Origin of the sequence: Psychrobacillus sp., from assembly GCF_032154225.1 — a bacterium.
Taxonomy (GTDB): Bacteria; Bacillota; Bacilli; order Bacillales_A; family Planococcaceae; genus Psychrobacillus.
Genome location: NZ_JALDYF010000018.1, coordinates 1 through 57,671 on the forward strand (window position 1 = coordinate 1; position 57,671 = coordinate 57,671).

The 57,671-nt window shown below is 36.8% G+C and carries 52 protein-coding genes, 2 pseudogenes and 1 riboswitch (1 of these 55 running past the window's edge); of the genes and pseudogenes, 21 read left to right on the forward strand and 33 right to left on the reverse strand.

All coding sequences use genetic code 11. The annotated features are described in order from the left end of the window. Window positions 1-205: 205 nt before the first annotated feature. Both RUH95_RS17530 and RUH95_RS17535 read right to left on the reverse strand, forming a co-directional pair. The gene (locus RUH95_RS17530) at window positions 206-772 is read right to left on the reverse strand and encodes an NADPH-dependent FMN reductase (protein WP_313894192.1); all 567 of its coding nucleotides are present in this window, start codon (window positions 770-772) and stop codon (window positions 206-208) included. Between the two features lie 117 nt (window positions 773-889). Next, window positions 890-1,648 carry an NAD(P)H-binding protein gene (locus RUH95_RS17535; RefSeq protein WP_313894193.1) on the reverse strand — a complete coding sequence of 253 codons (759 nt, stop codon included), beginning with the start codon at window positions 1,646-1,648 and terminating at the stop codon, window positions 890-892. 124 nt (window positions 1,649-1,772) lie between these two features. On the opposite strand from RUH95_RS17535, the gene RUH95_RS17540 reads away from it, so the two are divergent. From RUH95_RS17540 to RUH95_RS17550, 3 genes are read left to right on the forward strand one after another with little or no spacing between them, the layout of a single operon-like run. After that, window positions 1,773-2,777 carry a hypothetical protein gene (locus RUH95_RS17540; RefSeq protein ID WP_313894194.1) on the forward strand — a complete coding sequence of 335 codons (1,005 nt, stop codon included), beginning with the start codon at window positions 1,773-1,775 and terminating at the stop codon, window positions 2,775-2,777. A gap of 48 nt (window positions 2,778-2,825) precedes the next feature. After that, entirely contained in the window at window positions 2,826-3,008 is a 183-nt protein-coding gene (locus RUH95_RS17545) for an SE1832 family protein (protein WP_313894195.1), read from the forward strand. Between the two features lie 33 nt (window positions 3,009-3,041). Continuing rightward, the gene (locus tag RUH95_RS17550) at window positions 3,042-4,610 is read left to right on the forward strand and encodes an ABC-F family ATP-binding cassette domain-containing protein (RefSeq protein WP_313894196.1); all 1,569 of its coding nucleotides are present in this window, start codon (window positions 3,042-3,044) and stop codon (window positions 4,608-4,610) included. Window positions 4,611-4,743: 133 nt separating this feature from the next. Here RUH95_RS17550 and RUH95_RS17555 read toward each other — a convergent pair whose 3' ends face one another. Both RUH95_RS17555 and RUH95_RS17560 read right to left on the reverse strand, forming a co-directional pair. Beyond that, the gene (locus RUH95_RS17555) at window positions 4,744-5,292 is read right to left on the reverse strand and encodes an RNA polymerase sigma factor (protein WP_313894197.1); all 549 of its coding nucleotides are present in this window, start codon (window positions 5,290-5,292) and stop codon (window positions 4,744-4,746) included. A gap of 134 nt (window positions 5,293-5,426) precedes the next feature. Beyond that, window positions 5,427-6,677 carry a hemolysin family protein gene (locus RUH95_RS17560; RefSeq protein WP_313894198.1) on the reverse strand — a complete coding sequence of 417 codons (1,251 nt, stop codon included), beginning with the start codon at window positions 6,675-6,677 and terminating at the stop codon, window positions 5,427-5,429. Between the two features lie 142 nt (window positions 6,678-6,819). On the opposite strand from RUH95_RS17560, the gene RUH95_RS17565 reads away from it, so the two are divergent. After that, a complete protein-coding gene (locus RUH95_RS17565; protein ID WP_313894199.1) occupies window positions 6,820-8,217 on the forward strand; it encodes a dipeptidase in 1,398 nt (465 codons plus the stop codon). 60 nt (window positions 8,218-8,277) lie between these two features. Continuing rightward, a complete protein-coding gene (locus tag RUH95_RS17570) occupies window positions 8,278-9,039 on the forward strand; it encodes a hypothetical protein (RefSeq protein ID WP_313894200.1) in 762 nt (253 codons plus the stop codon). Between the two features lie 650 nt (window positions 9,040-9,689). Here the strand turns inward: RUH95_RS17570 and RUH95_RS17575 are convergent. Continuing rightward, entirely contained in the window at window positions 9,690-10,271 is a 582-nt protein-coding gene (locus tag RUH95_RS17575; protein ID WP_313894201.1) for a nitroreductase family protein, read from the reverse strand. Window positions 10,272-10,353: 82 nt separating this feature from the next. Continuing rightward, the gene (locus RUH95_RS17580) at window positions 10,354-12,168 is read right to left on the reverse strand and encodes a sensor domain-containing diguanylate cyclase (protein WP_313894202.1); all 1,815 of its coding nucleotides are present in this window, start codon (window positions 12,166-12,168) and stop codon (window positions 10,354-10,356) included. Between the two features lie 51 nt (window positions 12,169-12,219). On the opposite strand from RUH95_RS17580, the gene RUH95_RS17585 reads away from it, so the two are divergent. Both RUH95_RS17585 and RUH95_RS17590 read left to right on the forward strand, forming a co-directional pair. Next, window positions 12,220-12,792 carry a glycerol-3-phosphate acyltransferase gene (locus tag RUH95_RS17585; RefSeq protein ID WP_313894203.1) on the forward strand — a complete coding sequence of 191 codons (573 nt, stop codon included), beginning with the start codon at window positions 12,220-12,222 and terminating at the stop codon, window positions 12,790-12,792. Window positions 12,793-12,897: 105 nt separating this feature from the next. Beyond that, window positions 12,898-13,749, forward strand: coding sequence for a DegV family protein (locus RUH95_RS17590; RefSeq protein WP_313894204.1), 852 nt, complete (start codon window positions 12,898-12,900; stop codon window positions 13,747-13,749). Window positions 13,750-13,931: 182 nt separating this feature from the next. On the opposite strand, the gene RUH95_RS17595 is transcribed toward RUH95_RS17590, so the two are convergent. The 7 genes and pseudogenes from RUH95_RS17595 to RUH95_RS17630 form a co-directional block, all read right to left on the reverse strand. Further along, window positions 13,932-14,843: a methyl-accepting chemotaxis protein gene (locus RUH95_RS17595; RefSeq protein ID WP_313894205.1), complete on the reverse strand. Its 912-nt coding sequence runs from the start codon at window positions 14,841-14,843 to the stop codon at window positions 13,932-13,934. 80 nt (window positions 14,844-14,923) lie between these two features. After that, complete coding sequence (locus RUH95_RS17600) at window positions 14,924-16,357, reverse strand: cryptochrome/photolyase family protein (RefSeq protein ID WP_313894206.1); 1,434 nt, start codon at window positions 16,355-16,357, stop codon at window positions 14,924-14,926. Window positions 16,358-16,400: 43 nt separating this feature from the next. After that, window positions 16,401-17,168, reverse strand: a pseudogene (locus RUH95_RS21550) (DUF1295 domain-containing protein). Between the two features lie 36 nt (window positions 17,169-17,204). Then, the gene (locus RUH95_RS17615; RefSeq protein ID WP_313894208.1) at window positions 17,205-17,903 is read right to left on the reverse strand and encodes a DegV family protein; all 699 of its coding nucleotides are present in this window, start codon (window positions 17,901-17,903) and stop codon (window positions 17,205-17,207) included. 38 nt (window positions 17,904-17,941) lie between these two features. Next, entirely contained in the window at window positions 17,942-18,793 is an 852-nt protein-coding gene (locus RUH95_RS17620; protein ID WP_313894209.1) for a DAK2 domain-containing protein, read from the reverse strand. 277 nt (window positions 18,794-19,070) lie between these two features. Then, on the reverse strand, window positions 19,071-19,742 hold the full coding sequence (locus RUH95_RS17625) for an ABC transporter ATP-binding protein (protein WP_313894210.1): 672 nt from the start codon (window positions 19,740-19,742) through the stop codon (window positions 19,071-19,073). A gap of 3 nt (window positions 19,743-19,745) precedes the next feature. After that, window positions 19,746-20,813 carry an ABC transporter permease gene (locus RUH95_RS17630; RefSeq protein ID WP_313894211.1) on the reverse strand — a complete coding sequence of 356 codons (1,068 nt, stop codon included), beginning with the start codon at window positions 20,811-20,813 and terminating at the stop codon, window positions 19,746-19,748. 363 nt (window positions 20,814-21,176) lie between these two features. Between RUH95_RS17630 and RUH95_RS17635 the strand changes: the two genes are divergently transcribed. The 4 genes from RUH95_RS17635 to RUH95_RS17650 all read left to right on the forward strand — a co-directional run bounded on the left by RUH95_RS17635 (window position 21,177) and on the right by RUH95_RS17650 (window position 23,470). Next, a complete protein-coding gene (locus RUH95_RS17635) occupies window positions 21,177-21,689 on the forward strand; it encodes an EAL domain-containing protein (RefSeq protein WP_313894212.1) in 513 nt (170 codons plus the stop codon). Beyond that, the gene (locus RUH95_RS17640) at window positions 21,653-21,973 is read left to right on the forward strand and encodes an EAL domain-containing protein (RefSeq protein WP_313894213.1); all 321 of its coding nucleotides are present in this window, start codon (window positions 21,653-21,655) and stop codon (window positions 21,971-21,973) included. Before RUH95_RS17635 ends, RUH95_RS17640 begins: the two co-directional genes overlap by 37 nt. A gap of 106 nt (window positions 21,974-22,079) precedes the next feature. After that, complete coding sequence (locus RUH95_RS17645; RefSeq protein ID WP_313894214.1) at window positions 22,080-22,994, forward strand: MerR family transcriptional regulator; 915 nt, start codon at window positions 22,080-22,082, stop codon at window positions 22,992-22,994. Window positions 22,995-23,020: 26 nt separating this feature from the next. Continuing rightward, window positions 23,021-23,470, forward strand: coding sequence for a hypothetical protein (locus RUH95_RS17650; RefSeq protein WP_313894215.1), 450 nt, complete (start codon window positions 23,021-23,023; stop codon window positions 23,468-23,470). A gap of 62 nt (window positions 23,471-23,532) precedes the next feature. Here RUH95_RS17650 and RUH95_RS17655 read toward each other — a convergent pair whose 3' ends face one another. Then, window positions 23,533-24,039 carry an amidase domain-containing protein gene (locus RUH95_RS17655; RefSeq protein ID WP_313894216.1) on the reverse strand — a complete coding sequence of 169 codons (507 nt, stop codon included), beginning with the start codon at window positions 24,037-24,039 and terminating at the stop codon, window positions 23,533-23,535. 88 nt (window positions 24,040-24,127) lie between these two features. On the opposite strand from RUH95_RS17655, the gene RUH95_RS17660 reads away from it, so the two are divergent. Then, entirely contained in the window at window positions 24,128-25,150 is a 1,023-nt protein-coding gene (locus RUH95_RS17660) for a DUF2804 domain-containing protein (protein WP_313894217.1), read from the forward strand. Window positions 25,151-25,778: 628 nt separating this feature from the next. On the opposite strand, the gene RUH95_RS17665 is transcribed toward RUH95_RS17660, so the two are convergent. After that, the gene (locus RUH95_RS17665) at window positions 25,779-26,819 is read right to left on the reverse strand and encodes an NAD(P)/FAD-dependent oxidoreductase (protein ID WP_313894218.1); all 1,041 of its coding nucleotides are present in this window, start codon (window positions 26,817-26,819) and stop codon (window positions 25,779-25,781) included. A gap of 125 nt (window positions 26,820-26,944) precedes the next feature. Between RUH95_RS17665 and RUH95_RS17670 the strand changes: the two are divergent. The 4 genes and pseudogenes from RUH95_RS17670 to RUH95_RS17685 form a co-directional block, all read left to right on the forward strand. Beyond that, a pseudogene (locus RUH95_RS17670) lies at window positions 26,945-27,733 on the forward strand (ABC transporter ATP-binding protein); the annotation flags it as partial. Window positions 27,734-27,740: 7 nt separating this feature from the next. Next, on the forward strand, window positions 27,741-28,664 hold the full coding sequence (locus RUH95_RS17675; protein WP_313894219.1) for an iron-hydroxamate ABC transporter substrate-binding protein: 924 nt from the start codon (window positions 27,741-27,743) through the stop codon (window positions 28,662-28,664). Between the two features lie 222 nt (window positions 28,665-28,886). Next, the gene (locus RUH95_RS17680; RefSeq protein ID WP_313894220.1) at window positions 28,887-29,885 is read left to right on the forward strand and encodes a FecCD family ABC transporter permease; all 999 of its coding nucleotides are present in this window, start codon (window positions 28,887-28,889) and stop codon (window positions 29,883-29,885) included. Continuing rightward, complete coding sequence (locus RUH95_RS17685) at window positions 29,882-30,892, forward strand: FecCD family ABC transporter permease (protein WP_313894221.1); 1,011 nt, start codon at window positions 29,882-29,884, stop codon at window positions 30,890-30,892. Before RUH95_RS17680 ends, RUH95_RS17685 begins: the two co-directional genes overlap by 4 nt. A gap of 44 nt (window positions 30,893-30,936) precedes the next feature. Here the strand turns inward: RUH95_RS17685 and RUH95_RS17690 are convergent, their stop codons facing one another. From RUH95_RS17690 to RUH95_RS17720, 7 genes are all read right to left on the reverse strand, one after another. Continuing rightward, window positions 30,937-32,460 carry a methyl-accepting chemotaxis protein gene (locus RUH95_RS17690; RefSeq protein WP_313894222.1) on the reverse strand — a complete coding sequence of 508 codons (1,524 nt, stop codon included), beginning with the start codon at window positions 32,458-32,460 and terminating at the stop codon, window positions 30,937-30,939. Next, window positions 32,461-33,189 (reverse strand): glycerophosphodiester phosphodiesterase, encoded by a 729-nt coding sequence (locus tag RUH95_RS17695; RefSeq protein WP_313894223.1) that lies wholly within the window; start codon window positions 33,187-33,189, stop codon window positions 32,461-32,463. A 137-nt stretch (window positions 33,190-33,326) separates the two neighbouring features. Continuing rightward, window positions 33,327-33,494: a hypothetical protein gene (locus RUH95_RS17700; RefSeq protein ID WP_313894224.1), complete on the reverse strand. Its 168-nt coding sequence runs from the start codon at window positions 33,492-33,494 to the stop codon at window positions 33,327-33,329. Window positions 33,495-33,890: 396 nt separating this feature from the next. Beyond that, the gene (locus RUH95_RS17705; protein WP_313894225.1) at window positions 33,891-34,760 is read right to left on the reverse strand and encodes a GNAT family N-acetyltransferase; all 870 of its coding nucleotides are present in this window, start codon (window positions 34,758-34,760) and stop codon (window positions 33,891-33,893) included. Between the two features lie 19 nt (window positions 34,761-34,779). Next, window positions 34,780-36,594, reverse strand: a complete 1,815-nt coding sequence (locus tag RUH95_RS17710; RefSeq protein ID WP_313894226.1) for an ABC transporter ATP-binding protein — start codon at window positions 36,592-36,594, stop codon at window positions 34,780-34,782. Beyond that, window positions 36,575-38,311: an ABC transporter ATP-binding protein gene (locus RUH95_RS17715; RefSeq protein WP_313894227.1), complete on the reverse strand. Its 1,737-nt coding sequence runs from the start codon at window positions 38,309-38,311 to the stop codon at window positions 36,575-36,577. Before RUH95_RS17715 ends, RUH95_RS17710 begins: the two co-directional genes overlap by 20 nt. A 104-nt stretch (window positions 38,312-38,415) precedes the next feature. Further along, window positions 38,416-39,339 carry a DMT family transporter gene (locus tag RUH95_RS17720; protein WP_313894228.1) on the reverse strand — a complete coding sequence of 308 codons (924 nt, stop codon included), beginning with the start codon at window positions 39,337-39,339 and terminating at the stop codon, window positions 38,416-38,418. Window positions 39,340-39,543: 204 nt separating this feature from the next. Here RUH95_RS17720 and RUH95_RS17725 point away from each other — a divergent pair, with 204 nt between their 5' ends. Next, on the forward strand, window positions 39,544-41,559 hold the full coding sequence (locus RUH95_RS17725) for an EAL domain-containing protein (protein WP_313894229.1): 2,016 nt from the start codon (window positions 39,544-39,546) through the stop codon (window positions 41,557-41,559). Between the two features lie 82 nt (window positions 41,560-41,641). Here RUH95_RS17725 and RUH95_RS17730 read toward each other — a convergent pair whose 3' ends face one another. Both RUH95_RS17730 and RUH95_RS17735 read right to left on the reverse strand, forming a co-directional pair. Beyond that, window positions 41,642-42,097 (reverse strand): threonine/serine exporter family protein, encoded by a 456-nt coding sequence (locus RUH95_RS17730; RefSeq protein ID WP_313894230.1) that lies wholly within the window; start codon window positions 42,095-42,097, stop codon window positions 41,642-41,644. 11 nt (window positions 42,098-42,108) lie between these two features. Then, window positions 42,109-42,855 carry a threonine/serine exporter family protein gene (locus tag RUH95_RS17735; RefSeq protein ID WP_313894231.1) on the reverse strand — a complete coding sequence of 249 codons (747 nt, stop codon included), beginning with the start codon at window positions 42,853-42,855 and terminating at the stop codon, window positions 42,109-42,111. 135 nt (window positions 42,856-42,990) lie between these two features. Between RUH95_RS17735 and RUH95_RS17740 the strand changes: the two genes are divergently transcribed. Then, a complete protein-coding gene (locus tag RUH95_RS17740) occupies window positions 42,991-44,436 on the forward strand; it encodes a polysaccharide deacetylase family protein (protein ID WP_313894232.1) in 1,446 nt (481 codons plus the stop codon). Window positions 44,437-45,013: 577 nt separating this feature from the next. Here RUH95_RS17740 and RUH95_RS17745 read toward each other — a convergent pair. The 7 genes from RUH95_RS17745 to RUH95_RS17775 all read right to left on the reverse strand — a co-directional run bounded on the left by RUH95_RS17745 (window position 45,014) and on the right by RUH95_RS17775 (window position 53,511). Then, window positions 45,014-45,967 (reverse strand): anti-sigma factor domain-containing protein, encoded by a 954-nt coding sequence (locus tag RUH95_RS17745; protein WP_313894233.1) that lies wholly within the window; start codon window positions 45,965-45,967, stop codon window positions 45,014-45,016. Then, window positions 45,964-46,704, reverse strand: coding sequence for an RNA polymerase sigma-I factor (sigI, locus tag RUH95_RS17750; protein WP_313894234.1), 741 nt, complete (start codon window positions 46,702-46,704; stop codon window positions 45,964-45,966). The genes RUH95_RS17745 and sigI overlap by 4 nt, the downstream gene beginning before the upstream one ends. A 111-nt stretch (window positions 46,705-46,815) precedes the next feature. Further along, a complete protein-coding gene (locus tag RUH95_RS17755; RefSeq protein WP_313894235.1) occupies window positions 46,816-47,436 on the reverse strand; it encodes a hypothetical protein in 621 nt (206 codons plus the stop codon). Between the two features lie 184 nt (window positions 47,437-47,620). Continuing rightward, complete coding sequence (locus tag RUH95_RS17760) at window positions 47,621-49,510, reverse strand: beta-propeller domain-containing protein (protein WP_313894236.1); 1,890 nt, start codon at window positions 49,508-49,510, stop codon at window positions 47,621-47,623. Window positions 49,511-49,654: 144 nt separating this feature from the next. Beyond that, the gene (locus RUH95_RS17765; protein ID WP_313894262.1) at window positions 49,655-50,848 is read right to left on the reverse strand and encodes an acyl-CoA dehydrogenase family protein; all 1,194 of its coding nucleotides are present in this window, start codon (window positions 50,846-50,848) and stop codon (window positions 49,655-49,657) included. Window positions 50,849-50,850: 2 nt separating this feature from the next. Beyond that, a complete protein-coding gene (locus tag RUH95_RS17770; protein WP_313894237.1) occupies window positions 50,851-52,008 on the reverse strand; it encodes a saccharopine dehydrogenase family protein in 1,158 nt (385 codons plus the stop codon). Window positions 52,009-52,032: 24 nt separating this feature from the next. Continuing rightward, on the reverse strand, window positions 52,033-53,511 hold the full coding sequence (locus RUH95_RS17775) for an aldehyde dehydrogenase family protein (protein WP_313894238.1): 1,479 nt from the start codon (window positions 53,509-53,511) through the stop codon (window positions 52,033-52,035). 180 nt (window positions 53,512-53,691) lie between these two features. Between RUH95_RS17775 and RUH95_RS17780 the strand changes: the two genes are divergently transcribed. Next, a complete protein-coding gene (locus RUH95_RS17780; RefSeq protein ID WP_313894239.1) occupies window positions 53,692-54,492 on the forward strand; it encodes a TIGR00266 family protein in 801 nt (266 codons plus the stop codon). A gap of 248 nt (window positions 54,493-54,740) precedes the next feature. On the opposite strand, the gene RUH95_RS17785 is transcribed toward RUH95_RS17780, so the two are convergent. Both RUH95_RS17785 and RUH95_RS17790 read right to left on the reverse strand, forming a co-directional pair. Then, window positions 54,741-54,845: an HD domain-containing phosphohydrolase gene (locus RUH95_RS17785; protein ID WP_313894240.1), complete on the reverse strand. Its 105-nt coding sequence runs from the start codon at window positions 54,843-54,845 to the stop codon at window positions 54,741-54,743. 48 nt (window positions 54,846-54,893) lie between these two features. Beyond that, entirely contained in the window at window positions 54,894-55,499 is a 606-nt protein-coding gene (locus tag RUH95_RS17790) for a GAF domain-containing protein (RefSeq protein WP_313894263.1), read from the reverse strand. A gap of 347 nt (window positions 55,500-55,846) precedes the next feature. Beyond that, a riboswitch (SAM riboswitch) is annotated at window positions 55,847-55,951 on the forward strand. Window positions 55,952-56,029: 78 nt separating this feature from the next. Here RUH95_RS17790 and RUH95_RS17795 point away from each other — a divergent pair. Together RUH95_RS17795 and metC are read left to right on the forward strand one after the other, a co-directional pair. Then, window positions 56,030-57,151: a methionine biosynthesis PLP-dependent protein gene (locus RUH95_RS17795; protein WP_313894241.1), complete on the forward strand. Its 1,122-nt coding sequence runs from the start codon at window positions 56,030-56,032 to the stop codon at window positions 57,149-57,151. Then, window positions 57,148-57,671, forward strand: the 5' end (the start) of a protein-coding gene (gene metC / locus RUH95_RS17800; protein ID WP_313894242.1) for a cystathionine beta-lyase. Its footprint extends 643 nt past the window's final position; the window shows 524 of its 1,167 coding nt (coding positions 1-524); the start codon lies at window positions 57,148-57,150; its stop codon lies beyond the right edge, outside the window. Before RUH95_RS17795 ends, metC begins: the two co-directional genes overlap by 4 nt.

Here is a 57,671-nt window from a genome sequence, read left to right on the forward strand (position 1 = left end):
GAGGCATAGTGACTATTTTTTAAGACACACTTTATGTAGAAAACGAACGAAAATAAAAAATTGAATAAAATGGTTAATCAACAAGCTTGTTGAAATATATGAGGTTCGGCAGCGTGGCTTTGGGGCTTTCGCGGTTACTCGTCGAAAAAAAGACTGCAACCAAACTTAGATTACTAAGTTTAGCTACAGTCTACTCGTTATCTATTTATGAATGCGTATCAATCGTTTCTTTCGAAAGAGTTTTGCTCATTTCTGCATACTGCACAAAAACACGAGCCAGTTCACGAAGGCGATTATGCACATCATCCTCAACAATACGATTACTTTCATCAAAATGATCAGTATGTGTATAAACATAGTTTGGCGTCACAAGACATCTGAAGTAATCTAGAATCGGCTTCAACTGATTTTCGATTGCTAAATGATGCTGATACGTTCCACCATTGGCTACAATCGACACCGGTTTATATCGCATCGCCTTTGGATGCAAGAAATCAAACATATTCTTTAACACGCCAGGAATAGATCCTTGGAAAATTGGCGTTGCAATAATATAGCCATCCGCCTGCTCAAATTTACCCACAAGCATCTTCATATCATCATTATACTGATCAAATGGTCGTCCATCTACGAATTGATGGTCGTAATTTGCAAGACTTATAATTTCTAATGAATAATCTGTATTTAACGCTTGTATATGTTCGTTCACTTGTTCTAAAATAGCGCCTGTTTTCGTTCCAATAATCGTTCCGTCTACGAGTAGAATTTTCATAAAACTGAACCTCCTTCTTCCGTTCCTTATTGTATCAAAGAAGAAGCTTGTTTTGAGACATAAATGTTCACATTATGGAAAGTTCATTCTTTTGGCGGAGAGAAGAAAACTCCCCCATCACTCGTCTACTTTATCGTCTTCTACAAATAAATCTTTCTTTTTCTCCCAATTAAACACATCTTCTCGTGCCACTGGTTCTTCTTCTATTTCTTCTATAGGTTTGGCAGTCAAAATTTGAATAGGCTTATAAATATTCACTTCATTTTTATCAGTATGAACTGCATAGTGATACATTGCGTATGCTAGTTGCTTCCCTTCAATAGATCGGAAACGCTTAAACGGCCCGATTAAAAGAGGGTTCAGTAATTGAAACACACCTTCTGCAAGACGTTCGCCTAATCGAAAACCATCCCGATCACCGGTCAATAAAGACGGTCGAAAAATAGAAAGACTAGAAAGTTTTAAATCTATCAATTGCTGCTCCATTTCTCCTTTTACTCGGCTGTAGAAAAAAGGAGATTTTTTATTGGAACCTACTGCTGAAATAATGAGAAAATGCGGGATTCCTCTTTTTTTAGCAAGTGATGCAATTTGCACAGGATAATGCAAATCGACCTTTTCAAAGTTTTCTTTTGTTTTTGCAACTTTCATCGTCGTTCCTAAACAGCAAAAAAGATCATCGGCAATTTCTAAATCTTTATCTTCCAGCTGCTCAAAATCTTTTATTTTCACATCTAACTTTCGATGCGTATATGCAATATCTCTTCTAGCAATAACGGAAACTGCTGCGTATTCTTCACTTTCGCATAATTGCTTTACTAGCAAACTTCCCGTAAACCCTGTTGCGCCAACTACTATAGCTGTTCGTTTTCCCACTGCAATTAACACTCCTCTTTCTAAAAAATCAGCGACTTCTGCCCATGCTTTTCAAATTGCAGTCATATGCAACCAAGCCTTTCCATACAATAACAAGAGAATATCTTGGAAAGGAAGATGAAACTTGAAACTAGCTTATCTTTTAAATACACTTCCGCACCGCGGATTATATCCTGCTGAGAGAGCAAAAATGCTGTTACCGGCCCTAAATACTTCCAACTATCAAATTTTCGTTCCCAGCTCGAATAAAAGCCTAATCCAATACGTAGAAAAGCAAAATTTAGTTCCATGTTTATATACAACTACCGCGTCTTTATTAGCAGCTTTGAAATCATTTAACCCTGACTGCATTATTCACGATAGCGGCAACTCTGAGAAAGATTTTATTCGCAGGTTAAAAGCTCTTGCATGCCCGCTTATACACTTCGATGATCATGGAGATGGCGGACTTTTGGCCGACATTATTTTTCAAACATTACATGAAAATACCAGGGACCACACGAAGGATCATTATCTATATGGTCCTACTGGATATATTCCAGCCCATAAACCTTTATATAAAAATAATAACATGTTACAAGATCCTCCGCATATTGTCGTATGTTTTCCACATGAAGACCCGGAAAATTTAACATATCGAACGCTGAGACATCTCGTTCAGCTGCATATCCCTTTGCAAATTAGTGTATTAGTAGACGAGCATTATAAACATGATATAAACGACCTTAAACGATTCGCGCTCACTCGAAAATCGATTCGAATTATTTCAACGGATGAACCTGAATCGTATATCTATACTAGTGATATCGTCATTTCTTCTGGAGCTTACACCCCGTTCCTAGTCGCACAGTTTCAAATTCCTTGCATTATACTTTGTGCGCATGAAGAAGAGATTAACTTTGCCTTCGCTCAAGAAGTTAACGGCTTCGCCAATCTCGGTTTAGGCAGAAAAATAAAACAATCCTACTTGCAAAATGCAGTGATGGAAATCCTTTTACATGACAATCGCAGGCAAGCATATATGAAAAAACAAGGACATCATCAATTCGATTCCAACTTAAATAAAGTAGTCGAACTTATACACGAAACGATTGCCAATAAAAAAGCAGAGGAAGAAATTGCACGTTAGTAACTTATTTATGCTACAATAAATGCAAAAAGCTGAAGGTGATTATTCATGACTAAACAACAACTACAAGCGCAAATTGCTGAGTTAAAGCTGGACTATATAAACCTACAGGGCGATATGGAAAAACTCGAATCTAATGGACACCCTACTCAAGTAGAAAACGCCGAACGTAGACTTGCCAAAATGGAAGAAGACCTTGCAGAACTAAACAAACAGCTCGCGGATTTGTAATCCGCCGGGCTTTCTTTTTGGAGGAAATAATAGATGAGCTTATTAAACGTAGAAAATTTAGGACACACATTTGGAGATCGAACACTTTTTAAAGATGTTTCATTTCGACTAGTAGAAGGAGAACATGTTGGTTTAGTTGGTGCTAATGGGGTTGGTAAATCCACTATGATGAGCGTTTTAACTGGCGAACTTATTCATGACGAAGGTCGAGTAGAATGGTTACCTGGCACGCATTATGGCTATTTAGATCAGCATACTCGTCTACAATCAGGGCGCACGATGTTCGACACTTTACGCGATGCATTTTTACCTCTTTATCAAAAAGAAGAAGAGCTAAATGAGATTATAGCTAAAATGGCTGATGCAACACCAGAAGAGCTAGAAGAATTGCTTGAACAAATGGCAGAAATTCAAGATGCACTTGATGCTGGGGATTTTTATAGCTTAGATATGAAAGTAGAAGAAGTAGCTCGTGGACTTGGACTAGATGCAATCGGCTTAGATCGTAACGTAGAAGCACTATCTGGTGGACAGCGTACAAAAGTATTACTTGCGAAGCTTTTATTGGAAAAACCGAAAGTATTGTTATTAGATGAGCCTACCAACTATTTGGATGAAGAACATGTTTCTTGGTTATCTAATTATTTAAAGAATTACCCTTATGCATTTTTATTAATCTCGCATGACACGGAATTTATGAACGGCATTGTAGATGTTATTTTCCAATTGGAATTCTCCAAACTAACTCGCTATACGGCGACATATGAGAAATTCTTAGAGCTAGCAGAGTTGAATAAAAATCAACATATTAATGCGTATGAAAAACAGTTAGAGTTCATCAAAAAGCAAGAAGATTTCATCGCTAAAAATAAAGCACGTTACTCGACGACTGGGCGAGCTAAATCACGTCAAAAGCAATTGGACCGCATTGAGCGTATAGACCGTCCAGAAACTGCTGCTAAGCCTGAATTTAGCTTTAAAGAATCACGCAGCTCTGGTCGCTATGTCATCGAAGCCGAACATTTAGAAATTGGCTATGATAACGCACTACTTCCACCGCTAACTTTTACAATTGAGCGCGGAGAGAAAATTGCACTCGTTGGAATGAATGGTGTTGGTAAATCTACTTTACTAAAAACAATGCTTGGTAAAATCCCAGCATTAGGAGGCAAAGTAACACGCGGTGATTTCTTATTCCCTTCTTATTTTGAGCAAGAAGTAAAAGCAGGAAATATTACACCAATCGAAGAAATATGGTCTACATATCCCAGCATGGAGCAAAACCAAGTGCGCGCTGCGTTAGCTCGTACTGGTTTGAAAAGTGATCATATTTCCCGCCAATTATCTAGTTTAAGTGGTGGTGAGCAGGCGAAAGTTCGCTTATGTAAGCTAATGATGGAAGAAACGAACTGGCTTATTTTCGATGAACCTACAAACCATTTAGACATTCATGCAAAAGAAGAACTAAAACGTGCAATGATGGAATTCAAAGGTACGATTATACTCGTAAGCCATGAGCCTGAATTTTATGAAGGCTTGGCAACAAAAGTATGGAACGTGGAAGAATGGTTCTCCACTGGCAAAGAAGTTATCGAAGAATAATAAATACGCAAGCCCCGAGCAAAACTTCGCTCGGGGCTTTTTGTATGTGGGAGATCGTTCGATTGTTTCGGTTATTCGATCGATTCCACAAAAAAGTCGTCCAAATCGAAAGTTTGGAAGACTTTTTTCTCTATTAAACAACTACTAATGATTCTTTCGCTAACTCATCATTCATAATAAGCTCTTTCAAACGTTGTTTCGCTCTAAATAGACGAGACTTCACCGTTCCAATCGAAACTTTCATCACTTCTGCAATTTCAATTAATGAAAACTGATGCACATAGAAATACAGCACCGTTTTTTGATAAATACCGTCCAACTCAGAAACTTTTGAACGGATCATTTCACTAACATCTTCTTTTTCTAATTGTTCCTCTACAGACAACACATCAGCAGCAATTAAATCTAAAATCGACACGTCCAGTTGCTCAGGCTGATTTGCAATATACTTGCTACGTCTTACTTGTTTACGATAACGATCACGGAACGTATTCATACAAATTGTCGTAAGCCACGCTTTCACATGATCTACTTCCTTCATATACGATTCGTATCGAACAACTTTCATCCACACTTCTTGCATTAAATCTTCTGCATCTATTTGATTTTTCGTTAGTTTCAAACATAAGTAATATATGTAACGGTTATATTCTTCATAAATATCTTCTAATTTAACTTGCATCTTTTTCTCCCCCGCTCGGTTTTTCTTGTTAACTCTATAATGCCAAATATTTACCTTTCACTCTATCGTATTCTCTTTCAACTATATTACAAACGTGTAAGGAAAAAATAGGGAATACAAAAACGCAGGAGATGTTAACTCTCCTGCGCTACTTCTTTCTTTATAATTGTTAACGTAACAATACGATTTCGGTCCATTTCATTCACTTCAATGATTAAATTTTCATAAGAAAATTGCTCGTTCTCTTCAGGAACATGCCCAAGCTGCTCCAATACGAAGCCGCCAATTGTCTCACTTTCATTCATAATATTAACTGCGAACATTTGGTTTACTTCTTCGATCTCCAAGCGCGCAGCACATACTAGACGATTGTCCGTCAATTCATGCACTAAAATTTCTTCATCATGATCTGTTTCATCTTCAATTTCTTGGCCAATCATTTCTTCTATTAAATCTTCATGCGTAACAATTCCTAGCGTTCCACCGTATTCGTCTAACACAATCGCCATATGTTTTTTATGCGTCATCATGAGCTTAAACACCTTTTCAACACTTAGAGTTTGCACAACAAACAACGGCTCTCTATCTATAACTGCCTCAAATTTAATAGAAGGTTCAATAGACCAAGCAATTAGCTGCTTCGAATAAAACATCCCAACAATCGTGTCCATGTTTTCATCATATACAGGATATCTCGTATAATAATGCTCTAAAATGGTATCCCTTACTTCTTCATATGTTGCTTCAATTGGAATCCCTACAACTTCTGTCCGATGTGTCGATAATACATCCGATACATCCTTATGCGGAAAATCGAGAATCCCCTTAATACGTTCAGATTCTTCCTCTTCAAATGTACCATCAGTTGATGCAAGATCTACCATGGATAGAATCTCTTCCTTAGAAATCATCGTTTCCTTTACCGCACCATTAGACGCTACACGAATCATCATATTAGTAAGTTTCTCTATTAAATACGTTAAAGGTCTTAAAACCTGAGTCATAAAACGAATAAATGGAGCAACAATAAATACAATCTTTTCTGCAAAAGTAGCAGCAATTGTTTTTGGCAACACTTCACAAAATAAAATAATGAACGTCGTTAAAACAGTAACTGACCAGCCAATATGCCATCCATAATGGGAGGCAACTAATATTAATAATACAGCTAATGCTATATTCGCAATTGTATTTCCTACTAAAATCGCAATAATCATTCGGTCCGGCTTCGATAACTGGGCAAGCAATTTTTCAGCAGCTTTCTCCCCTTGCTCAGCACGTAACTGGACCTTTGTCCTATTAACGGTCATTAAAGCGGTTTCGCTACCTGATAGGAAAAATGAAACAATCAGCGCAATAGCAATTAGTACAAATTCTATGTACAATTTTGTATCCTCCTATAATAATAATAATATTCAAATCGTACCCTATTTCTTTTTATAACTATAGCATACTGGTATTTTAGTTGTCACAATTCTTATGCTATACTATTTCTATTCACGAAATTTTTAGAAAAGAGGGGTTTTAGTGAGCCATTTATCCACTATTGATAACTATTTTACAGAAAAACGAGAACAACATTTAGAGGAATTAAAGCAATTCCTTCGGATACCAAGTATTTCTTCATTATCTGAACATAAAGAAGATATGCAAAAAGGGGCTCAGTGGCTAGCTGACTCCCTAACGAATGCTGGTTTAGAAAACGTACTTGTTGATAAAACAAATGGTCATCCAGTAGTATATGCAGACTGGATGCACGCCGAAGGCAAACCAACAATGCTTATTTACGGTCATTACGACGTCCAACCGGTTGATCCATTAAATTTATGGGAATCAGAACCATTTGAACCACAAATTCGTGAAAATAAATTATATGCACGCGGTGCTAGTGACGATAAAGGACAAGTATTCATGCATGTGAAAGCGATCGAAGCACTTCTTCAAACAACAGGTACACTTCCAGTAAACGTGAAGTTCTTAATTGAAGGAGAAGAAGAAGTTGGTAGCCCTAACTTAGAAGAATATTTAAAAGAACAAAAAGAAAAACTTGCAGCGGACGTTATCGTTATTTCTGATACAGGCATGCAAGGTCCTGGAAAGCCAGCAGTTTGCTATGGTTTACGTGGGCTTTGTGGCGTTCAAATTGATGTAAAAGGTGCAAAAGGCGATCTACATTCTGGACTTTATGGTGGCGGAGTACAAAACTCTATTCACGCACTAGTTTCCATCCTAGATTCATTCCGTGATGCGGAAGGAACGATTGAAGTGGAAGGCTTCTACGATAATGTCCGCCCTCTTCTAGATGAGGAAAGAGAAGCATATAATGCTCTTGGATTCAGTGAAGACGAGCTAAAACAAGAAATTCAAGTAGATGAGCTTTTCGGAGAAAAAGGTTACTCTCATTTAGAGCGTGTTTGGGTACGTCCTACACTTGAAATTAATGGAGTATTCGGAGGCTTCTCAGGCGAAGGGATTAAAACCGTTTTGCCTAGCGAAGCAGGGGCAAAAATCACTTGCCGCCTAGTACCTGACCAAGATCCAGATGAAATCGTTGCTAAGCTTCGAGCACATATCGAAAAACACAAGCCTGCTGGAGTTTCTGTTACTTTAACGGAATTCGATAAAGGAAAACCATTTATCACACCAATCGATCACCCTGCTATTCAAGCGGCTGGTCGTAGTTACGAAAAAGTATATAATGTGCCAACAGCTTATACTCGTGGCGGTGGATCCATTCCAATCGTAGCTGCTTTTGATGAAATTCTTGAACTACCTGTTGTATTAATGGGCTTTGGATTATCTTCTGAAAACTTCCATGCGCCAAATGAACATTTCCACTTAGAAAACTTTGACCAAGGTCTTCGTGTTATCGGAGACTACTACTATGAACTAGCAAAACTTTCTAAAGAGGATTTAAAAAAATAATATATATTAAACGACATGGATTCTATTTCATCCATGTCGTTTTGTATAGGAGGTAAAGCGATGCCCAATTATCTTCTTAGAAAGCTAGTAACAACAGTTATTACTACAGTAATTACGTCTGTATCATTCGTCGCTTACTCATTAATAAGAAATAGTACTGGAATAGACCATAGCCTCGGTTCACAGTTTCTCGGTTGGTTTATGGTTTGGTTTATTTATAGTGGGGCTGTTATTTTTATCTATGGTAGTTTAGTATCCATCGGGATCGATTTCATACAAAGAAAAGGTTTTATTCGGCCAAAATGGCTGTATGTTTTAATCCATGGGCTTTTTGGTATTATGTTCGGGGTATTTGCCCAAGAGTGGTTACTATCAATATACGGTATGCTAATAGCTTCTATGTACGCCATTATTTATAAGTTGTTAAGTAAAATATTGCTAGAAAAGAAAAGTATAAAAATGTTTTTTCTCATACCAAGTGCATTCCTACTGCTATCTTGGGGGTATTTTTATGTAATCTCCGCTCCTATCCCTCTCTTCACAGAAGAAGATGCTGTAGAATTTGCCACTTCAGGAAATGGAACAGTCACAAGTGATTTTCCAAAGAAAGTAGGAAAATGGCAAGGATCTATTGATGGTTTTGAAGTAGAAAGAGCAACAGATGTTAAGCAAATAGCAAAAGAAAAGTATATTGTTACCTTTACGGAAAAATGGGAAAAAGGCTATATTACAGGCACTTGTTTCTATTCCTATATCGTAGAACGCAATTCATCAACTGCAAATGAATTATGTAAAAAGACACCACCCTACTACAAACAATAGATTGGATGCAGTTTCCGGCTCTCTTCAGGCTTATAATTAGGCTATACGATGAACAGGAAAACTTTTAAAGTGTGTTGGAAGCGACTACGCCTCTTCTAACACACTTTTTTTGTTCGGTCATCGTATGGCAAATGTTCGCCTTCCCCTCTCCGGAAACTTTAGTGCCAATTAGTTAAATACTTTTGGCAATAGAAGAAGCAAGTCGGTTCAATCTACTTTGCATGCCGCCAAAGATACAATTTTGTCGGCACTTTGTAGATTTTTACAAAGCGACACTTCTACATCTACACATAAAGTGAAGAAGTAGATGACAAATTTACTTCATTCGAAGATTGTCGATTTGATTCTAACTAAAAGTGAAAATGAACTTTTTTCTCCTCTTACATGAAGGTTATTAATTAGAAAGAACAAGAATACTTGAGGGTTTTTTGTGATACTCGGACATTCTTCTAAATTAGCTGGATGTAGTGAAAAGCGGCGACTCCGGCGGGAAAAACGCGAGCTGAAAGGCCCGCAGGAGCGTCTTTGCAGCGACGAGGAGATTGGAGCCGTGCCCGCAGAAAGCGTCCGCTTGTAACGAAATCCACTCCCTTACCATACTTTCAATCAAAAAAATCCCTGTGAAAATTCACAGGGATTACATCTATTAATTATTCATTTTGCTTTTCAAAAACAGTAACTAACTCATCAATACTTTTACGTACTTTCGGCTTCGGCATTTCATCAAAATAACCTACTTGGAACATACTAATAATACGCTCGCCTTGCTTAACACCCATTGCATCGCGGAACTTTGGATTATCTAAAAATCCAGGAGTTTTCCAGCAAGAACCAATCCCTCTATCCCAAGCAAGCAACTGAGCATTTTGGATAAGCATACTAGCAGATGCATAATCCTCTAAACGCTCTTTTTGACGTGCATCTTCTGGAACAACAACAAACACATAGCCACCTGGAGTAGTGAATTTTTTCATTTGTTTTTCTAAATCTTCCTCTGATAGCTCTTTCCACTTTGGAATTGCAAATTCTTTTAGCACATCATGTAATGCTTCCAACTCTTTCCCACACGCAATAACAAAACGCCATGGCTCTCTTAATTGATGATTCGGTGCCCAAACAGCATCTCCTAAAATAGATAAAAGTGTCTCTCTTTCAACTGGTTGTCCGTTAAATGCTTTTATCGACCTTCGCTGAATAATTGCTTCACGAATAGTTAAAGACTGATCCATCATTTTATAAAAACTCCCTTTTTTATACTTGAATAATTACTAACATCATACCAATTAAACGCTCATATTAAAAGGCTTGCATTTTTTACAACACAGAAACTCGATTTTTGCCATTTGCTTTTGATTCGTATAATGCCTTATCCGCTCTTTCCAAGAGCTGCTCTTTTTCTGTGAACGCATGCTGCTCAGTGGAAGAAACACCAATACTAGCCGTCACGTATTTCCCTTCCTGTCCTGTTGGAAATTTTTGTTCTTCCATTAATATACGTATATTTTCAGCAAACTGCCCTGCCTCTTGTATCGAAGTATTCGGTAAAACAACCGAAAATTCTTCTCCACCGTATCTTGCAACGAATGCATCTTCTTCACATAATCCTTTTACAAGCTGTGAAAATGTTATTAATAACTCATCTCCCGCAACATGACCATACTGATCGTTATATGCTTTAAAATTATCCAAATCCATCATTAGAAGTGTTAAAGGCTCACTTTCTTGAAAGTGAATACCCAAATACTCATCGAAGTATCTTCGATTGTAGATTCCAGTTAATCCATCTAATTGCGTTTGTCGTTTTAACTCTGTATTTTTCATTTTCAGTTCTTCCGTTCTATCTCTTACTTTCTCCTCCAACGATACATTCAATTTTTGCAAGTCTCCTGACAGTCTTTCCGTTTCATCAAACTTGCGGGCGTAATCTTTTCCAAGATTGATTGCTTGAATTACTACGTATAAAAAGAATCCAATAGAAGTAAGAGGAACGCTGTCAATCCAATGGGCGTAAAGTAATACATCATTTATTACAGAAGCAAAAAACAATGTATTTGCTACTAAATTTACTAAAGCGGTCGGTCTTTTTCGCTTATATGCCAAAATCAATACGTATAAAACATAGACCATAAATAATGCGACCAGAACGAAAAAATAAGTAAATATTTCTCGGTACACAACTGGTTGTGTAAATAAAGTAAACATCGTAATACCTAACGTCGCAATTACTCCTATTAACACCGGGAGCAGTTTCAGTTCTTTCGGATACATTATTCGAACTAAACATAAAAACAGGATGAAAAGTACAAATATACTAATTAAATAAAGCCTATCTTGCCATAACCAAGGTAAAATAGGAGCAATTTTTGTAATATAAAATGGTGGCCTCAAAACAGAATACATCGTAATAGCAATACTTATTAATCCAAAAAACAGAAATTCTTTGTTCTCTCTTCTAAAAAAGAAGATAAAAATTTCATAAATCCCCATGACTAATATGGAGCCAATGATAAACATCGTATACGCAAGATGTTTTTGATAATCTATAGACACTTGTTCAGCAGTTCCTATATAAATAGGATTTATCACACCACCGGATGGTTGTAAAAAGTTCGAAACATGTAAAACAATATTTAATTCTTTATTTCTTGGTGTAAAATATACTAAACGATTAGAATATTGCGGTTCACTTGTTTCTATACTAGAACCAACATATCCATTAGATGCAACCCTTACTCCATTAACTGAAAGCGTGTACGATGTATTTTGGTTAGTAGTTGCAATCGCTAAAGTATTCCCAACCTTTTCTTCAGGAATGGTCACTTTTAAATAATAGGTCCCATATCCAAATGGTGTTCCCAACGAACTTTCCCACCTAGACGGAGTCGGCAGCGTCAAATTTAAATGTGGATTCTTATTCAATCGCGATTGTATATCTTTTTCGGATAATAATTCTTCCCAAAAAAATTGCCATTCTCCCGATAACTCAATCGATTTTTCATTCATAAAATCTTGTTGCGTTAATATTAGTTCTCCAGCTTTAGCAATTTTAGGTGGCTGCTTGGATGCTTCTTCGCAGGATGTTAATAAAAATAATAATGGGATGAGTACAAATAAATATTTTATTTTCATAACGTAGCAACCCTTTCCAACTCTCACAATCAAATTCATTGAGGTGATGTAATGTATTTATATTGGTTATGTAGCTATCTTATTGGCAATATACTCACTGCTTGGTGGGTAGGTAAATGGAAAAAGACCGATTTACGTGTGATGCGCAGCGGAAATTTAGGAGCTCGAAATGCTGGTGTCGTCCTTGGTAAACAGGCATTTATTTTAACATTTTTAGGTGATGCATTAAAAGGTACACTTATCGTATATATCGGCTTTTATTATCATTTTTCGTTAGAGATTATTGCAATTGGCGGACTTTTTGTTATTTTAGGCCATCTTTACCCATTTTGGTTAAAATTCAAAGGTGGAAAAGGAATTGCTACTTTTATAGGTGTTGCAATTTTCTTAACACCGTTACAATTTGGCGTTATGGCAGCCTGCTTTTTCGTTATTATAGCTATTTTAAGAAGCGCAACATTAAGTATGATAATTGCCTTCGCATTTTACGCTATCCTCTGTTGGATTGTTCCAGATTTTTTCCATACATGGCCACTGTCCTTCGCTGTTCTCATTATTCTTATTCGCCATCGGTTTGACGTCGAAGAATCTTGGGGCGAAAGATGGTGGAAAAAGAAGGACTAGCTATTATTCTTAGTATAGTAAATATGTAGCGTATTAAACATAAAATGCTCTTTCCTATGATATAATTACTATTAAACAAATAATATATTAGATGGGATGTATAGCATGACAACAAATAAAATAGCTTGGGTAGTAGATAGTACCGCATTTATGAGTGACTTATTAAAAAGTCATCCTGATGTATATGAAGTTCCATTGACTATACATTTCGGACAAGAGCAATTTACGGACGGAGTTGATTTAACTACCGATCAATTGTATGAACGTATTCGAAACTCTAAAGAATCCGCAAAAACTTCCCAACCATCTGCCGGCGAGTTTGCAGAGCTTTATAAAAAACTTGGAGAACAATATGAGGCTATTATCGCAGTTCATGTTTCAGAAAAACTTAGTGGCACTATTTCTTCATCACTGAGTGGGGCAGAAATCGCAGAAGTTCGTATGGAATGCGTAGACTCCTTAGCTTTATCAGTTGGTATTACTGGGCTTGTCGAAAAGGGCATTAGCTTACAAAAACAAGATGTTCCATTTGATGAAATAGCTACTATTTTAAGAAATTCAACGAAAAACTTGCGCAACTATATTTTAATAGGCAACCTAACGCAATTATATAAAGGCGGAAGATTGAATAGTGCGCAGTTTTATCTCGGAAGTTTATTGAAAATAAAACCGATTATTCAAATTAGCGATCAAGGCATTTTACACGAGCTTGATAAAGTTCGTTCTCAGAAAAAAGCATTGCAATATTTAATCGATAAAGTAATCGATGCTAATAAAAATGATGGTGTTACTTCTATTTATTTGATGCATGGAAATGTAATAGAACAAGCGGAAGCATTAAAAAAGGATATTCAACTGCAAGTTCCAAATGTTCAAATTACTATTGGTGAAATTAGTTCCTCCCTCGCTGTTCATGCAGGTGAAGGTACTCTGGCGGTTCTCTGGTTCATACCTTAATATAAAAAAAGAGTCACATTAAGATACATTTAAAACTGTAGCTAAACCCAATTATTTGAGTTTAACTACAGTCTTTTTAGTGGCCTTTAATTTGAAAACGAAGAACCATGATGGCTATCCCTTTAACAATTGTAAAAAGCATGTGTTTTATAAAAAAAAAATCACATAGCTTTACATAGATATCATATTATTTCCGTAAAATCATGCGCTCTTTTTTCTAATTTTTCGGATGAACGTAGAATAGTTTTAAACTCTTCCATTGTCTCATTTACTTGCTCTTGTCCAATCAGGATACTATCATAAACTCTAACGATGCTTTGACTGACTATATTGATTTCTTTTGTAATTAAATCAGTACTATTTTTTACTTCCAAAATCGATTGTTGTACTTTATCTGAGAGTTTTCTTACTTCCTTCGCAACCACGTCAAATCCACGACCTGCTTCTCCTGCACGTGCTGCCTCAATTGCAGCATTTAATGCTAACAGATTAGTTTGTGCAGCAATATTTCTAATGGTATTGGTAATACCGTTTATTGAGTCTGCCTGTGTTTGAAGTGTCGATAGGTTTTCAAGGTTTTGTTTAGATTCTTTTGCTACGCTGTCTATTGTTTCTAAAAGAAAACTACTTTTCTTAATGCCTCCATTTGCCTTTTCATGAAGTTTCTCGGACATATCGGTAAGTTCTTCAGCAACAGTTATTACTGCATTTTGTCTTCCTGTAATATTTGTTGCAATTTTTGTAACTCCTATTACCTCTTTGTTGGAATCACCAAAAATAGGCATGTAGGTGGCTTCTAACCAAATCCTACTATTATTTTTATCTCTTCTCTCAATTTTATCTTGAAAACTTTTTCCTTCAAATAAATTCTTCCAAAACTCTTTGTATGAAGGACTATCCGTAAATTCCTTAAAACAGAATTCTGAGTGATGTTTTCCATACATCTCTTCTAGAGAGTATCCTAGAGAGTTAGAAAATAGTTCATTCACATAAGCGACTTTACAATTTGTATCAAACCGAACGATTGCTAAATGTTTTTCAATTGCCTTCACTACTAACTCATCTCTTACTATTATTTTTTCAAGGTGTTTCACTTAGGTTGCTCCTCATAAGGTATATTCCAATAAAAATCAATTTTTTTGCAGTAAAATGCTACCACTTTAGTATTACTGTACTAATTTTTAATTTGCGCGTATGCCTCTAATGCACGCATTCTGGCAAACGAATGATCAATAATAGGCAGAGGGTATGTCTTTCCAAGTACAACGTCACATTCCATTAGTACATTTTTAGGCGCTTTCCAAGGTTCATGAATATACTTCGAAGGAATTTTTGCGAGTTCAGGAACCCATTTGCGAATGTATATTCCGTCTGGATCAAACTTTTTACTTTGGATAATTGGATTGAATATTCGGAAATACGGTGCTGCATCTATTCCTGAGCCAGCAACCCATTGCCAGCCCATCGCATTGTTAGCAGCATCAAAATCAACAAGTGTTTTCTTGAACCATTCAGATCCCTCTTCCCATGAAATGAGTAAGTGTTTAGTTAAAAATGAAGCGACAACCATACGAATCCTGTTATGGATTGTACCCGTCTCCCATAATTCTCGCATTCCTGCATCTACAAGAGGATAACCAGTCAAACCTTTTTGCCATTTTAAAAATTCTTCATCAGACCCTCGCCAAGGAAACTTTTTAAACTTCTCACGTAAAGGGGTATGTAGTATTGTTGGAAAATAAATAAGCTGGTTATAAGCGAACTCTCTCCATATTAATTGCCTCAAAAAAGCTTGGATGGACTCATGCATGTACTCCGATGATTCTATCTCATTTAATCCCTTAACCGAATGCCATATGGCTCTAACACTAATATCTCCCCAAGCTAAATGAGCCGACAATAAGGAAGTAGAACTTGAGCTAGGGATATCTCGGTCCTTAACATAACGACTCAGTCCTTCAGAAGTGAAATTTCCCCATTTCTTAATAGCACCATTTTCACCAGGATCCCAATACATATGGAACTTTTCGTCCCAACCTATAGTTGATAACAAACCAAGATCACTAACTCGCAAAGTTGGTATTGATTTATTGTATGAAACCATATTAACTGGTACAGAAAGTGGTAGATTTACCGACTCAATCATCGTTTTTTTCCAAAAAGACGTAAACACTTTATATGGCTCATTCTTTTGGTTCAATAAATTGCTAGGAGTAAAAAGTAAATTTGCTGAAAATAAACGAACTTCTAACCCTCTTAAAAGCAAGCTTTTTGTAATCTCACTATCTCTGCTAATGATGAAGGGTTCAAATCTTTCAGCAAAAAAAACTGCATCTGCTTTCGTTTGTTTACATATCGAAGTAAGTTCTTCCAAACTATTACCTAATCTTAAAATGAGAGGTAAACCTTTCGCTTTAAGATTTCTCTCTAATGTAAGTAAAGTATGATGAAGCCACCATCGTGTTGCTTCGCTACCTGCATATTCCCTCTCTTCTTCCTCTGACCAGATAAAAACAGGAATGATTATGCCTTGCTTAGCTGCTTCCCACAGTACTGGATTATCATGCAACCGTAAATCTTTTCTGAACCAAACGATTATTTTTTTCAACTATATCTCATCCTTCATATCAATTACACATAATAGAATCGGCTTAGTTAATATTCTTTGGAGGCATTGGTATAAATATGCTTGTCCGCATTGCATAGTCTGCAAATTCAGGAGGATTCTTATATTTCTTTTCTAGTAAAGGTACTACTGATACGAATAATAAGAGCAATGTAATGACGATTGGACTTACTATTCCTATCCATCCATTAGGTGCAGATAAAGCGATTAGGAATATTCCCCACCACATTGTCGCTTCACCAAAATAATTAGGATGACGTGTATACTTCCACAAACCATACTTCATTAGCTTTCCTTTATTTTCAGGTTTACTAATGAAATTTCTCAACTGATTATCTCCTACCACTTCAAAGAAATAACCGATTATCCATATTACTAATCCTATATAATCCAGTATGCCTAGACCTTCAGTAGTTGAAACATTTGTCCGTAAAATAGGTTGTGCAATAATATAAAGCAATAATATAAAGCAATACTAACTGTAGTACGTAGACGTTTAAAAATATTTTAAGATAGACGAATTCGGTTCCCCACCGCTTCCTCATATTTACATAGCGATAATCCTCCGGTTTACTCCAATTCCTCTGAAATAAATAGTATGCTAAACGAACTCCCCAAAGAAGGGTCAAAACCGTTATAAGAGTTGCTCGGTCAGTTTGGAAACGGGCAGCAAAATAACTATAAATAGCAGCTATAACAAATTCTAATCCTATGCAATGTCGACTAAACCATCATTTCTCTTCTTTTGAGCAATCAGAAAGAAAATGATAAAAAAGAGCAATAAAACAAAAATGTACCAGCATAAACATTTATCATTAAAGAACCTCCTTTAATCTGTTACTAATGCGATTGCAACGCAGCCCATACCAGCATTCATAGCTACTATTGAAGAAATTTCCGTAATATATTCAGGTCTTCTCCCTATAAGAGAAGTAAAAATCTGTTCGTATTCATTCGCACGATTAATCGCATCTGCATGAACAATAGAATAGCTGACAATTTTCTTCCTATCGGAAATTTCTTTCATCAAAGCTTCAATTCTCTTTGTATTAGCTTTCAAACAAAGGGATTTACCAATAACAATACCTTCACCACTTCTATCAATCGATACAACTGGCTTTAAATTAAGTATTTTCGCGGCAAAACCTGTGTGCTTTTTTGTTCGCCCAGAACTTACCATGTATTTTAACGTGTCTACACTCACAAATATTTTTGTATTTTCAATCGTATCGTAGATAGTCTTTTTAATTTCTTTTAGCTCTTTACCTTTATCAATTTCTTGCGCAGCCTTTAAAACGACAGGTCCTTGTCCTCCAGAATTCAACTTTGAATCTATTACAGTAATTTTTTCACCAACACTATCAATATTTTTTGCCGCATTGGCTATCGTTTCGAATGTTCCACTCATTTTCTTAGAAACAGTAATAACTATTACTGATTCATAGTAAGGAACTATAGATTTCAAAAAATTTTCTGCGGCTTTTACAGTTGGTTGAGAATACGTTGGGTAGTTATTCGGATCATTCATTGTTTCATATAAAAAAGAAGGACTTATCGTAACTTTATCTAAATAACTACTGTCCCAATGAGAAGATTCAAAGGGATCATATGAACTTGATAGTTATCCATCGCTTCTTTTGGCAAGTCGGCAATCGAATCTGTCACAAGTGCAATCTTATACTTTCTTGCATGTACAGTTTCAAATTGTCTTTGCATATCATCTACCATCTGTTGTACAACATTTCCAAATCCCCTTAATCTCTCCAATACAACTGCTGGGGTGTTTGTATGAATATGAATTCTTACTCTCGTTGGTCCTCCAGCAACAATCAATGAATCTCCATAGTCTTGCAATGCACTTTTTATAGATTCTAATTCCATTTGAGTACCTTTAAGCAGTATCTTTGTACAATACCTATAGCTTAAATCGTCATTTTCACTTACATGAATATTATGGTCCTCATATTCATCACCGGCCGCAATATATTCTGATACATTATTTTCAGGAGACATAAAGTAACTAGTCATCCCTTCAAGGAAATAGACAAATCCTTTCCCACCAGCGTCTACAACTAAAGCATCTTTCAATGCTTTTAGTTTATCTGTCTTCGCGTTAAGTGATTGAACCGCAACTTCTAAAGAAATGCTAAATAGTTGAGCAACATCAGTCGCGCGATCTTTCAGCAGATTAATAGATTTACTCCAATCATACATAACCGTAATAATTGTTCCTTCAACAGGGTTAGATATAGATTCATAAGTTTGATTAATTCCATAATTTACAGCTTTTGAAAAATCAGCTAAAGATACTTTCTTCTCTTCAGTCAACCCATTGTGAATTCCATTCAAAAATTGTGCAAATATGATTCCAGAGTTTCCTCTTGCACCAGTCAATGCTGCATCTGCAATTGACTCCATAGTTTTTTTAGAGATTTTGCGATTACCATTTCATCCATAATAAATTGCATTTTAAATGACAAGTTTGTCCAAGTATCGTTATCCGCAACTGGAAATACATTTAATTTATTGAGCTCATTCTTTTTATTTATAGTGGCTTTTTTGCACCTGCGATAAAACCATAGTATAATTTTTCACTCGTTATGCATTCACTATTCACTTCATATCACCGCTTTTCACAGATAATTTTATAGCACTAATATGGTTTTATATATTAACTTTATTTCGTCAGCGGTCCTTATTTCACTTGCTCAAGTACACCATCAGTCATTTTGTACACTTTGTCGAAGTATTCTACCAAACGAACATCATGCGTGACTACAATCGTTGTAGTTTTTTTGTTCTTTGTTTCATTTTTCAGTAGCTCCATTACTTCATAGGCACGGTCTGAGTCTAGAGAAGCTGTTGGTTCATCAGCTAAAATAATGGATGGGTTACTATATAATGCTTTAGCAATTGCAACTCGTTGACGTTCACCACCTGACAAATCCGCTGGATACTTGGCCCGTAAGTCACTAATTCCCAAGTCCTCATATAACTCTTCAAGTTGGCTTTTGGTCATATTCTCTTTCTTCACTTTGTCTAATAACTTCAACTGATTAGCTACAGTTAAGAATGGTACAAGATTGGACGCCTGTAAAATGAAGCCAATTTCCTTTAGCCTAATTTTTGAACGTTCTTTCTCATTTAAATCCGCCAGATTTTTCTTATTAATAATTACATCACCTGATGTAGGTGTTAAAAGCCCTCCAACTATAGTCAGGAAAGTACTTTTCCCAGAACCAGACGGGCCAATAATAGCTATCAACTCTCCTTTATCTGCAGAAAAGTTAGTTACTTTCATTGCTTCCACTTGTTTATGTCCACTACCAAATGTCTTTTTCACTTGTTTTAATTCTAAAACTACCATTCTTTACCCCCCTATCGCTTTCAACGGATCAATCCGAACAATTGTAAGAACTGAAAACACCGCACCCATTATTGCAACTACAATCAAAACTAACCCATAGATCAACATTCTCATCAAATCAAATGCTACTGGCACCGCACTTGGCAAAAAAGCACCGGTTACTAAAGTTAATGCGAAACCGACAGATACTCCAATTACAGCTAATATGAATGTTTGCGCAATGACTGAGCGCGACAAATAGTTATTTGATATACCTTGTGCTTTCATGACACCGAACATGCTGATCTTTTGCACGGTCAAAACGTACAGAAATATTGCTACAATTACAGCTGAAATAACAAAAAGGAAATAAATCATGAAATTTAATGTCAAACTTTGTTCCGTGTATCCTGGTAAACTCCGTATAAACGTTTCGATTTCAATCACTTCTAATGATTCATTAGTAGTAATTGCTGCTAGGTTATCGTCACGAATAACTATTCCATTTACTTTTTCTTTATTTACATCTGCTGCCTCACCGAATTTTACGCGATTGAAAGTTTCCAAATCACCATACAAAACTGGAGCTGCATTAAATCTTGCTTTGTCTGTAAATCCAACAATTGTTAAGACTTCTGAAGATGAAGATAAGCTCAATTCATCCCCTATTTTAAATCCATCTTCTTTTAATGCATCACTTGCAATGACTTCGTTACCTTCCTTAAATACATCACCTTCTGTCACTTCGGGCATTATGAATTCATCTTTATTTATCCCGAAAATTGAAACATTCGTCTTTTGATAACCATTTCCTGCAACAAGATTTATTTGAGCAATTACAGCAACTTCTTTTACATCAATGTCTTTTGCATCTTCCACTGTTAAGGAGGATTGGTTAATGCTCTTATCCGATTCCTCTGTTAGAACGATAGCTGTTGCTTTCCATTTATCTACTGATTCTCGATTCAGATTTTCCAAGCCTGTTGCAAGTCCAGATAGAAAAAATACTAAATAAGATACAAGCATTAACACACCAATGATTAACGTAAAGCGTAATTTATTTTTCTTAACTTCATTTATTGCTAAAAACATTGACTCACACCCTTAGTTGATTATTTTATTTAGTTTATTAATTTAATTATTAACAGAGTTATAAATCGTTGTCAAACGTTTGTATACCATTAAATGCAAAACGTTATACAAATAAACAGGGTTTGTATATACTAATTTGACACTATTTCAAACATAAATTAGGAGGAATTTCTATGCACAAATGCACTTCATGTAGCCCAACAGAGATATTTTATAAAATCCTTATTTCCGGAGAAAGTAATTTATCTCACCCTCCTCAACTACAGTCATATAGACTTATTAGTAAACTGTCGTGATAATATCATTGTTGTAAAAGAAACTGCTGTTGCAGATTTATATGAATATTTAAACGATGTAATGGAAGTGACTTCGATTTTCTTTAAAACGTATAGAAATAAATGGAATCCTATCAACAAAGTAGTTGAATTACTAGAATTAAAATGGATTGATCAGGTGATACTCCAGAATAGTGTCGATTTCCATATACAACCTATCGTTACGAAGAACAAAGAAGTTTTTGCTTATGAAATGTTAGCTCGATTTCGGGATGATAACGGTAATTCAGTTTCACCAATGGAAGTATTTTCAGCGGCGAAAAAACAAAATCGCACTTATGCGCTAGATCATGTTTGCCGAATGAATGCGGTAAGAAAAGCCGCTTCAATTAGTCATAGAAAAGTTTTTATAAACTTCCTTCCAACTTCCATTTACTCACCAGAACATTGCCTAAGAACAACAGTTCATCTAGCAAATCAGTTGGGTATCCCTTTTTCACAATTAGTATTTGAAGTAGTAGAAACTGAAAGTGTGAATGATATAGAACACTTAAAAAAATATTATTGTATTACAGAGAAAAAGGTTGGCAATATGCTTTAGATGATGTAGGAGAAGGCTTTAGCACAATTGAATTACTCGAACAATTAATGCCAAATTATATGAGGCTAGATATGAAGTTTGTACAAGGATTTTCCCGTGACCTTACTAAGCAGGCGGCTGCCAAAAAGTTTCTAATGACCGCATTACAAGTTGGAGCAAGTCCCCTTGCTGAAGGTGTTGAAGAGAAAGAAGACTTTGAATGGCTTAAAGAGGTTGGATATGAATTAATCCAAGGGTATTTATTTGGAAAGCCTGGCCCAATACAAACAGACCTAGATTTATAATAAATTAATGCGTGATTGCATATTTCCCTGTACAATGTTTAAATTATAACGTTATACAAAACAGCAAAAATACTTACACTTATTTTTAGTTTCTAGAAAGGATGTAATGAATATTATGATCCCATCAAATATAAACGGAATGTATTTGATACAACAAGTTTCTGACATGACAGGATTATCCAAACAAGTTATCCGCAAATGGGAAGAACGTTATAATCTTTTACAACCTAAAAGATTAGAAAACGGTTATCGTGTATACAGTGACATAGATATCAACAACCTCTTGAGCGTCAAGGCTCTCTCAAGGCAAGGACACTCCATCAAGCAAGCTGTGGAACTTACAAAAGAAAGAAGTATCGTATTAGATATTGTTCCTGATCATTTAATTTCAATTCAACACCAAGAAACGCTTAATGCTTATGTTTTTCAGCTTCTCGAAAAAGGTACTCATTGTGATGAATTGGAACTAAACTTAATATTGCAGCAAGCTTACTATTCCTTTGGATTAGCCGATTTTTTAACCTCCGTTATAATTCCATTTTTAAACGAGGTTGGAAACAGATGGGATAGGAAGGAGTGGAGCGAGTACCAAGAGTCTGTTTCAAGTCTGATCGTACGAGACTTTTTAGTACAAATTCGTCGTAACTTTCAATGCCGTGAGGATGCACCTTTAATATTAGGTGCATGTCTTCCTCATGAACGGCATGAAATACCTTTGCATATACTCTTATTGCAATTTATGATGAAAGGCTGGAAAACAATATTGGTAGGCGCATCTCCGGCTTCCGGCTCTGTAGAATCATTGATAGGCAAATTGAAACCAGCAAAAGTACTACTATCAGCTACTACAATGGCTCCTTTTGATAATGATCCGAATTTATTAAAAAATTTAGATCAGTTTGCCTTGGCTAATAAACAAATTGATTTTTACCTTGGAGGGCTAGGTGCAATTGAGTATGCAAAGAACAAGACACTTTTGGCAATTCGCGTTACCAATTCGATTGAAGAAACTTTAAGCTAATATAATCTTAAAATTGGAGTGGCGCGATGTTATTAACTAAGCAAGGTTTACAAAAAGCTTTTATCTATGGACTAATATCTGGTTTATTCTTAGCTGTATTCTTGAAAATGGTTGAGAAAATTACTCAGCTAAAAGTTTACACACTATTATTAAACATCGATTATATTCCTTATATCAATACTTTCGTTTTTCCTGAATTGATAGAAGTCGGTTTTCATTTAATTGTCTCAATAGCTTTAGCAATTGGTTTGTATCTATCGCTCGTTTATAAAAATATTTTTTCACGAACAAAAATCATTTTTTTGTGTATCTTCGTCTGTTTTTTTATTGGTCTAATGCTATTCCCTACTACCATGTTTTCTGACAAAACCCCTCAATTCACAAGTATCCCCTCTTTTTCATACTGGATTGTGGGGCATGTCATGTATGGTTATATTATAGGCGTATTATTTGCTCGTTATTTAGCCCCAAAATAATTTCCATTAATTCACCATTAAAATGATATAGGGCGATACCCTTTTCCAATCAAAATAATCACTTAAAATTGGTCTTTTACGTGATAAAAAATATAACGTGTTTGAGGAGTATGTGCATAAGAACTAGTGTAATCCCAGTATCTGTTCCTACTATTATTTGTATGCGCATTTACATACGGCATCCCATTAAAAATACTTGTCACAATAGTTGAATGGTCGTACCTTCCATCGCCTTCAAAATCATAAAAAATAAGATCCCCGAGTTCGAGTTTACTAGGAGAGTCAACTTGAGTCGCTTGCAAACCAATTGTTGAACCCGCCAAATACCACCTTAGAGAATGTGGAGTACTCCAGCTCAGGCTCCACTTATTATTTCCTAGCCACCATCCCTTCTCCCTATTTGGCATTCCTCTCATAGGTGCACCTCCAGCCAGTAAACATTGTGAAACAAAGTTCGTACAATCTACGTCAAATACAGGGAACGCAGGATTGTAGCTGTTCCACCAAGTTTCTGCATATGCGACGGCAGCGGCACGATTATACGTAGCCAAATTTTCAGCTCCTTTCATTTTGTTTTTATGATTTCAAAGGAAATATATGCTAATATTAATTCAATCATGTTAGATAGGAACTACTTTATTGAAAGGAAGATGGCTGATGAAACAACATGCAGAAAAAGAAATTACAGAACCTACTTTGTTGTGCGATGCAAAAGGTAATTTGAATCCAAAAGCGATTGGATTTGCCAGAAAGCCTCTCATCGAAAGTAACTTAAAAGGCCACTACATGCGCAAGAAAAAATGGAATTATTGGTGTGTATTTGGAGATGAAATACTTTTTTCAGCAACAATCAGTCATTTGGATTATGCTGCAGTTTGCTTTGTTTACTTTTTAAATTATGAAACGCAAAGATATGTAGAAAAAACAATTACCATTCCTTTATCCAATAAACTCAAAATGCCTTCTAACGTTCTAGAAAGTGTCCAACTACATTCAAAAGAGATGTCTATTCAACTTCTATGTATTCAAGATGAGACACATATGACTGTAACAATTCCTGATTTTGATGGGGAGTTATTACATGCAGACTTACATATTTCACATCCACCAGAAGACGATTCGTTAAATGTTGTTATTCCATGGAATCGAACGCAATTTCAATTCACAGCGAAGCATCATTTATTGCCTACTACTGGTTTTGTAAAAATCGGAGACTCCCGTTTCTCGTTTCATGCCGAAGATAATTTTTCTGTTCTTGATTATGGTCGTGGCGTTTGGCCAAGGGAAGCTGTTTGGAATTGGGGGTTTGCTTCACAGAAGGTCGGTCCGAAACGAATCGGGTTGAATTTGGGTGGTAAGTGGACGGATGGTACGGGTATGACGGAAAATGCCATTTTTATTGATGGCAAGCTGACGAAAATCCATGAGGACTTATTGTTTGAATATGATCCAAAAGATTTTATGAAACCATGGACAGTCAAAACGAAATTTTCAAACGATGTCAATTTATCCTTTTCTCCTTTTTATCATCGAGTTGCGAAGACAGATGCAAAACTCGTTAAGTCAGAAGTCCACCAAATGATGGGGTATTACAACGGAAAAATTCAGTTGGAGAACGGGCCAACACTTGTCATCCAACAGTTACTAGGATGTATCGAAGAGCATAAAGCAAAATGGTAAATTGCTTTTTTGCGACGAGTAACCGCAGGAGCCACTAAAGCAAAATGGTAAATTTCCAGCTCGCTGCGGGCTTCATATTAGGCTATACGATGAACGGTAAAATTTTTAAAGCTTGTTGAAAGTGACTGCGCCACTTCCAACAAGCTTTTTCTTCGATCATCGCATGGCAAATGTTCGCCTTCCACTCGCTAGAAACTTCCGTGCCAAGTAGCTAAATACTTTTGGCAATAGAAGTAGCAAGTTCATTCTATATAGTATTCAAGCCGCCAAAGATACAATTTTGGCGGCACTTTGTATTTTTTTAAAAGAGACACTTCTATATTTTTCTACAAAAGTGGAGAAATAGATGACATATTTACTTCATACGAAAATTGTAAGTCTATTTCTAACTAGAAGTGTTGATGAACTTTTTTCTCTTCCTCTTACATGAAAGGCGTTAAGTATAGAAAGTACATGAATACACTCCTATAAGCAGGATGGATGTGGTTAAAGGTGGCGACACCAACGGGATAAGCGTTAGTCGAAGACCCCCAGTGGAGCGCTAGCGACCGAAGAGGCTGAGGCAATTCCCATGGTAAGCGTCTGCTTGTAACGAAGTCCATACTATAATTTTATATACTACCTTTTTCTATACCAACTCCTTGATTAACTCTTTGTTGCGTTCTTTAAACACATCGTTATGAGAAGATACCATCGCTACATTACTTGCATCTGGTTGAATATATTGCTTTGCTCTGTTTACTGCATTTGCTGCATCGTGAAAAGTTCCAGCTATTAAATGTAACTTCCCAGGATGATGTAAAATATCTCCTGCCGCATAAACCCCCTCGACAGAAGACTCACTTAAACTAGTACCATTCACATAAAAGTTTTCCGCAATTTCAATATTTATATCGCTATTTTTGAGAAGCTCTGCATCTTGCTCATACCCATGATTAATAATAACCTCATCTATCGCTAAATGTGAAACTTCCTCAGTGTCATTATTCGTTAGTTCCACTCGTTCAATTACATCGTGATTATCGCTCGCTATAAGCTTTGAAATAGTCGTATTAAAGTAGCAAGTTACCGAGCTACCTAACAACTGTGTCACTTGGGCTTCATGTCCATTTAGTGCTTCTTTTCGGTAGCTAACATATACTTTTTTGGCGATTGGCTCTAATTCGTTTGCCCAATCTATCGCTGCATTTCCTCCACCAGAAATAATAACTGTTTTATCTTTAAAACGTTGGATTGATTTGACGGTGTAATTTAAATTACTTACTTCGAATCGCTCTGCACCTTCAATTTCTAGTTTTGTAGGATTTAATATTCCACTTCCAACTGCAATGATTATTGTTTTTGAAAAATGCATTTGTCCTGATGTTGTATGTAAAACAAAAATTCCATCCTCATTTTTCGTAACTGATTCGACCTTTTCATTTAACACTACTTCGGGATCAAAAGTGAGTCCTTGCTGTACTAGCTGCTGGATCAGTTTTTCCCCTGAAATCGGCGTTTGTCCTCCTACATCCCAAATCATCTTTTCCGGATAAACATGTATTTTCCCACCCAATTGTGGTTGATACTCAATAATTTTTGTTTTCATCTCTCTTAAACCACTATAGAAAGCAGAATAAAGCCCTGCTGGGCCTCCACCAATAATTGTTATGTCATATATATTTTGCATTTTATCAATCTCCTACCTAAAAAGTTTTAGTTGACATCGAACAGTAAGTTAAATATAGTAACACTTGTGATAATGATAATCGTTATCATTTATTTATGCAACTATTAGTTTGGAGGTTTTGTAATATGGTTCGCCTTTATACAGACGATCTCTCCATTGGCTACGGTGAGAGGTTAATTGTGAAAGAATTGTCTGTTCAAATACCTGATCAAAAAATTACAACAATTATCGGTCCAAATGGATGTGGTAAGTCTACTTTACTAAAAGCAATTACTCGTATTATCTCCCATCAATCCGGTGCTATTGTGCTAGATGGAAAAAGTGTAACAAAAGAAAATACGAAGCAACTTGCAAAAAAAATGGCCATTTTACCACAAACACCTGAAAGTGCGAGCGGTTTAACTGTCGGAGAACTCGTATCGTACGGTCGTTTTCCATATCAAACTGGCTTTGGGCGATTATCAAAAAAGGATTATGAAGTCATCGAATGGGCGCTTCGCGTAACAAACACAAGCGAGTTTAGGTATTATCCAGTTGATGCTCTTTCTGGAGGACAGCGTCAACGTGTGTGGATTGCAATGGCTCTTGCCCAAGAAACAGAAATTATTTTCTTAGATGAACCAACAACTTATTTAGATATGGCACATCAATTAGAAGTTCTTGAGCTATTACAAAAACTCAATCAAGAAGAAAAACGCACAATTGTAATGGTATTACATGATCTCAATCAAGCTGCGCGCTTCGCAGACTATATTGTTGCTTTAAAAGCAGGTCAAATCGTTAAAGCTGGTACTTGCGAAGAAGTTATTACGCAAAAAGTATTACAGGATGTGTTCCATATCGATGCCGAAATTGGTCTAGATCCAAGAACAAAAAAGCCCATGTGTATTACATACAACTTACTAAAAGGGGATTAACAATATGAAAAAACTTCTATTACCAATTTTATTTTTATTCGTACTAACTTTAACTGCTTGCAGTAGTGGAACAAAAACGGAATCAGAATCAAAACCGAGCGAAGAAAAACAAGAGCCGACAACGATTACATATCAATCAGAAGAAGGTCCAATTGAAGTACCCGCTAATCCACAACGAGTAATTGTTGTATCTTCTTTTGCAGGTAATGTAGCTGCGCTTGATGTAAATTTAGTTGGAGTAGATTCATGGTCAAAAGACAATCCTCGATATGATAAATTCTTTGCAAATGTTGAAGAAGTATCTGAGGAAAGCTTAGAAAAGATTATCGAGCTAGAGCCAGACTTAATCATCGGACTTTCTACTGCTCAAAACCTAGATAAATTAAAAGAAATCGCACCAACTGTAACATTCACTTATGGCAAAGTAGACTATTTAACGCAGCATTTAGAAATAGGAAAATTACTGAACAAAGAAAAAGAAGCACAAGATTGGATTAATGATTTTAAACAGCGGACGAAAACAGCCGGGGAAGAAATAAAAGCAGTTATTGGAGAAAATGCCACTGTTTCTGTAATTGAAAACTTTGATAAACAAATATATGTATTTGGGGATAATTGGGGTCGTGGAACAGAAATTCTTTATCAAGAAATGGGCCTAACAATGCCTGAAAAAGTAAAAGAAATGGCTTTAGATGCGGGGTACTATGCTTTGTCTTTAGAAGTGCTTCCTGAATTTGCAGGAGATTATATCGTTTTCAGTAAAACAGCAGATCAAGATAATTCATTCCAAGAAACGGATGTTTATAAAAATATTCCTGCTGTGCAAAACAATCAAGTATTTGAAGCAAATGCTCAGGAATTTTATTTTAATGATCCAATTTCTTTAGACTATCAACTTGAATTCTTTAAAGAAAGCTTCATAAACTAATGAGTTGAGGAGGAATTCTAGTAACGAATTCCTCCCTTCTTTAACAAATAAGAAAATATGAACTTCTTTACTGATTAACTGTCTAGCTTCTGCGCCTAGCCCCTCGAGGTCAAATGTGAAAAAACTCCGGTGGCTGGGGAACTGCCTCCTCGCTTTTCCCCATTTGCCTTTCGGGGCAAACATAGGCGCTTCCGCTTTTCTAGTGTAGAAAGGAAACGAACGATGACATCTTCTATTCATTTTACTATAAAATTTTTTATCGGATTGGCATTACTTTTCGGTATGTTCATCCTAGCTATGGTATTTGGTGCAGCGGAAACATCTGTGCAAGACGTATGGCAAGCATTGTTTTCAAATGCAAAAAATGATCAAATAAATATTTTACGTGAGATTCGTTTTCCGCGTGAAGTCGGGGCAATCGTTGTAGGAGCTGCACTTGCTGTTTCAGGAGCGATTATGCAAGGAATTACTCGCAATCCCCTAGCAGATCCTGGATTACTTGGACTTACTTCAGGAGCAAATGCTGCACTTGCAATCTCGTTCGCCCTTCTACCTTCTATAAACTATTTTGGCATTACGATTGCTTGCTTTATCGGAGCAACCGTTGGAGCTATTATGGTTTTTAGTATTGGCGCAATGAAAAAAGGAGGATTTTCTCCTTTACGACTTATACTTGCAGGAGCAGCTGTTTCTGCATTTTTATATGCAATTGCAGATGGAATCGGAATTTATTTTAAAATTTCAAAAGATGTTTCTATGTGGACAGCTGGTGGTTTAATCGGTACAAATTGGAATCAGTTGAGCATCATCATTCCAGTTATAAGTTTAGGGATGCTAGTTGCGCTTCTCCTTTCAAGACAATTAACTATTCTGAGTTTAAATGAAGAAGTTGCAGTCGGTCTAGGGCAAAAAACGACTCAAATTAAATTGGCCCTGTTTATCATTGTTATATTACTCGCAGGAGCATCAGTTGCACTTGTTGGCAATATGGTGTTCGTTGGATTAATGGTTCCCCATATTGTCCGTGCAATTGTTGGGACAGATTATCGTTTCATTATTCCAATGTCCATGATTGTTGGGGCTATTCTTATGCTACTTGCCGACTTACTTGGACGAACAGTTAATATTCCTTATGAAACACCCGTTGCGGCTATTATTGCAATAATTGGTCTACCTTTCTTCCTTCTTATTGTTCGCAAAGGAGGAGGCGCATTCCAATGATTCAACCTGAACTATTAAAAAAACAGCGTATTATTTTACTCATATTATCGATGCTCATTATTTTAACTGTGATTATTAGTGCAGGAATAGGATACTCTTCTTTATCCTTTGATCGTCTTTTGCCAACTTTACTAGGACATGGGACATTCAAAGAGGAATTTGTTTTATTTTCTGTTCGTTTACCGCGAATTATTATAACAATTCTAGCTGGTATGGCTTTAGCTCTTTCGGGGGCAATTTTACAAGGTATTACTCGCAATGATTTAGCTGATCCAGGTATTATTGGGATCAACTCTGGAGCCGGCGTAGCTATTTCTTTGTTTTTCTTATTTTCTCCAATACAGCCTAGTTCTTTTGTTTATATGCTACCCTTTGTTGCATTTATCGGGGCTTTGCTTACTGCTTTCTTTATTTATATATTGTCATATAATCGAAAAGTTGGTTTACAGCCTGTTCGATTAATTTTAATCGGGGTCGGATTTTCAATGGCCCTTTCTGGCTTGATGATTATACTTATTTCTTCAGCAGAACGACAAAAAGTAGACTTCATCGCTAAATGGTTAGCGGGGAATATTTGGGGCTCGGATTGGCCATTTATTTTAGCTCTTTTACCGTGGCTTATTGTTCTTATTCCATTTACTTTTTACAAAGCCAATAAACTAAATCTACTAGGGTTGAGCGAGCCAGTAGCTATTGGAGTCGGCGTATCCATTGAAAAGGAGCGAGTTGTTCTTTTATTAGCCGCGGTTGCACTTGCTGCTTCTGCCGTTTCAGTTACCGGGGGGATCGCCTTCATCGGATTAATGGCTCCACATATAGCGAAGTCATTAGTTGGTCCACGACATCAGCTATTCTTACCTGTAACTATTTTAATAGGTGGTTGGCTGTTACTTTTTGCTGATACTGTTGGTAGGAATTTAATCAATCCAGATGGTATACCCGCAGGAATTATGGTAGCACTCATTGGCGCTCCTTACTTTATGTATTTGTTATTAAGAAAAACATAATAGCGTATACAAAAAGGCGACCGGTAGAATCGGTCGCCTTTTACTTAATCTATGTTTATTTCTTTCGATACTTTATCAATCTCTTGCGATAAACTTTCAAGCGATTCAGCCAAGTTAACAAGATTTTCAAATGATGCTAATTGTTCTTCTGAAGCCGCAGATATTTGATAAACATTGTCTTCATTACTTTTTAATAAGTGATTAATATGTTGAATGTACTCTAATAACGCTTGAGAAGACTGATCTACTTTAGCTGTATAATTTACTGAATCACTTAAGTAATTTGTCGTTTCAATTGTTTCCTTTGTAATTGCATGGAACGTTTCTTCAGATTTATTCATATAGTCTCTACTTAGGTTTAATTCATTCAAGACCGTCTCAATATTTTCAATAAGTTCTTCTGAATCCGTGCTAATTTTCGATACGACACCTTGTATTTCAGCAGAAGTGCCTTCTGACTGCGTTGCCAGTTTCCCTACTTCATTTGCTACGACAGCAAACCCAACTCCGGCTTCCCCAGCACGTGCCGCCTCAATCGAAGCATTTAACGCAAGAAGTTTCGTCTGATCTGAAATACTTGTAATGGACGTTGCCAGTGTACTAATTCTAGAAACTTCTGATTGATAAACTTCCAATTTCTCCGCTAATACATGCACAATTTGTTGTGTTTTTTCAAATTGACTTTGAGTTTTAGCTATCAAAGTCTTCCCATTAACCGCACTTTCTGAAACCTGTTGAGCTTTATCTCTACTTTCAATCGCCAAGTTTTTCACATGCGTCAAATCACTAGATAATGCTTCGATTTGCTGCGCGCTTTTATTAACCCCTGTAGATTGATCAGCTATTGCCTCACTTAGCAGTTGGATAGATTCTTGTATATTAATCGTTGCTTGGTTAGAGTCCTGCGATCCTGCCGATAATTCGCTAGATGTATACTGCAAATTTTCAATGGTAGTATTCAATGTGGAAAGAATTGATTTTAAATGGTTATTGTGATTAGCTTGCTCTAGCTTTCTAGTAGCCTCACTTCGCTGTCTGTTAAGTATTAAAATAATATTTACCCCACTTGTTAATAAAAGAAAAACAACGTGAATCATTAACAAGGAAAATTTATAATCCGCTACTCCGCAAATAAGCTGTGGAAATAATACATACCCTGCAAAATGGTGAATTGCAAAAACGATTGTACTCAGAATAACTTGCTTGCTCGAACCTAAATAAGCAATCATTGCTACAACCATAAAAATAGAAAAATGGTACTCTACTTGCCCGTCTCCAGCAGCGATGATCGCAATCGAAGAAAAAGTAAGCGTTAGTGTAATAGCAGTTGGCAACCACTTATGCTGTTCATTATTTTTATACAATAAAATAGAAACAATAAGGAAAAGTATTGGTAAAGTCATAAAAAGATACATTAGAATGGTCATATTCCCACTCAACGCTTCATAGCCCATAAGCTGTCTATATTCTGAAAGAAATCCAGTAAAATGATGCAATATAAAAATAATTATGGAGCATAGCACTGTTACTCCTGATAAAAGGAGCATAAGAAAATTACCTTTTAACATTTATAACACCCCATTCATTAAGTACTTATACATACGTTCTGGAAAATCTGTAAAAATTGCATGAACACCTACTGATTTTAGCATCCCTGCATATACTTCTTCATTTATTGTAAATACGCGTAATTGTTTACCACTTGTAACTATATCTCTGCCCATTGGTCGTAAAGCAGTTGGGAAAAATGCATGAAGTGCATCTGCTCCAACTACATTTGCATATTCATGTGGCGCAATCATTACTTCCATAAACAAAATAGCCGTCTCTATTTGTGGAGCTAGTTGTTTAAAGCTTCGTACCATTTCATGATTGAAAGAAGAAATAACGACACGATGCTCAAGTCCATACTCCTTCAATAGTTGCAAAACCTTCTGTTCCATTCCCTCATAAGGAAAAATATCCGATTTCAGCTCAATATTAAGATGATGACGCGTATCTTTAAAGATATGAAGTGTTTCGCTTAATGTAGGGATTGTTTGTCCCGTAAAATCAGCTGAAAACCACATACCGTAATCATAGCTTTTAAGTTCTGCAAGTAGCATATCTTTCACAAAGCCTGTTCCATTAGATGTACGATCGATAGACTCATCATGGATGACGACTAACTCTCCATCCTTCGTCATATGTACATCAAATTCTACTCCATGAACCGGAAGATTTGCAGCTGCTTCAAATGCCGCTATTGTATTTTCGGGATGCGTTCCTGATGACCCTCTATGTGCATATACCTTCACAATAAAACCTCCCTCTCTATACATATATTATCGGTATTTGTTTACTAGTTTATCATTATAACTATGCCTATTTAGAATATTTTTATTGCAGTTTACATAAAAACGCCATTTCCATAGGGGAAATGACGTCAAATATATTAATCCCTAGGTGGTATAGGGATGTATTTAGATTTAGGTGGTCTAGCTTTTTTCAAAATAATCCATTGTAAGCTAGTTTGTACTTTTTTCCTGACATATGTAGATTGCAGTGCATTCAACGGTTTTTTCGAAACTTTCATCGTTACATGATGTTCGTTTAATCCCAATAAAATCGCTCCTTTTCAATTGAATGATTTCTTCATCATTCATCATATAGCAAGTTTATGAAAGAAATATTGAACATATGTTTAAAGTTTGTAAACGATTCTTTTTCCATACAAGAGAACAGAGAAAAAACATCTTAGCGACGCATTTTCTTACTCACTCCAGGCTTCACATTGCGCTATACGACGAACGTGGAAGCTTTTATATAGAAAGAACATGACTGCTTCAGGATTTTATGAGATCCTTTGAGATTTTCGGAGATACTTTGAAATTTTACGAGATACTTCGAGATTTTCGGAGATAATCCGGCATTTTTCTAAACAAGCTGGATGAAGAGATCCATTTTCCCCCAAAAATTCAAAAGGTATTCGGAATACAAGCATTCCGAATACCTTTTGTCATCCTTTTCGATAAAGATTTGTATGATTAGTCGTTCTAAACCCTGCTTTTTCATACACAGACAATGCATTTTCATTATCCGTTTCCACATCTAAACACACAGAAGACTTCCCAAGGAGATGCGCTTCATGTTTGGACCAATTTAAAATAGCCGTTGCGATACCTTTTCTTCTTGCCTTCGGATGCACTGCAAGACCCGTCACCCATAACTTATCAACATCATCTACGATTGCAACAGTACCCACAGCCACATCATCACTTGTAGCAAGCATTAGTCGACGATTCGGCGTCACTGTATTAAAGGCAATAAGCTCACGCGCCTCTTCTTCTGTCTCTTCGAATGCACTAGCTAATATATCAACTAATGCATTATCATCCGTACCATCGAACGGAAATATTTTCACCTTATTTGCCAGTGCGTTCTCTTCTGCACTTGCAACCATCGTGTATTCAGAAAAATCATGCATATATCCAAGTTTCCCTAATAGTTTTTTCCCTTCCTTCGCTTCTCCCGGCACTAACACTAACTCTGTTTCAGCACCTCGAAGTTCTAGATTACGTGATAATTCAGCGACGAGTTGCTCTCCGATACCTTGCTTTCGGGCACTTGGCAGCACTAATCCGCTCCACTCATAATCTAATGTTGCAATTCGATCAACAGCCGTTAAAACACCTACCAGTTGATCCGTGTCATCATTATAAGCTAACACACAAAAGCCTTTTAAATGGGCATCACCCAACTCACCCGCACTTATTACTGAAGCATAATCTACTTTATCTTCCCCAAGTGTATGTGCAAGTAATTCTTTTATTTCGCCTAATGTTTCAGCATCTATTGGAATGGAAACTGTCATCATTGAAATTTGCATACTGTTCTCCTCAAATCTTCTAATTAGTTACCATCTTATAGTAACGACCTTTTTGTTCAAGTAGCTCTTCCTGCGAGCCACCTTCTACTAGCTTACCACTTTCCATCACAAATACTAAATCTGCTTTTCGAACCGTATTTAATCGATGTGCAATAACGAAACTAGTTCTTCCTTCCATTAAACGTTCTAACGCTTCTTGGATTTTCAGTTCTGTTACAGTATCAATGCTCGACGTTGCTTCATCCAATAAAAGAAGGGCTGGATCTGCAACTAATGCTCGTGCAATCGATAATAATTGCTTTTGCCCTTGGCTAATTTCTCCGCCATCTGCACTTAAAATCGTATCATATTTATTTGGTAACTTCATAATAAATTCATGTGCATTCGCTTGTTTGGCAGCTTCTATAATTTCTTCATCTGTTGCATTTAGCTTCCCATAACGAATATTTTCCCTTACATTCATTTCAAAAAGGAATGGATCTTGTAAAACAAATGCTGTTTGGCTACGTAATGTATGCCTAGATAGCTCCTCGATCGGGATGTTATCAATTAGAATTCTACCTTCATTCACTTCATAAAAACGTGCAAGTAACTGCATAATCGTTGTTTTCCCAGCACCTGTCGCCCCTACTAGTGCCGCTGTTTTCCCTGCTTCTACATGGAAAGAGACATGCTCAATCGTAGGACTTTCATCTTCTTTATTGTATCGAAACGTCACATCTTCAAATGTGACATTTCCTTTTAGTTTATAATCTGTATATTCCGTTGCCGCGTCTACTTCCACTGGCTCATCCATAATCGCAAATACACGCTCAGCCCCTGCAATTGCAGATAGCACCGTATTAAACTGGTTCGCTAAATCGTTTAACGGACGAGTAAATTGACGCGCATACTCCGTAAAAATAACAATCTCACCTATCGTAGCTTGACCATAGTACGCTAAAACTCCACCGGCTGCTGCAACAAGTGCGAAGCTGACATTATTTAAAAAGTTCATCACTTTCGGGATAAAACCGGAATACGTTAACGCCCAAAATCCGGTCCGTTTTAATCGATCATTTTTCACTGAAAACTCTTCTAGCATACGACTTTCCTGCGAAAAAGCTTTCACAATGCGCTGACCAGAAATCGTTTCTTCAATCATTCCATTTAAATCACCAACTGCTTGCTGTTGCTCTTTAAACAGTTTCGATGTGCGCTTCGTAATCCATCTCATAGCAATGTACATAAATGGGACAATAATTAGCGTAATAACAGTCAGTAATGGACTAATGAGTAGCATAACTACCGTTGTCCCAACTAATGTTAATATACTAGAAAATACTTGTATGAACGAACTATTCAATGTTTGACTGACATTTTCAATATCATTTGTTACACGACTCATTAATTCTCCATGCTGACGTTTATCAAAAAACGACACAGGCAGTTTTTGAAGATGGTTAAACAAACCCGTACGAAGTCGATAAATCGTTTGCTGTGCAACACCAATCATCCAATAACTTTGTAAATACATCGTAATCGATAAAAATACATACACGATGATTAATATACCAATCATTTTTGCTAATCCTGCAAAACGACTTGCAGTTAAGTAATCATCGATAATAACACCGATCATATAAGGCCCAAGTAACGCCAGTGCAGAGCTCGCAATAACTAATAACAGCACAACAACCAATAAAAATCGTTGCTCATCTACATACTTCCAAATTCGACCGAGAACATCTTTCCAATTCGAAGCCTTATCTACTTTCTTTCTATGATCTTTCTTCAAATCTTCCTTCGTTATGATTGGCTCATACCCAAAAGGTTTACGAATGAAATTCAACATGCTCGTCTCCCTCCTGCTGCGATTCAGCAATTTTTCTATATAAAGAAGAGCTTTCCATCAGTTCCTCATGCGTACCATAAGCAGAAACCTTTCCTTCCTCCAATAAAAGGATTTGATCCGCCCCTCTAGCCGTCCTTATTTTTTGCGTAATAACGAGCATCGTTGCTTTTTCCTGCTCTAAGGCTTCCCATAATGCATTTTCAGTCGATACATCCAACGCACTTGTACTATCATCCAATAACAAAATATCTGGTTTCCGAACTAATGCCCTAGCAATAGATAATCTTTGCTTTTGCCCTCCAGATAAATTGACCCCTTTTTGACCAACTCTTGTTTCATATTGATCTGGAAATTGCTCGATTGACTCATGTATTTGCGCTTGTTTAGCTGCCTCTTTTAGCAACTCTTCTGAAGCAGTTGAATTGCCCCATCCTAAATTATCTTCAATACTTCCCGTAAACAAAATAGACTGCTGTGGAACTAGCCCTATTACTTGTCTCAATTCCTTCAATGGCCACTCCTTCACATCTACCCCATCGATCAATATTTTCCCTTCCGTCGCATCAAAAAAACGAGGAATTAAATTCAATAAGGTAGATTTACCAGAGCCTGTTGCCCCCATAATCGCCAGCTTCGATCCTGTCGTAACCGTAAACGATACATCATCTAAAACAGGAATATTTGTCGTCGGATAATTAAATGAAATATGCTGAAACTCAATTTCTCCTATTTTCAACGTGTGATGAGAAGAAGCATCATTCATTTCTTCTATTCCTTCTTCTACGAGTAAAACTTCTTCCATTCTGTCTGATGAAGCTTTAGCACGTGAGAAAAATATAATGATGAAAGCAAACATAGAAAATGCACCTGTCATACGCATTGCGTAGTTTACAATAGCTACAAGTTTTCCCATCTGAACATCGCCAGTTTGAATTTCTTTAGCTCCAAACCAAAGCACCGCCATCAAACTGACATTCATCACGAATAAAAGGACAGGCAGTATCAATTCCATAATACGGAATGCTTTCACATTATCCATTTTCAATGTGTCAGCTACTTCAGCAAACCGGCTAGACTCAAAACTCCCACGTAAATAAGCCTTGATCAAACGTACCGCTTGTAAGTTTTCTTGTATTTTGCGCGTAACACGGTCCACGCTTAGTTGAACATTTCCAAACATCATAAGTCCTTTTTTACTCATCACATATAAAAACACGATTAAAAAAGGAGCCCCTATTACTAAAAACATCGCTAAATATGCATTCACAAAAAACGCCATAATAATACTTCCGATTACAACTAATGGAGCACGCAACATAATTCGTAAGCCCATGAAAATAACGTTTTGCGTCATCGTCACATCGCTCGTTAATCGTGTGATTAAACTAGCAGTCGGAAACTTTAAAAAAGTAGCCATTGTGAACGATTGAATCTTTTTAAATAGCGACTGGCGAATATCGTACCCATAACTTTGAACAATATGCGAAGCAATATATGTATTAATAACACCTGCTACGAAAGCTACAAAAGAAAGTACGAGCATAATGCTTCCCCAGAAAATAATCGCCTGTTGATCGCTGGCTAAAATCCCATCATCAATAATAGTTGCGATTAACAACGGTTGAATAAGCTCCACTGAAAGCTCCAGCAACATAAAAATTAATGCAATAACTACAAGCAATTTGTATGGAGATAAATAAGAAAAGATCGTTTTCACAAACACAACACCCCTAAGTTCTTCGTTACTCGAATTAATTATTTATTAAATCTATTATGCCATAACCATTCCTGAACATATAGAAAAAGATGACTTAAAATAATTTAAGTCATCTCTTGTGTCTTTCTCTTCTTCCATTTAATCTCTCCAGCAATAGACAACCACGTCACAAACAACAACATAACGACAACACCAACATATTGCCATGTACCAAGTAATTGTCCAAACCAAATCATCGAAATGATCATCGCCGTTAAAGGTTCAATACTCGATAAAATACTCGTTTCCACCGCTGATATGTATTTCATACTAGATAAAAACAAAATGAATGCGACCGTTCCGATTAAAATAATCAACACGATCATCAAATTGGTTGGATAATCTGTCAAATAACCCCACTCGTCCGAACGCCATACTTGTGATACAACCGCTACGACAATACCACCTATAAGCATTCCCCAACCTACTACGATTAAAACTCCCCATTCTTTCATTAACCTCGCTGGATACACTGTATAAATAGCAAACGTTAGACCTACACCAAGACCCCATAGCAGTGCTTCTCTACTGATTAATAACTGATCCACTCTTGCATTCGTTAACAATAAAAATAATCCCGTGAGCGTACCAATAATACCTATTACCTGATATTTTGGTGGGAACATCTTACTTTTCCATGACACGAATAAAATAATATATATAGGCCCTAAAAATTGCAACAACGTAGCAATCGATGCATTACTTGCTTCTATCGCCGCTACAAAAGTATATTGCACCCCTAACATGCCAAGTATCCCAAAGATGATTAATTGCTTCACCCAACTAGGTTCTTTCCAAATAGCAAAAATCTTTTTTCCTTTTAACTTCATAAATAATAGGATGGACGCTCCTGCAACCGCTAAACGAACAGTTAAGAAAAAGGAAACTGATATTCCACTATCATCCAAAACCCATTCCATCATTGGCCCAGTTGCTCCCCAAAGCATTGCACCTACAATTATTAAAATAATCCCTTTCCATCGCTCCAATTCACATTCACCTCAATCTAATTACTCACTACAAAATTCACTAACACTTGTAACTGAAATTACAAAAGACTCATTGACATTTCCCAAAAAGACTTAATACCTACAAATATGATTATTTAACATTTTTTCATTATCGCTAATGACTAATTACCCTTCATTCTATATAATTGATAAAAGACTATATACAATAAAGGGGTTATGCATATGTATCGTATTCAGGAATTGTTGGATTCAAGTGGCGTTATTTTTAATCATATACCATACCCGACATTTTTGGCAGATAAAGAAGGTCAAATTATTTGGTGGAGTCGTGAAGCTGAAAAGAGCTTTGGTTATCATCTTGAAGATGTACAAGGGGAAGAATTTCCGCTGTTTAGCCACAAATCGCAAGGAAATCCCTCTGTTGTTTGGGAAAACTTATTGCGAAATATTAATCCAATCCGTTACGATGCAATCGAGTTAACTTCAAAAAATGGGGACAAAAAAGAGGCTTCGGTTACAGCCAAATCTTTCACCTTTGAACATGAACGCTATGTATTATTCTTGATAGATTATAACCAAATCCCAAATAATGAAGAGACCTCCTTTAAAGAACTACAACTATTGAAAAAAGGACTTTCCGAATCCTTTATGCTTATTTATTTAGACAAAGAAGGATTAATCACACACGCAAATGAGCAATTTTTACAAAAAAGCAACTGGACTCCTAAGCGAGTTATCGGCAAATCATTTTGGCAAATGTTTCCTAACACATCAGAACATGTTGCCACTGCAGATAAAGTAATGAAAGTCCTTCAACAAGGAAAGAACTTCCAAGGAACTGTTGAAAAAATTACAAAAGACGGCCACAACTATTGGGTCGACCTACTTGCTATGCCTATTACAGATGCCGATAATAATACACTCTATTATTTACTATTAGAAGAAGAGATTACAGAAAAAAAATTATTACAATCTCGACTAGAGCAAATTGCATATATTGATACAGAAACTGGATTAATCAGTCGTTATCGTCTAGAGCAAATTACATCGGAGTATATTAATGAGCAAAGGCATTTCTCTTTTGTTTTTATTAGCATTGACCAATTTTATACATTAAAAGAATTATTCAATGATCAAACAGAAGCAGAATTATTAAACGAATTCACTAAACGTTTAAAAATGTACTTCCAAGACTCGATTATTGCACGTGCTACGAGAGATGAATTTGCGTTAATCACTCCTTTAAGTGATTGGTATATCCAAGGTTTTATACATTTTTTAACACAAAACCCAATTTATTTGAACAATAAAGTCATTCCTATCACTGTAAGTGGTGGTATTACCAAATATCCAGAAGACCAACAATCGTATTTACATTTGATAAAAGCTTCTAATGCTACTATCCAAAAGATCAAGCAACAGGGCGGCGGTGCTATTGCCAGCCTAAGTCAATCAGATCATCATAAGCTTAGTCGCCAAATCCAAATTGAAAAAAGAATGTTGGAAGCACTCAATAAAGATGATTTCCATGTTATGTACTTGCCACAAAAAAACTCGGCTACGGGGAAAATTACTTCTGTAGAGGCATTGGTAAGATGGGAAGATGAAGTGCTTGGCACAGTATCACCCGAAGAACTTATTCCAATTGCTGAGGAAACAGGTCTAATCAATGAAATAGGCACATTCATGCTAGAAAAATCATGTGAGCAAGCTGCTATTTGGAAGAGTAAAGGAATTCCATTGAAAGTTAGTTTTAACTCTTCTATCCGGGAATTCCGCGATAAAAACATGGTCAAGAAAATTCGACAATTATTAGAAAAATATAACTGTCCTGCAAATCTCCTGCAAATTGAAATTACAGAGAAGTTTGCATTAGAGGCTGAGTCAGATATAACGATCATTAAACAGATGCAAACATTACAGCAAGATGGCGTTGTCTTTGTATTAGATGATTTCGGTGTAGGCTATGCATCCCTTCGTTATTTGCAGCTGTTACCAGTTGAGGAGTTAAAAATTGATCGATCTTTCATCAATTCGATTACTCATCAAGGAAAATTACAAAAGCTCGTTAACGGACTTATTCATTTAGGACAATCTTTAGATATCCGCGTTGTAGCCGAAGGAGTAGAGTCAAAAGAACAACATGACCTATTAGTACAAATGGGCTGTGACGCGATTCAAGGATATTACATCGGTCGTCCGTCTTCTAGAGAAGAAATTGAAGCTTTGTTAAAATAAGCTGGACCATAATTTAAAAAGCTTGTTGGAAATGGCTATGCCCCTCCCAACAAGCTTTTATTCGGAGATACTCCGAGATTTCCTAACCCGTGGTACGTCCCTTCATTCTCCCTAAAATCTTCATCCATACCTGTGTAATAATCTCAGCGAAGACTAGCCCCATCGCAATAGAACCCGAAATCATTAGAGCGAGGGAAGCATACTCAACAGCTACGCTATAATCCTTCTCCACTATATTGCGCATAGCATTGTATGCAGAACCACCTGGCACTAACGGAATAATTCCAGCTACGCTGAAAATAATAACAGGCATTTTAAAACGTTTAGACATTAAATGCGCAACAAATGCAATTGTAAATGCCCCCGCAAAAGAAGCTTCCACCGGATCCTCACTTAACTGAAATACAAAAGAATAAATGAGCCATCCTGTCATCCCTGCAATACCACAATAGAAAAGCGACTTTTTCGGCGCATTAAATATGATCGCAAACGAAGCACCTGCTGCGAAGCTTAAAATCCCCTGCATTATATATGACATGGAACATCCTCCTAAAATGATAAAATTAATGCGACTCCAGCACCGATTGCAAATGCAGTTAGAAATGCCTCTGCTCCTTTAGAAACTCCAGAAACGAAATGTCCTGCCATTAAATCACGAATTGCATTTGTAATAAGAAGACCTGGTACAAGCGGCATCACTGAGCCGATAATGATTTTATCTACTTCCACGCCAAATCCTAACGAAACGGACAATGTCGCAATAATAGTAACAACAATAGCAGCCAAAAACTCTGCGAAAAACTTCACTCTTGTTTTTTCTTCCAATAAATTCGCAACCGCATAACCAGCACCGCCGGCAATTAAAGCCGTCGGAACATCCATTAATTTATTTCCGTACAATAAAAGAAATGCCGCTGAAGCAACCGAAGCTGCTAGTATTTGAATCCAAAATGGATATTTTCTAGGATCATTCTCTATTTCTTTTAACTCTTCATATGCCCCTTCTAACGTTATATCCTCGTCAGCTAATCTTCTGGACACCGCATTTACTCGTGCAATTCTTTCTAAATCCGTTGACCTGTTATTAATCCTTACTAGTTTTGTAGGTAGGGTTTTATTTCCACTAAATATAATCCCAGTGGGCATCACAAAACTTTGCGATTCTGTTAGCTGCTGAGATATAGCCATTCGGTCCATTGTATCCTCTGCACGATACGTTTCGGCACCACTTTCCATCATTAATCTGCCTGCCAGTAAACAGCAGTCTACTACTAATTCGTAGTTTGTCGGCGTCATTTGGAACACCTTCCTTCTAGTAATACGATAATCTTAACGAACACTGGAAATAAAAACAATCTAAACCAAAACTTTTTCACCTATTCGAGCGTCTAACCTACTATAATGAGAATAGATAAGAAAAGGAGAATTTCCATGTCCACTCATACTAAACCCCCAAAAAGAGGACGTTGGATTGATATAGCGTTTATCACTGCTATTATTTCATTAAGTAGTTTAGTTGCTATTCTTTTATTTTTTTCCACATCTAACAAGAGTGATAAAGAAATAGGAACGGCTAGCCCACCGGACAAAACGAAAGAAGAAGTGAATGAAAGTGAATCCGTTTACCCAGGAATACGTATTGTAACAGAAACATCCAACGACGAATATTCCCCTTTTGCCATTCAATATCCGCAAAGTAATGTTCCTAGTTTCAACGAAAAAGTAAAGACTTACACACAGCAACTAAAAACTCTTTACCTAGAAGAAACAAAGTACATTCGCGAAACAAGTAAATACAATAAAGGTGAGCTCAATATTTCATTTGAAGTATTTCCACATCCTACTGGATATTATTCATTTGTCATTCATTCCAACATGTATACTGGTGGGGCCAACGGCGTAGCTGAAACGAATATTATCCGATTACAAAGCCAATCTGGTCATATGCTAACGATGAAAGATTTACTTGGTAATAGTGAAGAAGCACTTGCCCTACTTTCTTCTAAGCTAAAAGAGGCAATTACATCCGACGAACAAGTGACTCCTTATTTAGTAGAAGAACAGATGGAGGAAAAAATTGCTCCCAAATGGGATAACTTTACTAATTTTGCTTTAGCTGAAGATTCCTTAAAATTTTATTTTGATGATTATGAAATAACAGCGGGAGCTGCTGGTGCTCCAGTCATTTCGATTCCACTCTCTCAAGTAAATGATATTTTAGCAGATGAATTCCAATTACCAGTTGTTTCAATTGATCGTCCATCGGCTGAGACAGAAAAACCATCCACAGACGAACAAAAAGTCGAGGAGCCAACTACTCCTGTAACTGGAAAAATTGTTGCACTTACTTTCGATGATGGCCCAAATCCAGAAACAACTAGAAAAGTATTGGACACATTAAAGAAGTATAATGCAAAAGCGACGTTCTTTATGCTTGGAAGCCGCGTATCCTTTTATCCTGAACTTGTAAAAGAGATGAAAGATGCAGGACATGAGTTAGGAAACCATACGTGGAATCACCCTGACTTAACGAAAGCACCTGCTAAAAAAATTGTGGACGAAATTAATAATACAAGCAACGCGATCGAAAAAGCATCTGGTAGCAAACCTACTGTTTTCCGACCACCATACGGAGCGGTCAATAAAACAGTACGATCCCAAACGAACCTCCCTGTCATTCTGTGGGATGTCGATACGCTTGATTGGAAGCATCGAAGCGCACCTCGTTTACTAGAGATTGTGAAGGAGCATGTTCGAGATGGTTCCACTATTTTAATGCATGATATTCACCCATCTACTGCTGACGGACTGGATGCTGTGCTTGCGTATTTACAAAGTGAAGGCTATTCCTTTGTGACGGTGTCAGAGCTTCCATAGATTAGAAGATTGTAAGTGTTTAATGTGGCAAGTAATTGCCATATTGGGCTATACGATTAACGTGAAAATATTAGAGCATCTTGGAGGCGACTTCGTCATTTCCAAGATGCTCTTTGTTCGATAATCGTATAGCAAATGTTTACCCACCGAACGCATAGAAATTCCAATCATGGATTTTTTTAGCTTTGACATTTGGAGAATAGAGTATTTAGCTAGATAAGCTGCAGATCGCCGAAGATGGTATTTCGGCGACTCTTTGCATTTATTAATGGAACCCCTGCGCATTTCTTGTGGAAGTTCATTAGGGGAAATTGGTTAATCAACGGTCGTGGAATGAAACCAATCTTTTCATCCCATGTTCTAGATAACGAGCTACCTATCTTTAAAAAGCGCTGTGTTCAAATTTCGTTCTTGAGCAATAGATCGAAAAGATTTTTTCCTTCTTAATAATCTAAAACTACTTCTAATTTTACTTAAGCAGTATATTTAGTTATAAAAAACTACACCTCTGATTGTTAGATGGTGTCTAACAATTGGGTGCAGTTCAATTTTCGGTGTCGCACTTTTAGTTGTTGCATTATTTGTTTGGCTTTTTACCGTTATTGTTTTCATTATTACCACTGTTACCATTATTTTTGATATTTCCATTGTTATTGCTATTGGCATTGTTACCGTATTTAGATTTATCTTGTAAATTTAGTGATCTGTCTTGATCATTGTTTTCTTGTTGTTTCTCTTTACTGTTATTTGGTGGTTTATTAGCTGGAGTTGATTTTTCTTTATTATTATTTGGAATTGATATGTTCTTTTCTTTTTTGTTTGATTGCTCAGGTATCTTTTGTTTTTCAGGTTGATTTTTGGAAGTTGGGTTTTCTCTTTGTTTCTCTTCTATTTTTGGTTCCTTTACTTTATTCTTAAACTTTTGTATGGATTTGTTGTTTTTGTTCGCTTCCTCTCTTTCTTTCACTGTGCTTTCTTGTATACTCCACGTTTTATCTGCATGAGCGTTAGTGACTTCATTCACTGCTTGATCAATACGTTTTTTAAATTCCGCTTGTTCTTGTTTTTCATACACTGTAGTTATTACAAGTTCACTATTCCTCGGTGCTATTTGGTTCACGGTATTAGCTAACACCGTGCCAAAGGAAAGCCCTTCCCAATCACCAAGCTCTATAGCAGACGCATCATCTATTGATCGCAGCGACATGACGTTTCCTTCTTCATCCACGCCAAACTCAAAAGCCATCTCTCCTTCTATTTGGACGTATGCGAATGCACTATTCGTTTGAGAAATCAATGATGCAATAAAAAATATTAGTAGCACTGCTGCGATTAGAGAAGGTCCAATGAAAAAAGGTTTCATTCGCTTTCGACGAAGGTTGATAGTAGGTGCTAAATGGAACTCTACTTCTTCTCCCACCCCTGGATCCGTTACAAGCGGAATACCACGAAGAAATTCTCCTTCTTTCGATAGAAAAATCATATGGTCATTATTCTTTTCGCAAACAATGCCTCTGTACGTGCGCTTCATATGATTTCTCCCTTTACATAATCTTTTATATAAACGAAGTCACTGTTTAAAAGTAAAACAACGGCGATTATATATTTCCGATTCCGCTCTAATGTTTTTCTTGATATCTCAACTAATACTTCGATTTTTTTCAATGGTAATCTTTTATTTTTAATTAAGTAGTTATAGAGTTCATTCGAATCTGCAATAATTTGGGCTATCTGAAATGCAGTCTTTCTTGCATCTACATGCTTTGGTGCAGTGTGCGTGAGTTCCACAAAGGACAAATTATATTCATTTAGTATTTTGTTATAGCGTATGAGTTCTTCTTTTCTTGCAACGGATTGTTGTTCTTCTGTATATGTATAAATTGATTTTTCATCGAATAAAAAATGTTGTGTTGATGAGGACTCGTCATTCTCTATATGCAATAACATGACATTTTCTTTTCTTACAGTTTCTTTCCTAATGTAATCTACAATTCTTCTTTTAATTATTAGTTGTGCGAATGTTTGAAAAGATGCATTTTCAGTTGAGTCAAAAGCAATCACTGCTTCATGAAATCCATTCATTGCCACACTAAATTCATCGTCCTGTTCATCTATAGTTCTTTTGCAAATAAAGGATGCTGTCTTTTTCATAAATGAAGTATTGGCAAAAAGGAGGTCATTAAGAACCTCCTCGTTGCCTGCTTTCGCCATTTGAACAAGCTCACTCATATTTGTTTTTGTTTTGAAAATCCCTTGAATAATGGACAAAAGTATACATACCCTCCGTTCTCACTTCATCCGAATGCCTTCTGATTGTATAGGGCTTCTCGGAAAATGAAAAGCGGTTCTATATATTAACATGATTATTTATCTTCTTTATTACTTTTTTTTTTCTTGTTTTTCTGCTTTGTGTTCTTCTTGAAGAGCTTTTCTCTCTTCCTTCTGCTCTACTTGAAGGGCTTTACGTTCTTCTTTTTGCTCTGTTTGAAGTGCTTTGCGTTCTTCTTTTTCAGCGGATTTTTTTTCTTTTTCTGGTTCTTCCACTACAGGTGACACCGTAATCGATTCTTCTGTTTTAAGTTGTTTTTGAACTGGATTTTCTACTACTGATTCTTCCGTTGTAGGTTCTTCAGCTCTTTCTTTTTGAGAAGCTTCAAATTTAACGATAGCTCGCTCAGCATTTCCTTTAATCTCTGCTTTCGCAGTTTCATTTCCAGCATTTTCATATGCTTTTGCTAGTCCTGCTAGATTACCAGCAGTATGTCCCTCAGGATTTTTTGGAAAATCACTTTCAGTTTTATCTACTGAAGGTGTTGTTTCAGGATTTGTCACGATCGCTTTTACTGAATCCCTAGATGTTACTTCTGTCGTTTTTGAGTTTAATTTACTCAAATCCACCGTATCAAATAAATTTTCATTCGCCCATGCGTAACTTGCTCCAGTTACTGTCATCGTCGCAGCTAATAATGCTGCACTTGCTTTCTTCCACTTCATCTGCATTTTAGAATCACCTCTAAAAGAATTTTGCCCGTTAATTTGCTCGGACACTATATTATTCGTAGAAGAATCGTAACTTCTGGGGGTAGAAAGAGAAGCATTATATTACAAAAGTGTTACTGACGCCTATTACCAGTAACACTTTTGTAACAAATTGTTTTTGCGGGTTGTCGGTCTCTCTGTAATATCAATAACCTAACGTACTGATTTTATTAAACGTATTCAAATCATAGCTTGTAATTTCCTTCATAGACAATGTGTACAACGAATCATCCATGTAAACCATACGTTGAATGCTTCGTTCCCACTCTTCATACTCCAAATTTGGATTTTTTGCTCGTAACAGATCGCCTTTTAGCGTAATTCCTTTTTCAGGCGTTATTTCATATACGAGTGCGCCTTCTTGTTTAAACTGTGGATAATCTCGTTCATTTGTTTTTTCATAAATCGCAACCGGGAAGCCGAATAAGTTCTTCGCTTTGTGCTGGAACAAGGCATGATGATCGTATTGAATCGGCGAGTAAGTTCCCTGCCCTCCGATTATTGCTGTATCTTTTTCTTTTGGATTTGCAAAATCACTTACGTCAAATAACGAAACCTTCATAGCATCTCTAATGATTAAGGGCTCTTTACTATAATCAACATTAATCGATTTCGTTTCATAACCAAATCCGATTAAATGATTTTCATCTAATGGGTGTAAATAGTTACTGAAGCCTGGAATTTTCAACTCCCCTAAAACTTTTGGAGCGTTAGGCTTAGAAACATCTATGACGAATAGTGGATCTGTTTCTTTAAACGTTACCATATATGCTTTATCTCCCATAAATCTTGCAGAGTAAATTCGTTCGTCTTTTGCTAGACCTGTTAAGGACCCAACAATTTTCATTCTTGCATTCAAAATGAATAGATGATTTTCAGATGGCTTGCTTTCATCCCAACTATTTCCTTCCGTCGTTACTACGCGGAAAAATCCATTATGCTCATCCATTGAAAATTGTTTTAATACTGTTCCTGTTATTTCAGTAGAAGCAATATATTCTACCCCAGAGCTACTTAAAGCAAATTTAAATACTTTCGTGTCCATTGTTCCAGGATTCCACATGAACGTGTTTTCATTGGATTCCATAGGATTGTAGATGCTCGAAGTTAAATATAAATTGTCTTTCGACATATACATTTGCTCACTTCCACCAAGATATCCTTTTGTAGCCACTTCATTTTTTTCAAGATTATTAATATCAATAGAAGAAATAATACTATAATTTCCTTCTAATGAGTTTGGTAAAATATGAATACTGTCATAACTCATAGCCTTTACTTCTTTATCTGTTTTAGAGTCATATGTTAGCGGACGCAGTTCCATATCAACATTTTCACGTAACATCCAAAAATTTGGATACATATTTGTTACATAATACAACGTGTTATTCGTTACACGTGCCCCATTTAAATGACCTTCCGTTGCAATTTCTCTCGTTAGTACCGGCGATGCAGGATTAGATACATCGTAGAAGTACACTGTAACCATCGATTGCATTGGCATCCCTATTTTTTTACTATCTGCTGGTCTATCTGAATACATTGGCACCGTAAAGTTTCGTTGCCCAATAATAATCAGTGTATCTTTTGCTAATAAAAGCTCTGTCGGATAAAAATCTTCTTTTAACTTTATTGTTGCTTCTTTTGTCATTTTCTTTGGATCTTTCACATTTAAAATAAGCACGTTTTGATCGCTGATTGTAAATACATGCGAATCATTTGTTTGTACAATATCTGCTTCATCCACTCCGTCTACTTGGTTGTTTGTAGTAGAATGATTTCCTCCACTTGCAGAATCTTTTGATTCAGCTGATGATTCAAGAATCGCTGTATCAACTTTTCCATATGGATTCTCTTGTACTTTTTGCACTTTGGCAAAATAGTCTTGTAGTTCTTTTTCGGACTTTACAGCCGGAATTTTATCCGTAACTCTAATTGGAGTTCTTTCATTTGCCAAGACAGTCGTTTTTGTTGAATAAAATAAAGGGGATAAAATGAGCACTGCTGCAAATAATAAGATGCTTACCTTTTTCATTGTAATCTTCCTTTCTTTTTCATAGTTAATCCATTAGACCGTTATTTTACCATTTAGTTTCATATTTTATTAATTATTTTTGGCACTAGTGCAAGTAATAAGAAAAGGCTTCCTTGAGTTAAATCCAAGAAAACCTTTTCTCCTCTATTCTTCAAATGGCCATTTCGGCAACATATGTGAAAGTGTTTTATCTTCCCTATATCCTAAAACGTATTCTGCTTGCATGATTGTGTGGATTTCTCTCGTTCCTTCATAAATAACTGGTGCTTTCGAGTTTCGTAAATACCTTGCAACTGGGTATTCATCTGAATAGCCATATGCACCATGAATTTGCACCGCATCATCTGCCGCTTTATTGGCAAAATCACATGCTTGCCATTTCGCTAAGGACGTTTCTCTCGTATTACGCACACCTTTATTTTTTAGTTCTCCCACTTGGTATACGAGCAGGCGGCTCATTTGAAGACCAGCTTCCATCTTCGCAATCATCTGTTGGACGAGCTGATGCTTACCAATTTCAGTACCAAACGTAACACGTTCATGACAGTACTTCACACTGGCTTCTAAACAAGCTAATGAAAGCCCCGCTGCTCCAGCTGCAACTGTAAAACGTCCATTGTCGAGTGCAGCCATCGCTATTTTAAATCCTTCTCCTTCTTGCCCTAATAGATTTTCTTTTGGAACACGCATATTTTCAAAAAATAACTCACCTGTATTTCCTGATTTAATGCCGTATTTTCCTTTTATCGCCTTAGAGGAGAAGCCTTCAAACTTTCTTTCTACGATAAATGCACTAATCCCATGATGTTTTTTCGATTTATCCGTATAGGCAAACACAACAAAATGATTTGCCGCATCACATAGAGAAATCCATGTTTTCTGCCCATTTAATACATAGTCATCTCCGTCTAGCACAGCAACTGTCGACATTGCAGCAACATCGGAACCAGCACCAGGCTCGGTTAAACCAAATGCACCAATTTTTTCGCCCTTTGCTTGAGGTACTAGATACTTTTGCTTTTGCTCTTCCGTTCCCCATTGCATCAATGTCATAGAATTTAACCCTGTATGAACGGATACTGCTGTACGAAAAGCAGTATCCCCTCTTTCTAATTCTTCACAAACAATCGCAAGCGAATTATAGTCCATCCCACTTCCACCATATGCCTCAGGAACACAAACTCCCATCAATCCAAGGTCTGCAAGTCGTTTCCAAATGCCCGGATCAAACGCACCTTGTTCTTCCCATTTCGCTATATAAGGAATAATCTCTTGATCGACAAATTGGCGTACCGTTTTACGAAGCAGTTGCTGCTCCTCTGAAAAGTTAAAGTCCATCATTATTCACCTCTTTCCACCGTTTCGATAATATCTACACCACGAGCTGCCATTTCTTTCATATATAATTCCCCTGGAATAATAAGCTCTGGTGGATAGACGCCACGTTTTGTAATAACACCATTACCAATCATTTGCGCCACAATTGAAATTGTATTCGCCGTTGCTCTTGCCATTGCAGTCTCTCCAGAACGCTTATCTTTCTTCGTCGCCATCTCATAGGAGTACGTAATATTTTCTCCATCTTTCATTCCTGTTACGATTACTCGCAATAAAACAGCATCTTCTTTATCACCAAGTAGTAACTTCGGAGTTAGCACTTCTTTTAAAACGTCGCGTGCCTTGACCATATTTCCGTTTACATTCACAATCGTTTTTTTATTCGTTAACCCTAAATCTACGAGCAATTTAAATTTATCTGCATGCCCTTTATATCGAATTGTTTTATATTCTAATGTGTCGATATTCGGAAATGATTTCGGTAATGTCGATGTTCCTCCAGCTGTATGAAACGCTTCTAATTCACCATACTCCGGGAAGAAAATCGGTTCAATTTCAGATAATGACTCCACTTCGATTAGCTTTCCGTCCCGAATAACATGCGAAGCGTCTGTATAATGATCAAATACTCCTTCTAATGAAAATACGATATTGTATTGAAAAACCCCCTCCGGCTCAACAGGTATACCACCAACGTATAAATGGATGCCGGAAACTTTATCTAACTTGCTTGCACCGTGACCTGCCAAAATATTAATCATGCCAGGAGCAACTCCTAAATCCGGAATGAGCGTTACACCTTTTTCTTTCGCCTTTTCTTCCAATGAAAGTACAGCATCCGTTGCACCACCTATATGACCGCCTAAATCGATGGAATGCACGCCCGTTTCTACTGCTAACTTCGCAATTTTTTCATTAAATGAATAAAACAAAGCATTTATGACTACATCCACTTGCTTCATAATAGCTATTATTTCTTTGTCCTCATTTGCATCTAGTCGCAAAACCTCAATCTTTGCATTTTGAAGTTTTTCTTTAAACATGTTCGCTTGTCCGACGTCTAAATCACATAATAAAACCTTTTCTACATTCGGACTTAATACTAAATCACGAGCTGCTTCTTTTCCCATTAAACCTGCACCTAATACTGCTACTTTCATAAACCCATCCCCTTTGTTTACAAATTATTCTGTATCTATTTGCGCACGTTGCAGCTTACCACTAAAATCTACATAAATACTTTTCCACTCTGTATACACATCAAGTGCCGCAACACCCGAATCTCTGTGACCATTTCCCGTACCTTTCGTTCCGCCAAAAGGTAAATGAATTTCTGCACCCGTTGTTCCAGCGTTCACGTATACAATTCCTGTATCCAAATCGCGTTGCGCACGGAAGATTTTATTCACATCACGTGAAAAAATAGAACTAGAAAGTCCAAATTTCACTCCATTATTCACTTCAATCGCTTCCTCCAAGGAACTTACTTCAATGAGTGAAACAACTGGTCCAAAAATTTCTTCTTGAGCAATTCTCATATTCGATGTCACATTCGTAAATAGGGTGGGAGCATAATAATTTCCTTTGGAAAGATTCCCTTCACTCAATACTTCACCACCAACGAGAAGCTGTGCACCTTCTTCTTGTCCAATTTGCGTGTACGCATGAATTTTTTCTAGTGCCTGTTTATTTATTACGGGACCGATTTTGACTGTTTCATCTAAACCATCACCAATCGTTAACTTTTTCATCTGCGCCAATAGCATTGTTTCTAACTCTTCCTTTACATCTTTATGCACGATCACCCGACTACATGCCGTACAACGTTGACCAGCTGTTCCAAATGCACTCCATAAAATTCCTTCTACTGCGAGTGGTAAATCTGCATCATCCATGACAATCACTGCATTTTTCCCACCCATTTCAAGCGAAACTTTCTTTAAATGGCGCCCTCCCAGTTCAGCAACTTTACTCCCCGTTTCCGTTGAGCCTGTAAACGAAATCACTTTCACATGTGGGTGTTCAATCATCGACGTCCCAACTTCTGAGCCAGAACCAAATACAATATTTGCAACACCATTAGGAAGTCCCGCTTCTTCAAAAATTTTCGCCATTTCATAAGCCATCATTGGAGTTTCCGTTGCTGGTTTCCAAATAAATGCATTGCCCGCCACGATTGCCGGAAACGATTTCCACGTCGCAATTGCTATTGGGAAATTCCAAGGTGTAATAAGCCCGACTACTCCAATAGGTGCACGAACACTCATTGCAAATTTATCTGCAAGCTCAGAAGGTGTAGTTTCTCCGAATAATCGTCGACCTTCTCCAGCCATGTAAAATGCCATATCAATTCCTTCTTGCACTTCTCCTCTGCCTTCTTCAATCACTTTTCCCATTTCTTTTGTCAACACTTGTGCAAGATGCTCTTTCTTTTCTTTCATAATTCTTCCTATTTCATATAAATAATCCGCACGTTTAGGAGCTGGAACGAGTGCCCATTTCTTTTGCGCTTTTACCGCTGCTTCTACAGCTAGATTTACATCCTCTGTTGATGACATTCTAACTTGCGCTAATTGCTCCCCATTCGCTGGATTCAACACTGCTTTGTATTCTACATCCCCAACGTCTCGCCATTTTCCATCGATAAAATTTGTTAACTTCATTTGCTCAACCTCTTTCTTCAATTAATAATTCGTAAAATGAAAACGCTTCCATTACTAATAAATTCTATAATTCTTTCAGAATACCTTTAAATTTTTTTAATAATTTTGAAACTTTAAAATGAAACTTTTTATTCTCTTTTTCGTATAGATGAATAATACAAATTTAGGAGGAACCTAAACATGAAAAATCACGAAATTGACTACAAATTACACGGCGATGATATGCAATTTGTAGAGATTGAATTAGATCCACAAGAAACAGTCGTAGCAGAAGCTGGAAGCTTAATGATGATGGAAGACGGCATCTCTATGGAAACTATTTTTGGAGATGGCTCAAACGGTAGTTCGGCTAGTGGCATTATGGGCAAATTAATGGGTGCAGGTAAGCGTATGTTAACTGGAGAAAGTTTATTCATGACAACGTTCACGAATACTGGAAGTGGGAAAAGGCATGTGTATTTTGCGTCACCATACCCTGGAAAAATTATTCCTATGGATTTAAGCCAGTACCGCGGCAAAATTATTTGTCAAAAAGATGCTTTTTTAGCTGCCGCTAAAGGAGTTTCTGTCGGAATTGAGTTCCAACGTAAGCTCGGAGCTGGATTTTTCGGTGGAGAAGGTTTCATTATGCAAAAGCTAGAAGGCGATGGTCTTGCTTTTGTTCATGCAGGTGGAACTATTCATCGAAAAAGCTTACAACAAGGAGAAGTTTTACGCGTGGACACTGGCTGTTTAGTAGCTATGACTTCTGATGTAGAATACAATATCGAAATGGTAAAAGGCGTAAAAACAGCTTTATTTGGTGGAGAAGGCTTATTCTTCGCTACTTTACGTGGTCCAGGTACTGTATGGATTCAATCACTACCATTTAGTCGATTAGCAAGCCGTGTATTCGCAGCTGCTCCGCAAACTCCAGGGGGCAGATCTTCTGACGAAGGAAGTGTAGTAGGCGGACTGTTTAATATGCTTGGCGGAAAATAACATACAGGTGAGGGTACTTTCAAATCAACTGAAAGTACCCTCTTCATTATTTATTACATGTATGTACTATTTTTTCTCATTATATTGATCGCGTATTACGATAAACTTTTCCACGTTACCAATAAACAGCTTCGTTAATATTGGATCAAATTGTTTTCCTTTCTGCTCCAACATATACTTTAAAATTTCCTCTATTGGCCATGCCTTTTTGTATACACGGTCGCTTCCTAAAGCATCAAAAACGCCCGCTATTGCTGTAATACGACCGAAATCTCTCCACTAATCCCATTCGGATAGCCAGTACCATCCCACTTTTCATGATGTTTATGCGCAATAATAGCAGCAGCCCGCAATAATTCTCGTCTCGAATGTGTAAATACGTTGTAGCCAATTACAGCATGCTACTTCATGATTTCATATTCTTCATCTGTTAACTTACCCGGTTTTAGAAGAATACTATCAGGAGTAGCCACCTTGCCAATGTCATGCATAGGAGAAGCACGTTTTAGAAGTAATGCATCTTCTTTAGGCAAGCCTGCTAAAGTAGCTAATAAATAGGAATATTTCGCTACTCTCTTGACATGGTTACCTGTCTCTTGGGAACGACTTTCCCCTATCTCTCCAATCGTTTCAATCATCTCTTTTTGCGTTTCTAATAGTTCGCCCCATAAAACGGATGATTCTAATGATTTACCGACATAAGAAGCAGCGAGAGACAAAGTTTCACAATCCTTCTCGTTAAACTTCTCACTAGCCGTCATTTTATTGATAGCTTGAAAAGCACCTAATACTTCTCCTTTTGTGTTGTAAAAAGGAATACATAAAATGGAGCGAGTTCGATAGCCTGTTTCTTGATCTACCTCTTGGTTAAAACGAACATCCAAGTATGCTTCCTCCACCACAACTACTTTTTGTGTAGAAACACAATATCCAATTAATCCTCTATCCGCTGGGACAGTTATTTTTTCTATCCCATGAGCAACTACTGTCCAAATGTTTTTTCTAATTGGTCATGCAACCAAACAGTACAACGATCAGCAAAAACAAGTTATTTTCCTAAATCAGCCATTTTCATTAATACTTTTTCAAGATCTGTTTCTCCTGAAAATTTGTGATATATAGTTAAAAATAATTGTAAGAATCTCATTTGGTTCTAAGTGTTCTAATTCATTTAGAGTAACTAGTCCCCTGTTTTCTAACATAATAGTTCCCCTTCCTAAAAATGGTTGTATGATATCAGTAGCATGTAATTTATCATTTTTCCCTAAAACTAAATTGTATATTTCCTCTTGTACAATCCTACTAGTCGTGTTAATATTCTAATAATTGTTATTTTCTAATAATTGAATATTTATTCTTATCAAGAGAGACGGAGGGATTGGCCCTACGATGTCTCAGCAACCGACCTCGTCAGGCAAGGTGCTAATTCCAATAGACGACATCGTCTAGTAGATGAGAAGACTGACTTCACTAGTACTGAAGGCCTTCTTCTTATAGAAGGTCTTTTTTTTATTTTAATATGAAAAGGATGAATCTAATGACAAAGAGAAGCTTAGAAACCGAATTAGTACAATTAGGAAACCACAGTGATCCAAAAACAGGGGCAGTTAACCCACCTATTTACTTATCCACAGCATATAAACATGATGGCCTCGGTCAATCTACAGGGTATGATTATACGCGAACAAAAAATCCGACAAGAGTTATTTTAGAAGGAGGTATTGCAAAATTAGAAGGGGCAGATGCAGGGTTTGCCTGTAGTTCTGGCATGGCAGCAATTCAATTGATCCTATCCCTTTTCCGCTTTGGCGATGAAATTATTGCACCCGAAGATCTTTACGGTGGAACATACCGTTTATTTAACCAACATGCAGATGCTTATAATATCCGCACATCGTACGCAAAGTTTGAATCTATTGAAGAAATTGAAGCACTGCTAACAGAAAATACAAAAGCACTTTTTATCGAAACTCCGACGAATCCATTAATGCAAGAAATAGATATTAAGAAATACGCAACTTTAGCTGCCGAGCATAATCTACTACTCATTGTGGATAACACGTTTTTAACACCGTATTTACAACGCCCTATCGAACTTGGAGCACATATTGTTATCCACAGTGGCACCAAATATATCGGTGGACATAATGACGTCCTTGCTGGTCTTGTTGTATCCAAAGGAGAAAAGTTAAGTGAACAATTACAAGTAAATCATAATGCAGCTGGTGCAGTATTATCTCCCTTCGATTCTTGGTTATTAATCCGAGGGTTAAAAACACTTCATTTACGAATGAAACAACATGATGCGAATGCGAAACAAATAGTAGCGTTTTTGAAAAATGAGTCTGCTGTGAAAGATGTTCTATATTCTGGGACAGGTGGAATGCTTTCATTCCGCTTACAAAAAAGCGAGTGGGTTGGTCCGTTTTTAGAAGGTCTTCAACTAATCGTTTTCGCTGAAAGTCTTGGTGGGGTGGAAAGTTTCATCACATATCCAGCTACACAAACACATGCCGATATCCCTGAAGCAGAACGTTTGGCACGCGGAGTTGACAATAGTCTATTACGCTTTTCTGTTGGAGTGGAGGAAGCAGAGGACTTAATCGCCGATTTGCAACAAGTATTTGCTACATTAGAAAGCAGTGTGCTTTCCGTATGAGTTACTCTAACGAACATTTAGAAACAAGCTTAATCACCGCTTCCACGCGCGGTGATTATGAGCAAAAAACGGGCGCAGTAAACATGCCTATTTACTTATCATCTACATTTCATCAGTCCAACTTCGATAGCTTTGGACCATATGACTATAGTCGTTCTGGGAATCCAACAAGAGACGCTTTAGAAAAAACGATTGCTGAACTGGAAGACGGAGCGAGAGGTCTTGCTTTCGCTTCTGGCATCGCAGCAATTTCTTCCGCTTTCATGCTGTTATCTGCAGGTGACCACTTAGTTATTACAGAAGATGTATATGGCGGTACATTCCGATTTGTTACAGAAATTTTGCCGGGGTTTGGCATTGAGCATACATTTGTTGACCTATCTAATATAGAAGAAGTAGAAAATGCAATTAGACCAAATACAAAAGTCATTTACATTGAAACACCTTCTAATCCAAGACTAGGCATTACGGATATACCGCAAATTGTAGCTCTTGCTAAAGCAAATAATTGCCTCACTTT

Coding starts and splice junctions, on each gene's coding strand:
- RUH95_RS17530 (WP_313894192.1), bottom strand. CDS start 772: ATGAAAATTCTACTCGTAGACGGAACGATTATTGGAACGAAAACAGGC.
- RUH95_RS17545 (WP_313894195.1), top strand. CDS start 2,826: ATGACTAAACAACAACTACAAGCGCAAATTGCTGAGTTAAAGCTGGAC.
- RUH95_RS17550 (WP_313894196.1), top strand. CDS start 3,042: ATGAGCTTATTAAACGTAGAAAATTTAGGACACACATTTGGAGATCGA.
- RUH95_RS17555 (WP_313894197.1), bottom strand. CDS start 5,292: ATGCAAGTTAAATTAGAAGATATTTATGAAGAATATAACCGTTACATA.
- RUH95_RS17570 (WP_313894200.1), top strand. CDS start 8,278: ATGCCCAATTATCTTCTTAGAAAGCTAGTAACAACAGTTATTACTACA.
- RUH95_RS17575 (WP_313894201.1), bottom strand. CDS start 10,271: ATGATGGATCAGTCTTTAACTATTCGTGAAGCAATTATTCAGCGAAGG.
- RUH95_RS17580 (WP_313894202.1), bottom strand. CDS start 12,168: ATGAAAATAAAATATTTATTTGTACTCATCCCATTATTATTTTTATTA.
- RUH95_RS17585 (WP_313894203.1), top strand. CDS start 12,220: ATGTATTTATATTGGTTATGTAGCTATCTTATTGGCAATATACTCACT.
- RUH95_RS17590 (WP_313894204.1), top strand. CDS start 12,898: ATGACAACAAATAAAATAGCTTGGGTAGTAGATAGTACCGCATTTATG.
- RUH95_RS17615 (WP_313894208.1), bottom strand. CDS start 17,903: ATGAATGATCCGAATAACTACCCAACGTATTCTCAACCAACTGTAAAA.
- RUH95_RS17620 (WP_313894209.1), bottom strand. CDS start 18,793: ATGGAGTCAATTGCAGATGCAGCATTGACTGGTGCAAGAGGAAACTCT.
- RUH95_RS17625 (WP_313894210.1), bottom strand. CDS start 19,742: ATGGTAGTTTTAGAATTAAAACAAGTGAAAAAGACATTTGGTAGTGGA.
- RUH95_RS17630 (WP_313894211.1), bottom strand. CDS start 20,813: ATGTTTTTAGCAATAAATGAAGTTAAGAAAAATAAATTACGCTTTACG.
- RUH95_RS17645 (WP_313894214.1), top strand. CDS start 22,080: ATGAATATTATGATCCCATCAAATATAAACGGAATGTATTTGATACAA.
- RUH95_RS17650 (WP_313894215.1), top strand. CDS start 23,021: ATGTTATTAACTAAGCAAGGTTTACAAAAAGCTTTTATCTATGGACTA.
- RUH95_RS17655 (WP_313894216.1), bottom strand. CDS start 24,039: ATGAAAGGAGCTGAAAATTTGGCTACGTATAATCGTGCCGCTGCCGTC.
- RUH95_RS17660 (WP_313894217.1), top strand. CDS start 24,128: ATGAAACAACATGCAGAAAAAGAAATTACAGAACCTACTTTGTTGTGC.
- RUH95_RS17665 (WP_313894218.1), bottom strand. CDS start 26,819: ATGCAAAATATATATGACATAACAATTATTGGTGGAGGCCCAGCAGGG.
- RUH95_RS17675 (WP_313894219.1), top strand. CDS start 27,741: ATGAAAAAACTTCTATTACCAATTTTATTTTTATTCGTACTAACTTTA.
- RUH95_RS17680 (WP_313894220.1), top strand. CDS start 28,887: ATGACATCTTCTATTCATTTTACTATAAAATTTTTTATCGGATTGGCA.
- RUH95_RS17685 (WP_313894221.1), top strand. CDS start 29,882: ATGATTCAACCTGAACTATTAAAAAAACAGCGTATTATTTTACTCATA.
- RUH95_RS17690 (WP_313894222.1), bottom strand. CDS start 32,460: ATGTTAAAAGGTAATTTTCTTATGCTCCTTTTATCAGGAGTAACAGTG.
- RUH95_RS17705 (WP_313894225.1), bottom strand. CDS start 34,760: ATGCAAATTTCAATGATGACAGTTTCCATTCCAATAGATGCTGAAACA.
- RUH95_RS17710 (WP_313894226.1), bottom strand. CDS start 36,594: ATGTTGAATTTCATTCGTAAACCTTTTGGGTATGAGCCAATCATAACG.
- RUH95_RS17725 (WP_313894229.1), top strand. CDS start 39,544: ATGTATCGTATTCAGGAATTGTTGGATTCAAGTGGCGTTATTTTTAAT.
- RUH95_RS17730 (WP_313894230.1), bottom strand. CDS start 42,097: ATGTCATATATAATGCAGGGGATTTTAAGCTTCGCAGCAGGTGCTTCG.
- RUH95_RS17735 (WP_313894231.1), bottom strand. CDS start 42,855: ATGACGCCGACAAACTACGAATTAGTAGTAGACTGCTGTTTACTGGCA.
- RUH95_RS17740 (WP_313894232.1), top strand. CDS start 42,991: ATGTCCACTCATACTAAACCCCCAAAAAGAGGACGTTGGATTGATATA.
- RUH95_RS17745 (WP_313894233.1), bottom strand. CDS start 45,967: ATGAAGCGCACGTACAGAGGCATTGTTTGCGAAAAGAATAATGACCAT.
- RUH95_RS17755 (WP_313894235.1), bottom strand. CDS start 47,436: ATGCAGATGAAGTGGAAGAAAGCAAGTGCAGCATTATTAGCTGCGACG.
- RUH95_RS17760 (WP_313894236.1), bottom strand. CDS start 49,510: ATGAAAAAGGTAAGCATCTTATTATTTGCAGCAGTGCTCATTTTATCC.
- RUH95_RS17765 (WP_313894262.1), bottom strand. CDS start 50,848: ATGGACTTTAACTTTTCAGAGGAGCAGCAACTGCTTCGTAAAACGGTA.
- RUH95_RS17770 (WP_313894237.1), bottom strand. CDS start 52,008: ATGAAAGTAGCAGTATTAGGTGCAGGTTTAATGGGAAAAGAAGCAGCT.
- RUH95_RS17775 (WP_313894238.1), bottom strand. CDS start 53,511: ATGAAGTTAACAAATTTTATCGATGGAAAATGGCGAGACGTTGGGGAT.
- RUH95_RS17780 (WP_313894239.1), top strand. CDS start 53,692: ATGAAAAATCACGAAATTGACTACAAATTACACGGCGATGATATGCAA.
- RUH95_RS17795 (WP_313894241.1), top strand. CDS start 56,030: ATGACAAAGAGAAGCTTAGAAACCGAATTAGTACAATTAGGAAACCAC.